Annotated in this window: 51 protein-coding genes and 3 tRNA genes; 29 read left to right on the plus strand and 25 right to left on the minus strand. The window is 69.2% G+C overall.

What is annotated here, in order from left to right:
- Positions 1-473 precede the first annotated feature (473 nt).
- The 7 genes from QDS12_RS06625 to orn form a co-directional block, all read right to left on the minus strand.
- On the minus strand, positions 474-854 hold the full coding sequence (locus QDS12_RS06625; RefSeq protein ID WP_279877905.1) for an NIPSNAP family protein: 381 nt from the start codon (positions 852-854) through the stop codon (positions 474-476).
- A 216-nt stretch (positions 855-1,070) separates the two neighbouring features.
- Positions 1,071-4,703 carry an ATP-binding protein gene (locus QDS12_RS06630; protein WP_279877906.1) on the minus strand — a complete coding sequence of 1,211 codons (3,633 nt, stop codon included), beginning with the start codon at positions 4,701-4,703 and terminating at the stop codon, positions 1,071-1,073.
- Positions 4,704-5,456: 753 nt separating this feature from the next.
- Positions 5,457-5,529: transfer RNA gene (locus QDS12_RS06635), tRNA-Lys, on the minus strand.
- 74 nt (positions 5,530-5,603) lie between these two features.
- On the minus strand, positions 5,604-7,172 hold the full coding sequence (locus tag QDS12_RS06640) for an NAD(P)/FAD-dependent oxidoreductase (protein WP_279877907.1): 1,569 nt from the start codon (positions 7,170-7,172) through the stop codon (positions 5,604-5,606).
- 22 nt (positions 7,173-7,194) lie between these two features.
- Positions 7,195-8,067, minus strand: a complete 873-nt coding sequence (locus QDS12_RS06645; RefSeq protein WP_279877908.1) for a bifunctional helix-turn-helix transcriptional regulator/GNAT family N-acetyltransferase — start codon at positions 8,065-8,067, stop codon at positions 7,195-7,197.
- An 86-nt stretch (positions 8,068-8,153) separates the two neighbouring features.
- Positions 8,154-8,229 (minus strand) — tRNA-His (locus QDS12_RS06650).
- A 38-nt stretch (positions 8,230-8,267) separates the two neighbouring features.
- Positions 8,268-8,924: an oligoribonuclease gene (orn, locus tag QDS12_RS06655; protein ID WP_279877909.1), complete on the minus strand. Its 657-nt coding sequence runs from the start codon at positions 8,922-8,924 to the stop codon at positions 8,268-8,270.
- Positions 8,925-8,995: 71 nt separating this feature from the next.
- Between orn and QDS12_RS06660 the strand changes: the two genes are divergently transcribed.
- Both QDS12_RS06660 and QDS12_RS06665 read left to right on the plus strand, forming a co-directional pair.
- Entirely contained in the window at positions 8,996-9,493 is a 498-nt protein-coding gene (locus QDS12_RS06660; RefSeq protein ID WP_279877910.1) for a DoxX family protein, read from the plus strand.
- Positions 9,493-10,224 carry a thioredoxin domain-containing protein gene (locus tag QDS12_RS06665; protein WP_279877911.1) on the plus strand — a complete coding sequence of 244 codons (732 nt, stop codon included), beginning with the start codon at positions 9,493-9,495 and terminating at the stop codon, positions 10,222-10,224. Before QDS12_RS06660 ends, QDS12_RS06665 begins: the two co-directional genes overlap by 1 nt.
- Positions 10,225-10,239: 15 nt before the next feature.
- On the opposite strand, the gene QDS12_RS06670 is transcribed toward QDS12_RS06665, so the two are convergent.
- Entirely contained in the window at positions 10,240-11,706 is a 1,467-nt protein-coding gene (locus tag QDS12_RS06670) for a DUF1906 domain-containing protein (protein ID WP_279877912.1), read from the minus strand.
- Between the two features lie 206 nt (positions 11,707-11,912).
- Here QDS12_RS06670 and QDS12_RS06675 point away from each other — a divergent pair, with 206 nt between their 5' ends.
- From QDS12_RS06675 to QDS12_RS06705, 7 genes are all read left to right on the plus strand, one after another.
- On the plus strand, positions 11,913-12,338 hold the full coding sequence (locus QDS12_RS06675; RefSeq protein ID WP_279877913.1) for a MarR family transcriptional regulator: 426 nt from the start codon (positions 11,913-11,915) through the stop codon (positions 12,336-12,338).
- Positions 12,335-14,026: an MFS transporter gene (locus QDS12_RS06680; RefSeq protein ID WP_279877914.1), complete on the plus strand. Its 1,692-nt coding sequence runs from the start codon at positions 12,335-12,337 to the stop codon at positions 14,024-14,026. Before QDS12_RS06675 ends, QDS12_RS06680 begins: the two co-directional genes overlap by 4 nt.
- Entirely contained in the window at positions 14,026-14,574 is a 549-nt protein-coding gene (locus tag QDS12_RS06685) for an isochorismatase family protein (RefSeq protein ID WP_279877915.1), read from the plus strand. Before QDS12_RS06680 ends, QDS12_RS06685 begins: the two co-directional genes overlap by 1 nt.
- Before the next feature lie 66 nt (positions 14,575-14,640).
- The gene (locus tag QDS12_RS06690; protein WP_279877916.1) at positions 14,641-15,570 is read left to right on the plus strand and encodes a ferric reductase-like transmembrane domain-containing protein; all 930 of its coding nucleotides are present in this window, start codon (positions 14,641-14,643) and stop codon (positions 15,568-15,570) included.
- Positions 15,560-16,048 (plus strand): hypothetical protein, encoded by a 489-nt coding sequence (locus QDS12_RS06695; RefSeq protein WP_279877917.1) that lies wholly within the window; start codon positions 15,560-15,562, stop codon positions 16,046-16,048. The genes QDS12_RS06690 and QDS12_RS06695 overlap by 11 nt, the downstream gene beginning before the upstream one ends.
- Before the next feature lie 7 nt (positions 16,049-16,055).
- The gene (locus QDS12_RS06700; RefSeq protein WP_279877918.1) at positions 16,056-16,589 is read left to right on the plus strand and encodes an FMN-binding protein; all 534 of its coding nucleotides are present in this window, start codon (positions 16,056-16,058) and stop codon (positions 16,587-16,589) included.
- A complete protein-coding gene (locus QDS12_RS06705) occupies positions 16,586-17,347 on the plus strand; it encodes an FAD:protein FMN transferase (RefSeq protein ID WP_279877919.1) in 762 nt (253 codons plus the stop codon). The genes QDS12_RS06700 and QDS12_RS06705 overlap by 4 nt, the downstream gene beginning before the upstream one ends.
- Here the strand turns inward: QDS12_RS06705 and QDS12_RS06710 are convergent.
- Both QDS12_RS06710 and QDS12_RS06715 read right to left on the minus strand, forming a co-directional pair.
- A complete protein-coding gene (locus QDS12_RS06710) occupies positions 17,344-17,925 on the minus strand; it encodes a helix-turn-helix domain containing protein (protein WP_279877920.1) in 582 nt (193 codons plus the stop codon). The genes QDS12_RS06705 and QDS12_RS06710 overlap by 4 nt on opposite strands.
- 80 nt (positions 17,926-18,005) lie before the next feature.
- Positions 18,006-18,078, minus strand: a tRNA-Arg gene (locus QDS12_RS06715).
- Positions 18,079-18,436: 358 nt separating this feature from the next.
- Here QDS12_RS06715 and QDS12_RS06720 point away from each other — a divergent pair.
- From QDS12_RS06720 to QDS12_RS06740, 5 genes are all read left to right on the plus strand, one after another.
- Entirely contained in the window at positions 18,437-18,826 is a 390-nt protein-coding gene (locus QDS12_RS06720) for a hypothetical protein (RefSeq protein WP_279877922.1), read from the plus strand.
- A 115-nt stretch (positions 18,827-18,941) separates the two neighbouring features.
- Complete coding sequence (locus QDS12_RS06725; protein WP_279877924.1) at positions 18,942-19,328, plus strand: hypothetical protein; 387 nt, start codon at positions 18,942-18,944, stop codon at positions 19,326-19,328.
- Between the two features lie 96 nt (positions 19,329-19,424).
- Positions 19,425-19,733: a hypothetical protein gene (locus tag QDS12_RS06730; protein ID WP_279877926.1), complete on the plus strand. Its 309-nt coding sequence runs from the start codon at positions 19,425-19,427 to the stop codon at positions 19,731-19,733.
- 810 nt (positions 19,734-20,543) lie between these two features.
- Positions 20,544-23,057, plus strand: a complete 2,514-nt coding sequence (locus QDS12_RS06735; RefSeq protein ID WP_279877928.1) for an AAA family ATPase — start codon at positions 20,544-20,546, stop codon at positions 23,055-23,057.
- A 98-nt stretch (positions 23,058-23,155) separates the two neighbouring features.
- Positions 23,156-25,897 (plus strand): AAA family ATPase, encoded by a 2,742-nt coding sequence (locus QDS12_RS06740; protein WP_279877929.1) that lies wholly within the window; start codon positions 23,156-23,158, stop codon positions 25,895-25,897.
- A 7-nt stretch (positions 25,898-25,904) separates the two neighbouring features.
- Here the strand turns inward: QDS12_RS06740 and QDS12_RS06745 are convergent, their stop codons facing one another.
- Positions 25,905-27,059 (minus strand): HoxN/HupN/NixA family nickel/cobalt transporter, encoded by a 1,155-nt coding sequence (locus QDS12_RS06745; RefSeq protein ID WP_279877931.1) that lies wholly within the window; start codon positions 27,057-27,059, stop codon positions 25,905-25,907.
- A gap of 231 nt (positions 27,060-27,290) precedes the next feature.
- Here QDS12_RS06745 and QDS12_RS06750 point away from each other — a divergent pair, with 231 nt between their 5' ends.
- The 3 genes from QDS12_RS06750 to QDS12_RS06760 are packed head-to-tail and all read left to right on the plus strand — an operon-like array spanning position 27,291 to position 30,017.
- On the plus strand, positions 27,291-28,325 hold the full coding sequence (locus tag QDS12_RS06750) for a DUF4331 family protein (protein ID WP_279877933.1): 1,035 nt from the start codon (positions 27,291-27,293) through the stop codon (positions 28,323-28,325).
- Between the two features lie 14 nt (positions 28,326-28,339).
- Entirely contained in the window at positions 28,340-28,753 is a 414-nt protein-coding gene (locus QDS12_RS06755; RefSeq protein ID WP_279877934.1) for a hypothetical protein, read from the plus strand.
- Positions 28,754-28,802: 49 nt separating this feature from the next.
- Positions 28,803-30,017: a cation:proton antiporter gene (locus QDS12_RS06760; protein ID WP_279877936.1), complete on the plus strand. Its 1,215-nt coding sequence runs from the start codon at positions 28,803-28,805 to the stop codon at positions 30,015-30,017.
- 291 nt (positions 30,018-30,308) lie between these two features.
- Here QDS12_RS06760 and QDS12_RS06765 read toward each other — a convergent pair whose 3' ends face one another.
- The 4 genes from QDS12_RS06765 to QDS12_RS06780 all read right to left on the minus strand — a co-directional run bounded on the left by QDS12_RS06765 (position 30,309) and on the right by QDS12_RS06780 (position 34,231).
- Entirely contained in the window at positions 30,309-30,596 is a 288-nt protein-coding gene (locus QDS12_RS06765; RefSeq protein WP_279877937.1) for a helix-turn-helix domain-containing protein, read from the minus strand.
- Positions 30,593-30,997 carry a VOC family protein gene (locus tag QDS12_RS06770; RefSeq protein ID WP_279877938.1) on the minus strand — a complete coding sequence of 135 codons (405 nt, stop codon included), beginning with the start codon at positions 30,995-30,997 and terminating at the stop codon, positions 30,593-30,595. The genes QDS12_RS06765 and QDS12_RS06770 overlap by 4 nt, the downstream gene beginning before the upstream one ends.
- A 182-nt stretch (positions 30,998-31,179) precedes the next feature.
- Positions 31,180-31,908 carry an alpha/beta hydrolase gene (locus tag QDS12_RS06775; RefSeq protein ID WP_279877940.1) on the minus strand — a complete coding sequence of 243 codons (729 nt, stop codon included), beginning with the start codon at positions 31,906-31,908 and terminating at the stop codon, positions 31,180-31,182.
- A gap of 322 nt (positions 31,909-32,230) precedes the next feature.
- A complete protein-coding gene (locus QDS12_RS06780; RefSeq protein WP_279877941.1) occupies positions 32,231-34,231 on the minus strand; it encodes an OmpA family protein in 2,001 nt (666 codons plus the stop codon).
- A gap of 671 nt (positions 34,232-34,902) precedes the next feature.
- Between QDS12_RS06780 and QDS12_RS06785 the strand changes: the two genes are divergently transcribed.
- Positions 34,903-35,682, plus strand: a complete 780-nt coding sequence (locus QDS12_RS06785; protein ID WP_279877944.1) for a class I SAM-dependent methyltransferase — start codon at positions 34,903-34,905, stop codon at positions 35,680-35,682.
- A gap of 399 nt (positions 35,683-36,081) precedes the next feature.
- Here the strand turns inward: QDS12_RS06785 and QDS12_RS06790 are convergent, their stop codons facing one another.
- The 3 genes from QDS12_RS06790 to QDS12_RS06800 all read right to left on the minus strand — a co-directional run bounded on the left by QDS12_RS06790 (position 36,082) and on the right by QDS12_RS06800 (position 39,875).
- Positions 36,082-36,651 (minus strand): VOC family protein, encoded by a 570-nt coding sequence (locus QDS12_RS06790; protein WP_279877945.1) that lies wholly within the window; start codon positions 36,649-36,651, stop codon positions 36,082-36,084.
- A gap of 385 nt (positions 36,652-37,036) precedes the next feature.
- Entirely contained in the window at positions 37,037-38,245 is a 1,209-nt protein-coding gene (locus QDS12_RS06795) for an FAD-dependent monooxygenase (protein WP_279877946.1), read from the minus strand.
- 1,315 nt (positions 38,246-39,560) lie between these two features.
- Positions 39,561-39,875, minus strand: a complete 315-nt coding sequence (locus QDS12_RS06800) for a hypothetical protein (RefSeq protein ID WP_279877948.1) — start codon at positions 39,873-39,875, stop codon at positions 39,561-39,563.
- Between the two features lie 270 nt (positions 39,876-40,145).
- Between QDS12_RS06800 and QDS12_RS06805 the strand changes: the two genes are divergently transcribed.
- Complete coding sequence (locus QDS12_RS06805) at positions 40,146-40,460, plus strand: response regulator transcription factor (protein WP_279877949.1); 315 nt, start codon at positions 40,146-40,148, stop codon at positions 40,458-40,460.
- A 320-nt stretch (positions 40,461-40,780) separates the two neighbouring features.
- Here QDS12_RS06805 and QDS12_RS06810 read toward each other — a convergent pair whose 3' ends face one another.
- Positions 40,781-42,580: an alkyl sulfatase dimerization domain-containing protein gene (locus QDS12_RS06810; protein ID WP_279877950.1), complete on the minus strand. Its 1,800-nt coding sequence runs from the start codon at positions 42,578-42,580 to the stop codon at positions 40,781-40,783.
- Between the two features lie 87 nt (positions 42,581-42,667).
- Here QDS12_RS06810 and QDS12_RS06815 point away from each other — a divergent pair, with 87 nt between their 5' ends.
- Together QDS12_RS06815 and QDS12_RS06820 are read left to right on the plus strand one after the other, a co-directional pair.
- Positions 42,668-42,856, plus strand: a complete 189-nt coding sequence (locus QDS12_RS06815) for a SulP family inorganic anion transporter (RefSeq protein WP_279877951.1) — start codon at positions 42,668-42,670, stop codon at positions 42,854-42,856.
- 391 nt (positions 42,857-43,247) lie between these two features.
- Positions 43,248-43,538 carry a hypothetical protein gene (locus QDS12_RS06820; protein WP_279877952.1) on the plus strand — a complete coding sequence of 97 codons (291 nt, stop codon included), beginning with the start codon at positions 43,248-43,250 and terminating at the stop codon, positions 43,536-43,538.
- Positions 43,539-43,705: 167 nt separating this feature from the next.
- Here the strand turns inward: QDS12_RS06820 and QDS12_RS06825 are convergent, their stop codons facing one another.
- The gene (locus QDS12_RS06825) at positions 43,706-43,942 is read right to left on the minus strand and encodes a DUF3099 domain-containing protein (RefSeq protein WP_279877953.1); all 237 of its coding nucleotides are present in this window, start codon (positions 43,940-43,942) and stop codon (positions 43,706-43,708) included.
- Positions 43,943-44,023: 81 nt separating this feature from the next.
- On the opposite strand from QDS12_RS06825, the gene QDS12_RS06830 reads away from it, so the two are divergent.
- On the plus strand, positions 44,024-44,524 hold the full coding sequence (locus QDS12_RS06830) for a hypothetical protein (protein WP_279877954.1): 501 nt from the start codon (positions 44,024-44,026) through the stop codon (positions 44,522-44,524).
- Between the two features lie 865 nt (positions 44,525-45,389).
- On the opposite strand, the gene QDS12_RS06835 is transcribed toward QDS12_RS06830, so the two are convergent.
- The gene (locus QDS12_RS06835; protein WP_279877955.1) at positions 45,390-46,016 is read right to left on the minus strand and encodes a hypothetical protein; all 627 of its coding nucleotides are present in this window, start codon (positions 46,014-46,016) and stop codon (positions 45,390-45,392) included.
- Positions 46,017-46,027: 11 nt separating this feature from the next.
- Positions 46,028-47,308: an MFS transporter gene (locus QDS12_RS06840; protein WP_279877956.1), complete on the minus strand. Its 1,281-nt coding sequence runs from the start codon at positions 47,306-47,308 to the stop codon at positions 46,028-46,030.
- Positions 47,309-47,391: 83 nt separating this feature from the next.
- Here QDS12_RS06840 and QDS12_RS06845 point away from each other — a divergent pair, with 83 nt between their 5' ends.
- On the plus strand, positions 47,392-48,297 hold the full coding sequence (locus QDS12_RS06845) for a LysR family transcriptional regulator (protein WP_279877957.1): 906 nt from the start codon (positions 47,392-47,394) through the stop codon (positions 48,295-48,297).
- 59 nt (positions 48,298-48,356) lie between these two features.
- Positions 48,357-48,863: a hypothetical protein gene (locus QDS12_RS06850; RefSeq protein WP_279877959.1), complete on the plus strand. Its 507-nt coding sequence runs from the start codon at positions 48,357-48,359 to the stop codon at positions 48,861-48,863.
- Here the strand turns inward: QDS12_RS06850 and QDS12_RS06855 are convergent.
- Complete coding sequence (locus tag QDS12_RS06855) at positions 48,854-49,681, minus strand: helix-turn-helix domain-containing protein (protein ID WP_279877961.1); 828 nt, start codon at positions 49,679-49,681, stop codon at positions 48,854-48,856. The genes QDS12_RS06850 and QDS12_RS06855 overlap by 10 nt on opposite strands.
- A 302-nt stretch (positions 49,682-49,983) precedes the next feature.
- On the opposite strand from QDS12_RS06855, the gene QDS12_RS06860 reads away from it, so the two are divergent.
- The 5 genes from QDS12_RS06860 to QDS12_RS06880 all read left to right on the plus strand — a co-directional run bounded on the left by QDS12_RS06860 (position 49,984) and on the right by QDS12_RS06880 (position 54,268).
- A complete protein-coding gene (locus tag QDS12_RS06860) occupies positions 49,984-51,087 on the plus strand; it encodes a Dyp-type peroxidase (RefSeq protein ID WP_279877962.1) in 1,104 nt (367 codons plus the stop codon).
- Positions 51,084-51,890 carry a family 1 encapsulin nanocompartment shell protein gene (locus tag QDS12_RS06865; protein WP_279877964.1) on the plus strand — a complete coding sequence of 269 codons (807 nt, stop codon included), beginning with the start codon at positions 51,084-51,086 and terminating at the stop codon, positions 51,888-51,890. Before QDS12_RS06860 ends, QDS12_RS06865 begins: the two co-directional genes overlap by 4 nt.
- Before the next feature lie 111 nt (positions 51,891-52,001).
- On the plus strand, positions 52,002-52,715 hold the full coding sequence (locus QDS12_RS06870) for an alpha/beta hydrolase (protein WP_279877966.1): 714 nt from the start codon (positions 52,002-52,004) through the stop codon (positions 52,713-52,715).
- A gap of 49 nt (positions 52,716-52,764) precedes the next feature.
- On the plus strand, positions 52,765-53,730 hold the full coding sequence (locus QDS12_RS06875) for an alpha/beta hydrolase (RefSeq protein ID WP_279877967.1): 966 nt from the start codon (positions 52,765-52,767) through the stop codon (positions 53,728-53,730).
- A 226-nt stretch (positions 53,731-53,956) separates the two neighbouring features.
- Positions 53,957-54,268, plus strand: coding sequence for a hypothetical protein (locus QDS12_RS06880; RefSeq protein ID WP_279877968.1), 312 nt, complete (start codon positions 53,957-53,959; stop codon positions 54,266-54,268).
- Between the two features lie 207 nt (positions 54,269-54,475).
- On the opposite strand, the gene QDS12_RS06885 is transcribed toward QDS12_RS06880, so the two are convergent.
- Both QDS12_RS06885 and QDS12_RS06890 read right to left on the minus strand, forming a co-directional pair.
- On the minus strand, positions 54,476-55,255 hold the full coding sequence (locus tag QDS12_RS06885; RefSeq protein WP_279877969.1) for a hypothetical protein: 780 nt from the start codon (positions 55,253-55,255) through the stop codon (positions 54,476-54,478).
- A 56-nt stretch (positions 55,256-55,311) separates the two neighbouring features.
- Positions 55,312-56,985 (minus strand): amidohydrolase family protein, encoded by a 1,674-nt coding sequence (locus QDS12_RS06890; RefSeq protein WP_279877970.1) that lies wholly within the window; start codon positions 56,983-56,985, stop codon positions 55,312-55,314.
- Positions 56,986-57,029: the final 44 nt, after the last annotated feature.

Raw genomic sequence — 57,029 nt, forward strand, 5'->3', positions numbered from 1 at the left:
ACCATGGCACTCGGCGCGCCTCGTCGCGAGTACTCCTTGGCTTCGAAGGTGTTGCACTGGCTGATGCCGTGGCGGGTTCCGGTCTTCGATGCGTTCGTGCGGGCAGAGGTGGGGTCCCGAGCTCGTGGGACGCTCCCGCGGCCTACCGAAGCGTTGTAGGTGCTCTATTCGCGACGGCGCGCGATCTCGCAGACGAGGCTTCGACTTGGGTCGGGCTTAGCGAGCCGCGCTCACTCCTGCATGCGCTGGACAAGTGGCTCTGGTGGTCGGGAGGCGGACGGGCAGGTACGGCGGTTGTCGTCCGCGATCCTCATCAGGTGCTCCGGCGCCTCGGGTTAGATGCGTGAGTCCGTCTGGGGGCGAGCAGCAATTGCACTCCTCCGTCATCGACTGGAATGAGTCCTTCGGCCCCAGGTGGAACAACCTCCGACTCGCGGCGGATAGACGCACCACCTCGAGCGTCGGACAAACGGCTATCGGAGTACTCGTGCGTGGTGAGGCGAGGGCGCGGCGTCGCCTACCGCAGATCGACGCGAGGGGCGAACATCCGAGGGCAGCAGCGGTCGCATGAAGGTTCGTTCGTACCGAACGACACACCTACTCTCATCTCGAATCCGGTCAGCCTCGATGAACTCAGGGTCGACTCCGAACAGCTTCCGGTAGTCCTCGTAGGCGGCGAGGCTGGGGAACGAGAACAGGGCGAGCGCCTTGTCACTCGCGCCTTCAGACGGCAAGAAGTAGCCATGGTGCTGCCCGCCGTGCCTATTCACGAGGTTCATCCAGGCAGAGGCGAATCGTTCGAAGGCGAGGACTTGATCTGGATCGATCGTGTAGTCGACGACGCACGTGATCACGCGATCACCGTAGACCCGATCGAGCACGGAAGCAGCCAGACCGGTCAACCACGAAAAGCGACAAGGGGCTTACTCCCCTCGTCGCGGCTTGCTGCAGCGCCGACACGCGGCGGATTGACGCATTCTCGAACAGACTCGATCGCGGCAGAGTTTGGTAGGTCGGACCGTTCTGATGGGGCCAGTGTGCGAGGGCGCGGCACCTGGTGGGCCGGTCGTCTAGTCCCAGGGGTTCCCGCGTAGTTCCTGCTCTCGCGCGTACTTGCATGCTGCAGCGAGCCGCACTGTGTAGATCTCGACGCCGGCTCTGCCGACCTGGGCTACCTCAGGCAGCTCGGACGCTGCGAGTTCGGTTGCCTGCTGGAGCCGGTGCTCTGCAGTCTCGACGCCGCCGTCTGACGGTGGGCCGGGGAGGGACTCGAGAATGAGCTCCGGATCGGCGTAAGGGCCGAACAAGCGCGCCATGTCTTCGGGCGACAGCTTTGCTGGCGCCCCGAACATCTGGTGTCCGAGCAGACCAGCGGGTTCGCCGACCTCGTTGGCAGCAATCCGGTCGCCGACCCATTCTGAGTCGCCGCCGGCGAGAGCCCAAAATACCTCTTGACGGCATGGGTGCTCGCGTACCCGGTCCCAGATTTGAGTCTTGTGTGTGTGGTCGAGGGTCGCGGCGGCAGGTGCCCATTCGTCGAAGTCGTTGTGCGGATAGCCCTCCTTGCGGATGTGTCGGAGGAACAGTGTTTCGAAGTCCGCGGGCGATGTGCGCGCCAGAACGACCAGGCCTCGCTCAAGGGCGTGGTCGTCCAGGGGGCTGGGGATGTCCAGTTCGAGCATCGTCGTTGTCCAGTCCGGGATCGCCTCGAGTTGGGCGGTGACCCGTTCGATATCGGACCGATCAGTTCGAGACGCGTACTCGTACCAGTGGGCCCATGAGGTCATCGCTAGGGCGGCTACCTGCCGGTCCGCGTGCTGGTTGAGCACACGGAGTGCCGCAGGGCTGGCAAACAGGAACGAGTCGTGCATCCGGTGCCTGAAGTCGTCCACTGTCACCGAGGTCATCATCTGTTCAAGGTTGCGGCCCGTTCCGTACTCGATGCTCGTGCGAAGAGCGGCGAACCGTCCGTCGGCCGTGGCGAGCAACCGTTCGACAAGGGTCTCGGGGATGGCGTCGGCGGAGACCAGGGCACGGACGACCGGACGGGCGTGACCTTCCAACCCGTGGTCTATCGCTGCCTCCAGCCAGGGCACGAGATCGACCGCGTCTGTTTTGCGTGCGATGACTTCGAAGGCGGTGCTGACTTTGTCGAGCTTCTTCGCCAGAACCAGGTCCGACCGGAGGTCTTCGAGGCGCTCGCAGAGGACTACGGGAGCTTGGGTGAGATAAGGCGTGACCGCTGACTCGATGCGTGCACGTTCGGCAGACACCTTCGCCTCGTAGCGAGCCAGGTACTTGCTGCCCTGGTCGTCATCATCGTCCGGGTCCTCGGCTGGTTCGTAGGCGTCGGGGTCGTGTCCGGCTAATGCTGCGAACAGGTTGTCCTGCTCGTCCCATTTCAGCCCGAGTGGGGCGGCGACTTCATTCAGTCGCTGGCGCATTCCAGGTGTCAGAGTCGTGGCGGCAAGGAGGTGCGCGAATCTGCCGGCGACGACTCGGGCGGCTGCCCGATGCTCGGAGGTGACGACAAGGCCTCCGTGTCGGGCGAAACCGCGGGCCAAGTGCACCCAACTCTCAAGCGTTTTCAGCAGTTTGATGAAGGCGTCTGGAGTGACGGCGGCGACCTCGCGCTCCAGTCGGTCCAGGACCGGGCTTGCCACCTTTTCGAGGGAGTCTGCGGGCAGCAGGTACGACCGGAGATTGAAGCTGCGTGGCTGGTCCGGCGCGGTGTAGTTCGCTTCCCAGACGGGCATGAGCACACCAGTCGCGAGCTCGAAGAACGCTCGCATCGCGTTCTCCGACACCGAAGGGAGCTGTCCGACGGCTTCGGAGAGCATTACCAACTCCGAGACCCTCACCGGCTCGCCCAAGTCAACCTGACGGACGTTCTCCAGGAAGCTGTTGAGGAAGGTGTCGATGGTCACACGGGCATCCAGCAGCGTGACCGCACCACGCTGAACAAACGAGAGTGCCTCCAGATAGCCAATACGTCGTGGAGAGCGAGCAGCAATTTCGGCTAACAGCTCGCCCCTGACGTTTGCGGTCGGGTTGTCGTAGTAGAGGTAGGTGTCCGGCTCGTTCAGTGCTGTTCGTGCACCAAGTGCGGTCCCCAACGCTTCGGTCACCAGGTTCATCACGAACCGCGCCTCAGCAGCGCCGAGAAGCGCGAAGTGACTCAGGAGGCTGTCCTCGGCCCTGCCCCATGAGGTGCCGACTGTCTCGACAATCTGCGCTGTCGACGGCCGAATCGGGTGGGACGCGCCAACAAGCTCGGCAATGACGCTGTTGAGAAGGATGGCCAGCGCGCGGTCGGGGAACGCCGCTTGTAGCTGACCAGGTGTCAAAGGTGCCGGTGCACCGGAGAAGAACGCATCCGCGCACACACTCGCGGCTAGCAGGTCCGGCTGCACCGAGTACAGGACGGCTGTCCGCTCGCCACGGACCATCTCCGGCTCAGCATCGAGGAGACCGGACTGGGCAATCTTGCGGACTGTTGAGTGGATGTCCAACACCGTCGCCCCGAGCAAGTCCGCCAATGTCTTCAGCTCGATGTCCCGGAGACCACCAATGAGCGCGATCATCGCCAGGACTTCATACGGATGTTCAGAAATCCGCGCGTTGCGCAGGTACCGATCCACCTCAGCGCGGACAGTGTCGCCACGCATCACCTTGTTCCACCACTCGACGTCCTTCAACAACGAACCTAACCGAACCGCCCACGCCGGCCGGCCACGAGCCTGGTCAAGAATTCTATGCAGCACCGCATCACTCGTGATGCCCTGGCCGCGCAGAATCTGACCCAACTCAGAGTTCGTCATTCGGCCAACCTCGACCGCATCCGCACTTTCGAACCGATCGCAAACGGCCTTGGCCTCGTGCGGCCAACACACGGCAATCGCACGGAACCGCAACCCGTGCGCACTCCGAATCGTCTGAAGGTCAGTGAGCGCCCCAAGGCGACCACCGGCGTCGTCGATCACCACGACCGCCGGATCAACCTCAAGAAGATCGTCAGCCAGACGTGACAAGTCGCTCGCCCTGACCACAAACACTGCACCGTCGACCTGAGCAACCAGATGCGTCTTCCCGACACCCGGAGCGCCCGAGACAACCAGGTCCCCAGATGCGGTCCGCATTGCCTCGAGTTCCTCTTCTCGGCCAACGGTCGAATCGATGTCGACACTCAGCGCCTCAAGTGGCGGCCGCGATAGCGAGAACGGGCCTCCCTCAAGCTGGAGGAGTTGCAACCGCCAGTCCGCGTTCCGCCGCAACGAGTCCGCATACCAAGCACGTGGGTAGATCTGAACGACCGAGAAGCCCTCTGCCTCGGCCGCCTCGGTGACCTTCCGCCGCTTCGATGCGTTCAACACCGCAAGATTCGCCAAGATGAGCCGGCGCAGCGACACATCCTTCTTCACCATCTGGCGGCAGCCGCCGCGAAGGTTCTCAAGCACCCCGTCCAGCTCACGCGCTGACGTCACCAAGACGCCGATGGTGCCGCCGGGGTCATCAATTTCTGCATCGCGACCGTCATCGCTCCCACCAGTGATCGGCACGAGCGAGGGGTAGATGTCTGAAAGCATCGAAACGGAGGCACGCTCGAACAACTGCCGGTCCAGGGTGACGTCGGGGTTTGCGAGCTTCGCATCAATCCGGTCGAGCAGGTTCAAGGTCTTGGCTGCCTTTGTGTTGTCCGTCAAGGCTGAAACATAGTGGGCGGGGCCGACACAAAGTTCAGCCGTCATGTCTGAATCTCTTGGTCAGACGTGTTGCGTCCCTGGCATGTGGCCATTCCCTTCGGCACCAGTATCAGGCCACGGGCACGTCGGGCTACCGGACTATCCGGGGCAAGGGTGTCCGCGTCAATCTGGGCGGAGAGACGCGGATCCGCGCGCGCGATTGAGCGCGGCGCCGTACGGCACCAACATGGCCCCCATGACCTCTCTCGGGCGGGCGGGAGACGGGCCACCAGGCGCTTGCCGGCGATAGAGTCCTGAGATCGTTCTCCACGCGATGCCGTATGTGCGGCGTCTCGCGGAGCTCTGACGGTGGGTCTTGGCGATAACCCACAGCTTGAAATCTCGTCCGCCGTCCTGGCGGCGGTGGTCTGCTCGATCAGCTCGGCTGAATCAAGCGGGTCGGCCACTGCGGGCATGGGGGAGACGCACAACTGCGGAGACTTCGGAGTCGATGTAGACGCGCCCAGCCGGAGCCTTCCGCGGCCGGCAGCACAGCGACCACCTTCAGGGCCGGAGCGCTCCTGGGGATCAGCTTGGCCACGCCCGTCCGGCGATGACCCAGGACGTGGACCTCGGAGGCCGGTGGACAGTCAGGCCGCCGCGCGCTCGAGGGCGCGTTGAGAGACGGGCCTCGAAGATGAGAGAGGGTGGGTCGCATCCGTCGGAAGCAAGAAGGCCGCTGACCTGGTCTTCCAGGTCAACGGCCTTGTCTTGTACGCCATCAGGGACTCGAACCCCGAACCCGCTGATTAAGAGTCAGCTGCTCTGCCAATTGAGCTAATGGCGCATGCTTTCGGGTCTCCCCTGCAGCGACGAGAACATTACCCCTTGGCCTCGTGCGCCCCAAATCGGCGACGCGGGTCAGCGCAGCTCCAGGATCGCCTGCGCCGCGTTGTGTCCGCCGAGGCCCGAGACGGCGCCTCCGCGGCGGGCGCCCGAGCCGCACAGGAGCACCGCGGCGCGGTCGGTCTGGACGCCCCAGCGGGCGGCGGGGGAGGACAGGTCGGCACGGTTCGGTGCCCATGGCCAGTCGAGGTCGCCGTGGAAGATGTGCCCGCCCGGCATGGCGAGGTCGGCCTCGATGTCCTGCGGGATCTTGGCCTCGATGCAGGGGTTCCCAGACCCGTCGCGGGCGACCACCGTGTCGATCGGGTCGAGGAGGTGCTCGTCCAGCGAGGCGATCGCCCGGCGCACCGCCTCCTCCTTCGTCGACGGCTCGGTGAAGAGGGTGGCCGGGGTGTGCAGCCCGAAGTAGGTGAGCGTGTGCGTCCCCTCCGGCACGTCGCCGAGGATCGAGGGATCCGTGAGGGTGTGGCAGTAGACCTCGCCCGGCAGCTGTGAGGGCAGCGAGCCGCCGGCCGCCTCGGCGTACGACGCCTCGAGCCGGCTGTAGTCCTCGCCGAGGTGCAGCGTGCCCGCGAAGGCGACCGCCGGGTCGGCGCCCGACTTGAGCCGGGGGAGGCGGTCGAGCAGGAGGTTCACCTTCAGCTGCGACCCGACCGGCTTGGTGGTCGCGTCGTCCTCGTCGCCGAGCAGGATCCGCAGGACCCAGGGGGCGACGTTGGCGAGCACCCAGCGCGCGCCGACGGTCTGCGTGGCGAAGCCGTCGTGGAAGTCGACCTCGGCGCCGTCCCCGTCGGTGCGGATGGTGCTGACGCCCGCACCGGTGACCAGCTCGGCGCCGGCGTCCTCGGCTGCCCGGGCGAGCGCGTCGGTCACGGCGCCCATGCCGCCGACCGGCACCCGCCACTCGCCGGTGCCGTTGCCGATGAGGTGGTAGAGGAAGCACCTGTTCTGGATCAGCGTGGGGTCGTGGAGCGACGCGAACGTGCCGATCAGGGCGTCGGTGGCGACGACGCCGCGCACGGTGTCGTCCGAGAAGCGCGCCTCGATCGCCCGCCCGATCGGCTCCTCGACGAGGTCGCGCCAGGTGTCCGGCGACACCCGCTCGCGGATGGCGCGGTCGGTCGGCAGGGGAGCGGTGAGGGTCGGCGCGACCACCTCGGCGAACGCGCCGACCTCGGCGTAGAACGCCTGCCAGGCGGCGTACTCCGCGTCCGAGCCCGTGAGATCCCGGAAGCTGGCGGCGGTCGCCGGTCCTTCGGGCCGCTCGACGAGCAGGCCGCCGGCGACACCGTCGCGCAGGACCGGCGTGTACGACGCCGTCGACCGCGACGCCAGCCGCAGGTCGAGTCCCAGGTCGGTGACGACGGTGTCCGGGAGCAGTGAGACGAGGTAGGAGTAGCGCGAGAGCCGGGTCGGTCGCCCGGGGAACGCCTGCGTCGACACGGCCGCGCCGCCGACGTGGTCGAGCCGCTCGAGCACCGCCACCGACAGGCCCGCGCGGGCGAGGTAGGCGGCCGCGGTCAGCCCGTTGTGGCCGCCGCCCACCACCACGACGTCGTACTGGCTCCGGCTGGTCGCACCCATGCCCTAGGACCCTAGCGGTCGCTCAGAGCTGCTTCTGGAAGAAGTGCGTGGCGTAGGGGTTGTCGTTGTAGCGGTCGACGCGGTCGTAGCCGGCGCGGTCGTACATCGCGATCGCGTCGAGGAGCGTCTCGTTGGTGTCGAGTCGCACGGTCGTGTGCCCGAGCCCCCGGGCGAGCGATTCGAGGTGGCGCAGCAGCCGGGAGCCGAGGCCCGCGCCGCGCCAGCCGCCGTCGACCCACATCCGCTTGATCTCCGCGGCGTGGCCGTAGTCCCGCACCCCGCCTCCGGCGACCGGCCGGCCGTCGCTCACCGCGACCACGAAGGCCCCGACCGGCGCACGTAGGGAGGCGTCGTCATCGTCGGTGTGCGGGTCGGGGACGAAGCCGTGCGGGAAGCGCTCGTCGAGCTCGGCGTAGTAGCGGTCCATCGCCTCGCGGGCGTACGCCGACGTGGGATCGACCGTCTCCAGGGAGACCGTCGCCGCGCGGACCAGGAGGTCGGCGACGCCGAGTGCCTCGGTGAGGCGGACGCGCTGACGCGCGGTGAGCGGCTCCAGCAGCCGGAGCGCGCGCTGCTCCGAGAGGCGCTCGAGCTCCTCCCAGGTCTTCGCGCCCGCGCTGGTGAGCCGCACCAGGCGCCGGCGCCGGTCGGCGGGATCGGGGGACACCTCGACGAGGCCGTCGGCCTCCAGGGCCCGGAGCAACCGGCTGAGGTAGCCGGAGTCGAGGCCGAGCCGCTCCCGCAGCTCTTGCGTCGTGGCCGGGGAGGCGCCGATCTCGAAGAGCAGCCGGTTCTCGCCGAGCGGGCGGCCGGTGCCCAGGAAGGAGTCCTCGAGAGCGCCGATGCGCTGGGTGTAGCTGCGGTTGAAGCGGCGCAGCACCGCCGTGTCCGACATATCTCTGACTGTAGTCAGACATCTGGCCGCGCAGAAGAGGTAAATGCGAACCGGGACGCCATCGATCCGATGGCGTCCCGGTCCCGTGGGGCGAGCGACGGGACTTGAACCCGCGGCCACCTGGACCACAACCAGGTGCTCTACCAGCTGAGCTACGCCCGCCATGACCCGTCGAACGGGCCGCACAGAAGTGTAGGGGATCAGTCGGTCATCGTGGAATCGGGGCTCGGCGGGGCATCGGCCAGCCCCGTCAGGGCGCCGGCGTGGCGCGCCGCGATGCCGCGGGCGGTCTCGCTGTCGGGACCGGGCGCCGCCACGAAGACCGCGTCGCGGTAGTAGCGCAGCTCCTCGATCGACTCCTGGATGTCGGCGAGAGCGCGGTGGTTGCCGCGCTTGGCCGGCGCCTGGAAGTAGGCCCGCGGGTACCACCGGCGGGAGAGCTCCTTGATCGAGGAGACGTCGACGATCCGGTAGTGCAGGAACGACTCCAGGTCGCGCATGTCGCGGGCGAGGAACGCCCGGTCGGTTCCGACGGTGTTGCCCGCGAGCGGCGGCCGGCTGTCGGCCGGGCAGTGGGTGCGCACGTAGTCGAGGACCAGCTGCTCCGCCTCCGCGAGGGTCACCCCGCTCTCGAGCTCCTCGAGCAGGCCGGACTTGGTGTGCATCGTCCGGACGAAGTCGTCCATCTGCTCGAGCGCCTCGGCCGGAGGCTTGATGATCACGTCGACGCCGTCGCCGAGCACGTTGAGCTCGAAGTCGGTCACGAGCGCGGCCACCTCGACCAAGGCGTCGGCCTCGAGGGAGAGCCCGGTCATCTCGCAGTCGATCCAGACGAGGCGGTCGTTCGCAGCGGTCACCCGACGAACCTTACGCGGCGGCGCCCGGCCCTTCTCAGTCGATGCTCAGAACGGCGGCCTACCGTAAGACCGTGCCCCGGTCCCTCCTGCCTGCACTGGCCGTCCTCGCACGGCTGGTGACCGGTGGCGTCTGGATCTGGGCGGGTGCCGCCAAGCTCACCGACCCGTACGGCGCCGTGCTCGCCGTGCGGGCCTACCAGCTGCTCCCCGCCGGGCTCGCGACCACGGTCGGCCACCTGCTGCCGACCCTCGAGATCGTCGTCGGCGCGGCCCTCGTGCTCGGGCTGCTGACCCGCGGCGCGGCCGTCGTCTCCGGCCTGCTCTTCGTGGCGTTCATCATCGGCATCTCCTCCGCCTGGGCGCGGGGGCTGCAGATCGACTGCGGCTGCTTCGGTGGCGGCGGGTTCGATCCCCACGCCGCCTCGAAGTACCCCTGGGAGATCGCCCGCGACACCGCCCTCCTGCTGGCGTCGGTCTTCCTGGTGTTCGTGCGCGACACCGGGCCCGGCCTCGACCGGCTGCTGTTCCGACGTACCCCTGCCCCCACCGTGAACGAGGAACTGACCTGATGTCGAAGAAGTCAGCCGCCGAGGCCCGCTCCGAGCGTGCTGCCGCCGCGCTCGCCGAGCAGCGCCGCAAGGAGCGTCGTCGCACGTTCCTCAGCATCGCCGGCGTGGTCGTCGCGATGGCGCTGATCATCGGCGGCGGGTTCTGGATCGCCAACCGCAACAGCGGCGGCCCGAGCGCCTCCGCCGGTGACGCCGGCGCCGGCAAGGGGACGTCCGTGACGGTCGGCCCCGCCAACGCGGCGCACTCGGTGGTCATCTGGGAGGACTTCCTCTGCCCCTACTGCGGTGAGCTCGAGAAGAAGACCCACGAGGAGCTGTCCACCCTGGCCGGACAGGGCAAGGTCCAGGTGACCTACCGGCCCTTCAACCTGTTGCAGACCGACTACTCCCAGCAGTCGCTGGAGGTCTTCGCCGCCACCCAGCGCAGCGCCGGCGACGACGTCGCCAAGAAGCTGCACGACCTGCTCTACGCCAACCAGCCCAGCGAGTCCGGCCCGTTCCCGAGCCAGGACGACATCGTGGCGCTCGCGGTGCAGGCCGGGGCCGACAAGACGAAGGTCCAGCAGTCGCTGGACAACGGCGACGCGAAGAAGTGGGCCGACGAGTCCACGCAGGCCGCCAACGACGCCAACGTCCAGAGCACGCCCACCGTCCTGCTCGACGGCAAGGAGCTCAGCGGCCGCACCGTCGACGACCTGGCGGCCAAGCTGCTGCAGGCGATCGGCGCGTAGGACGGCCGCGCCGGGCTACTGGGTGACGGCGTAGCCGTCCACGACCACCTTGCCCCGCTGGGCGGTGCGGAACGCGATGCGCCCGGACCGGCTGGCGGGGAGGGTGACCCACCTGACGCCGTTGCCGTGCACCTGACCCACGACGCGGCCGCCGATGAGGACGTCGAGGGTGCCGCGCCCGTGGAGGATGACGCCGACGTAGCGTCCGGAGACCCGCTGGCCGCGCAGCGTCACGCCCTTGCGGACGGCCTTGGTGCCGGTGCCGAGATAGCTGCTGTGCACCCGCGTCCAGCCGCGGCCGGCGCGCAGCGTCCGGTCGTCCTTGAAGCGGGTGGTGCAGCGCGGCGCCGACCAGGCGGACGTGTTGCCGACCCGGTCGGTGGCGCGGGCCTGCACGCACCAGCGCTCGCCCGGCGCGAGGCTGAACACCCGGGTGGTCGTCCTGGTGCGGCGCAAGGCATTCCCCGACTTCCAGTGGCCGCCGTTGTGCCGGATCCGCACGCGGTACGTCGAGACGCCCGACGCGTCGGCCGAGCGCCAGCCGATCCGCACCTTGGCGTGCTTCGTGGCGCGTGGCGGGGCCTTCGCCACCAGCCGCGGGGCGGTGCGGTCCCACACCGAGTCCTGGACGGCGTCCTCGTCGATGGTGAGCGCCTGGCCGCCGTACGAACGGGTGACGTTGGGGTTGTACTGGCTGACCCGACGACCCGCCCACGCGTCGGCCGGCATCACGCTGGCGTCGAAGCTCGTGTTGGCCTGGCCGTTGTAGTTGGCGACCCAGATGACGTCGGGCCTCGGCGACGACGCGCTCACGGGTGCCGCGACGACGTCCTTGATTGTCGACCCCTTCGACCCGTAGACGGCTGACCGCAGGCCGAGCTGGTGCAGGCGTGCGGTCCAGCCGGCGACGTAGGACTGCACGGCCTTGGTGCAGTTCGGGTTGCTGGCGTAGGCCTCGATGTCGGCCACGACCGGCGACGTCGCCGGGATCCGGAGCGCGCGGACGTTGGCCGCGGCGTCGGACGCGGCGTCGACTCCCTGGGCGCGGGCCGTGGTCGCGTTGGCGCTCATCCGCTTGCTGAAGTCGCTGCACGGAGCCTGCAGACCGACCTGGATCGGCATGAGGTTCCAGCCACCGGCGAGGACCTGGTCGACCCAGCTCGCGGTCAGGTTCTTGCGCGACGCGCTCGACCGGCACGCCCACATGTCGAAGTCGCTACGAGCCGGGATGTAGGCCGCGATGGCCTTGTAGGGCGAGTACCGCTGCCATGCGGCGATGGCCTGAGCCGACGGGGTGTTGCAGGTGTCCAGCATCAGGTGGTGCCCCGGCGCCGGGGTCGCCACCCGCTGCGTCACCGGCGGCGGCAGGTCCGGCGGCCCGGCCACGGCGAGCGGCGCCGCCTGCGAGGGGCCGGCGGCGAGCAGCGTGACCGCCATCGCGGTGGCGACGGTGGCTCCGGCAAGCGATCCGAGACGAGACACCCCGGCACTCTACGTCGCGCTCCGACGGGTGTCCGGCGGACGGCGTCAGGTGTCGGCCACGTCGGCCCGTTCGACGTACCCGCTGTGCCGGTGCAGCCAGCGGACGGACCACCGCCGCCACCAGCCACGGTCCCTGGTCGTGCCGCCGGTCCCGGACGGCCGACCCCGATATGTTCAGGGAAACTGATCAGTTAGGCTGACGAACTGTGAGCGACCTCGAGACGTTGGCCGGCGAGCTGGCCATGGCGGTGAGCCTGCTTCGTCGCCGGCTCCAGCAGCACCCGCTTCCCGGGGTTCCCTCGATCCCGGAGGTGTCCGCCCTGGTGCGGCTCCTGCGCGGTGGCCCGGCCACCAACAGCGAGCTGGCCCGGGCCGAGCAGATCAGTCCTCAGTCGATGAACGCCACGCTGGCCTCGCTCGAGGCGAAGGGCCTCATCGAGCGCTCGGCCGACGCCGCCGACCGCCGGCGGGTCGTGCTCTCGTTGACGCAGGAGGGCAGGGACGCGGTGGGGCACAAGCGCGCTGTCCGGGCCCGACAGATCGCCGACGCCCTGGCCCGTCTCGACGCCGACGATGTCGCCGCGCTGCGAGCGGCCGCGCCCGTGATCGACAAGCTGGCGCGCGAGCTGTGAGCACGGCGGTCGACGCCCCCTCGGACACCTACCGCTGGGTGGCGCTCGCCAACACGACCGCGGCCGTCTTCATGTCGGCGCTCGACGGTTCGATCGTCCTGATCGCGCTGCCTGCCATCTTCGGCGGCATCCACCTCGACCCGCTCGACCCGCGCAACATCGGCTACCTGCTCTGGATGATAATGGGCTACCGCCTGGTCCAAGCGGTGCTCGTCGTCTCCGTCGGCCGCCTCGGCGACCTCGTCGGCCGGGTCAAGATCTACAACGCCGGCTTCGCCGTGTTCACGTTCGCATCGGTGCTGCTGTCCTTCGACCCGTTCGACGGCGGCTCGGCTGCCTGGTGGCTGATCGCCTGGCGGATCGTCCAGGCCCTCGGCGGCTCGATGCTCACCGCCAACTCTGCCGCGATCCTCACCGACGCGTTCCCGCCCGACCGGCGTGGCTTCGCGCTCGGCGTCAACCAGGTGGCGGCCCTGGCCGGCCAGTTCATCGGGCTCACCCTCGGCGGCCTGCTCGCCGTCTGGGACTGGCGGGCCGTGTTCTGGGTCAACGTCCCCGTCGGCATCTACGGTACCCTCTGGGCCTACCTCAAGCTCCGCGAGACGGCCGTCCGGCCGGCGTACCGGCCCCGGATGGACTGGTGGGGCAACATCACCTTCGCGGTCGGGCTCTCCCTGGTGCTGATCGGCGTGACCGAGGCCCTCCACCCGTACGGCGACCACTCGATGGGCTGGACGAACCCGGTGGTCCTCGCCGAGCTGGGCGCGGGGCTCGCGCTGCTGGTGGCGTTCGTGCTCATCGAGCTGCGCGTGGCGCAGCCGATGTTCGAGCTGGCGCTCTTCAGGATCCGGGCGTTCACCGCCGGCAACCTCGCGGCGCTCGCGGCCTCGGTCGCGCGCGGTGGGCTGCAGTTCATCCTCATCATCTGGCTGCAGGGCATCTGGCTGCCGCTGCACGGCTACGACTACGACCAGACGCCGCTGTGGGCAGGCATCTTCCTGCTGCCGCTGTCGGTCGGCTTCCTGGTGGCCGGTCCGATCTCGGGCGCCCTGTCGGACCGGTTCGGCTCCCGGGGGATCGCCACGAGCGGCATGCTGCTCTTCTCCGCGACGTTCGTGGGGCTGCTGCTGCTCCCGATCGACTTCCCTTACTGGATCTTCGCCCTCCTGATCCTCCTCAACGGCGTCGCCAACGGCATGTTCGCCTCGCCGAACTCCTCCTCGATCATGGGCAGCGTCCCCGCGCAGCACCGCGGCGTCGCCTCCGGCATGCGATCGACGTTCCAGAACTCCGGCACGGCGCTCTCGATCGGGGTCTTCTTCTCCCTGATGATCGCCGGACTCGCCGCCGACCTCCCGCGCTCGCTCGCGTCCGGGCTCACCGCGCACGGCGTGCCGAGCGACGTCGCCGGCCAGGTGGGCTCGCTGCCGCCGGTCTCGTCGCTGTTCGCGACGATGCTCGGCTACAACCCGATCCAGCACGTCCTCGAGCCGACCGGTGTGCTCGACACCCTCTCGCCGGGTGACCGGGCGACCCTCACAGGGCACACGCTCTTCCCGCACCTCGTCGCGGGTCCGTTCCACGACGGTCTCGTCGTCGTCTTCTCCGTCGGCGCCGTCCTCGGCGTCCTCTCCGCCCTGGCCTCGTTCTCACGAGGCCAGCACACCGCCTCTGGAAGGAACTCCTGATGCCGCTCACCACCGTCGACCCCCAGCCCGCCCTCGTCGTCATCGACGTGCAGTCCGGAATCGTCGGGATGGCGACGCAGCCCCACGCCGCGGCGGACGTCGTCGCGCGGTCCGCGTCCCTCGCCGAGGCGTTCCGTGCCCAGGGCCACCCCGTCGTGCTGGTCAGAGTCATCGGCACCCCGGCGGGGCGCACCGACGCCAACCCGGACGGCGGCGGGCGCACGATCCCTGCGGAGGGGGCCGTCCTCGTCCCCGAGCTGGGCGAGGGCATCGTCGTCACGAAGCGGACACGAGGCGCGTTCACCGGCACCGACCTGCACGACCGGCTGCAGGAGACCGGCGTGACGCAGGTCTTCCTCACCGGCATCGCGACCGCCGCAGGCGTCGAGGAGACCGGCCGCGAGGCCTTCGCACACGGCTACCACGTGGTCGTCGTCGAGGACGCCTGCGCGGACCGGACCGCCGAGCGGCACGCCTACGCCGTCGACCACGTGCTCCCGACGCTCGCGCAGGTCACGACGACCGCCGAGGTGCTCGCCGCGCTCTGACCGGCTCACAGGTCAGGCACAGCGAACCGGACCCGTTCTCTCAAGCGGCGGACGCATGGTTCTCGTATGACGACGACCGCGCCCGCCGCTGGCCTCGCCCGTCCCGGAGACCTTCGGTCCCGCGTCGACGCGGTCGTCCGAGCGGGCAGCGGCGCGATCCTCTGGCTCGCCCTGCTGCTGGTGACCTACTGGTGGGTGGCCGACGGAGGCATCCAGGACCTCGGCGCCTGGGCCGACGGGCTGACCTCCGTCGGCCGCATCTCCGGGCTCTGGTCGGCGGTGCTCCTCCTCGCGCAGGTGATCCTGATGGCACGGGTCCCGCTGCTCGAGCAGGCCTTCGGCCAGGACCGCCTGGCGCGGATCCACCGGATCGTCGGCTTCAGCTCGTTCGACCTGATGCTGGTCCACGTCGTCCTCATCACGTGGGGGTACGCCGCCGGGAGGCTCGGCTCGGTGCCCGGCACGTTCTGGAACCTGACCGTCGACTACCCCGGGATGCTGCTCGCCGTCGCGGGCACGGCCTGCCTGGTGATGGTGGTCGTCACCAGCGTCAAGGCGGCCCGGCGTCGGCTGCGCTACGAGTCGTGGCACCTGATGCACCTCTACGCCTACCTCGGCGTCGGACTCGCCCTGCCGCACCAGCTCTGGACCGGTGCACAGTTCCTGACCCGGCCGGCGGCCACGTTCTTCTGGTGGACGGCCTGGGCGGTCGCCGCCGGCTCGGTCCTGGTGTGGCGCATCGGGCTGCCCGTCGTACGCAACCTCCGGCACGGGCTGCGGGTCGTCGCCGTGGTGCCGGAGGCGCCGGGCGTGCTGAGCGTGTGGGTGACCGGCCGGCGGCTCGAGCTGCTCCGTGCGGAGGCCGGCCAGTTCTTCACCTGGCGGTTCCTGGGAAGGCGCGGCTGGACCCGGGCCAACCCCTACTCGCAACCCCTACTCGCTGTCGGCGGCGCCCGACGGCCGGCACCTGCGGATCACCGTCGAGGTGGTCGGTGACGGCAGCGCCGCGCTCGCCGCGCTGCGGCCCGGCACCCGCGTGCTCGTCGAGGGGCCCTACGGCCGGATGTCGGCGCGGGCCCGCTCGCACCGCAAGGTCGCCCTGGTCGGGGCCGGGGTCGGCATCGTGCCGCTGCGGGCGCTCGCCGAAGGCCTGTCCTACGCGTCCGGCGACGCTGTACTGCTGCACCGCTACCGTGACGACCCCCTGTTCCGCACCGAGCTCGAGACGCTCGCCCACGCGCGCGGGCTCCGGATCGTCGCGCTCCCGGGGTCGCGCCGCGCACCGTCCTCCTGGCTCCCCGTCGGCGGCGCGCCCGTCGACGACGCGCGCACCCTGCTCGGTCTCGTGCCCGACCTGGCCGACCGCGACGTCTTCGTCTGCGGGCCACCCGGGTGGACCGACTCCTTCACGCGCGCCGCCCGCGACGCCGGCCTTCCCGCTGACCAGCTCCACGTCGAGACCTTCGGATGGTGATCCCACGATGAACCGCCTCACCCGCAATCTGACCTGGCTCCTCTCGACGCTGACCGTCGTGGTGCTGCTCTTCGGCTACAAGACGTCCACCGGTGGCAGCATCACCTCCCAGCCCGCGGCCCTCTCCTCGCCGAGCACCTCGCCGATCAGCGGGACCTCCGGCGACACCTCCAGCGGCTCGTCGAGCGGCTCGTCGAGCGGCTCCGCCGACAGCTCGTCCGCGGAGCCCTCGACCGGTTCGTCGGGCGGCTCCTCCAGCAGTGCCTCGAAGACCGTCACCGGCGACGTCGCACAGACCCGGTGGGGACCGGTCCAGGTCGCGGTGTCGGTGGCGGGCGGCAAGGTGACCGACGTGCAGGTTGTCGAGTACCCGACCGAGAACCCCCGCGACCAGGAGATCAACAGCTACGCGCTGCCGATCCTCATCCAGGAGACGGTCTCCGCGCAGAGCGCCGACATCGACATGGTCAGCGGCGCGACGGTCACCAGCGAGGGCTACGTCCAGTCCCTCCAGAGCGCCCTCGACCAGGCCGGCGTATGAACACCGCCACCGCCGGCCGGGTCGTGCGCCGCGTCGCCCACGTGATGGGCATGCCGGTGAGCCTTGCGCTGCGTGGACGGCATGCCGGTGACCTCGAGTCCGAGTCGGCGTGGGCCGAGGCGATGGCCACGCTGCGCGATGTCGACCGGGTCTTCAGCACCTACCGTGCCGACTCGTTCGTGTCCCGTCTCGATCGAGGGCTGCTCGACGTCGTCGACTGCCCGCTCGAGGTCGCCGAGGTGCTGGCGCTGGGGGAGCGGGCACGCCTGGAGACCGGCGGCGCCTTCGACGTACGTCGCTCCGGCCGGCTCGACCCCAGCGGCGTCGTGAAGGGCTGGGCGGTGGAGCGTGCCGCCCGTCCGCTGCGGCACCTCGCCGACACCGACTTCTGTCTGTCGGCGGGCGGCGACCTGGTCTGCCACGTGGCCGACCGGACGCGAGCGCCGTGGCGGATCGGCATCGAGGACCCGCACGACCCGACGCGGGTGGTGGCCGTGGTGCCCATGCGCGACGGGGCGGTGGCGACGTCGGGCCTGGCGCACCGCGGTGGCCACGTCGTCGATGCCCGGACCGGCGAGGTGCCGCGCGCGTTGGCGTCCGTGACCGTCGTCGCGGCCGACCTCGTGACGGCCGACATCGACGCGACGGGTGCGTTCGCGCTCGGGGCCGACGGACCCGCGTGGCTCGCACGGCGGCCAGGTCGGACGGGCCTCGTGGTCCACGCTGACGGCAGGCGCCAGCCGATCGGGCGTGGCTAGAGCCAGCTGACCGCTTCGAGGGAACGTCGTACGGCCTCGGCCGGGGTGGGGTCCGACGTCGCCGTCGCCCAGTGCAGGTAGCCGGTGAACGCGGCGGCCGTGATGGCGGCGGCCTGGACCTGGGCGGTCAGGTCCTCGACACCGCGGTTGCGGAGGTAGGCGGCGCAGAGCTGGATCTGCTCGTCGAGGCGCCCGAACCCCAGCGCGACGAGCTCGGGGTGCGCCGCGAGGATCTGCAGCCGGGTCCGGGTCAGCTCGACGACCGGCGTACGCTCGGCGGTCACGGTGACTGCCTCGACCACGGCCGTCGCCGGCGGATGGTCACCGTGCTCGAGCAGTGCCACCGACAGCACCTCGAGGCTCTCCTGGAAGCCGTCCCAGACGAGGTCCGACTTGGTCGGGAAGTAGCGGAACAGGCTCCGGCGACTGATGCCCGCGGCGGTCGCGATCTCCGCCGCGCTCACCTCGTCATAGCCTCGCTCGGCGAAGAGCTCGACGGCTGTCCGCGACAGGCGGGAGGGGTCGATCTCGACGGGGCGCCCCCGCGTGCGCTGGCCCGGGGTTCCGGTGGGAGCCATGAGGCCATTATCGGGACAGCGCCCGGGTCGTAGCGCCGAATCGAGGGGACGATTTTCGCTGTTTCGTCAGCACAGCTGAGCGCCCCCGGCAGGACTCGAACCTGCAACCCACGGATTAGAAGGCCGTTGCGCTATCCATTGCGCCACGGGGGCGGGGGGTCGTGGGTACAGTCGTGACTAACCTCGTGACTACCTCGGTGTAGTTCTCGGCGCTCCCTCGATCCCACGCCAGTATGCCGCAGCGATGGCGCGTCGCCGGGGTGTGGGCGCAGTCAGATGGCTCGATCCGGCCCCGGCTCTCGCGCATCCGCGACAGGCGAGCGCGCGGCGGTGGGCCGCGGAGTAGCGTCGCTTCGTGACCACGCTGGGACCGACGCCGGGTGGCGGGGATGCGAAGCGGCCCTTCCGTCACCTTGCCGCGGTCCCAGGCAAGGCGGCTCCCGTGCGAGGTCGGGTCGACGGTCGGCGCGCGGTGCACGAGTTGGCGAGCTCGCTGTGCGCCAGGGTGACGGTGAGCGGTGCCCCTGTCCCGGGCGCGAACCCTGGCGATGTCGCACTCCGGCTGCATGACCTGCTGCCGTTCCTCGACGATGCCAGCTTCGACCGGTTCATGGCCAAGCTGCAGCGGGACGCCCGATTCGTGACGATGGCTGAGCTGGCCGCAGCAGAGAACACGGTCGAGTACGCCGACGCGGCCTGGGCGGCGGGGCTCGATGCGTCTGACTTCCCGAACGAGCGGTACGAGCTCGGCGGGGACGTCGTCGACTACGAGGCGTTCCGTTCGGCGGTCATCGAGCACTGGGACCTGGACCTACGGGCAGACGTGGACCGGATGCTGGAGGAGAACTCGTCTCTTGACCCGCTGGTGCCGAGGCGCAGCACCCAGTCCCACACCGGCTAGGTCCCTGTGCTCCCCGGACCGCACCCGAGGCCGGCGGGTCAGTGCCGACCGCCCAGGTGCGACCGGCCAATGGACTCAACGCGGCAGATGAGTGCGTTTCCGGGATGCTGTGCTCGTGGACGACGTTCGTGACGAGACCGGTCGGCGTTGGATCGAGCCGGACGACCTGCTGAGACTGGTACGGCGCGACGTGAGCGTCAGCGGCAACGAGCCTCCCGAGGACGTGCTCTCGCGAGAGCCGCACTGTCTCGTGCCAGTATCCGTTGCGACTGTGCCAGCCCTGGACGTGCACGCCTACCGGGTCAGACTCGAGCGATGGGAACGCGGGGAAGGACCTCGCCTGACGGGCATGCGGGAGTTCGTAAGGGTGCTCGAGACCTACCCTGCCCCCGCACGAGCCGTGGGGGTCACCGGAACGACGACGACCTACACCTTTCTGCTGGACGCATCCATGTCCCGCGTTCTGGCCTGTGTGGCCATCGACGCTCCTCCAACCGTCTGAAAAGACAAGGCGCTCACTGGTGCACATGGACGCACGGGTCGCGGCAGATCCGGCCGACTTTCCTCGCCAGTCGCAGGGCAGTGGTTCAATCCGGCCGTGTCGTTGAAGCATCTGCCCGCATTCGTACCTTTGGCCGTGACTGCCGTCTTCGGGCTCTCGGCATGCTCCAGCGACACGGGTACACCAGACTCCGCGAAGGACGTTGCGAAACGGGCCGGATGCTCCGACATCCATGCCGCCGAGGTTCCGGCCGCCTGGGCGACGTACGACGAGGCTGTCACCTGCGTACTCGATGGTGCTCAGGTCAAGGTGTACTGGTCGACCAACGATCAGGCCCAGGAGTGCCTAGATGGCGGAGACGCCAAGTGCGCCGAAGCGCTGCGCGCGTTCCGCCCTACGTCCTGACCGCTGAAGTCGGTTCCCAGACCGAGCGCCCTGACACGGGCATGAACGGTCGCCGTCGCGGCATGAGCGGACGCGCGGGTCGCGGCAGATCCGCGTTCAGCCTCGATGCCTTGCGTTACCGCTTGCCGCCAGCGAAGTAGGACCAGCCGACGTCGTAGTGAGCGTACGCAACGAGACCCCAGTCAGCTGGGACGCGCTCGGTGAGGAAGGCAGCTGCTTCGTCTTGAGTGGCGAAGACCCCGAGGACAGCCTCTGGCGCATCAGAGTCCTCATCGAAGACGATCCAGACGCCACCTTGGTGCCGTCTGCGCTTCTTCAACCACACGCCTCGATCCTTCCGCGCCGACCTCGGACGGGGTGTGCGGTGACACGCGGGCGGAACGCTCGACTTTCGGCAGATCCGCTCGGGTCGCGGCAGATCCGTGCGCGCGGAGGCGCAACACTACGCGGCAGATCCGGTCGAGCCATGACAGGGGCATTCGCTGTCAGGGCGGACAGATGTTTCGTACGGCTCCCTCAGGGAACCGCGCCACCGTCATGACGACGCGCTCGAGGTTGGACGGCGTCCGGCCAGTCACGTCGAACTGGTCTTGAGGTCGGTACAGACGCGTCCATGAGACACTGAAGATGCAGTAGCACACATCCTTGAGGCCGGACCGACGCCGCCTTAAATCCGCTGGCCGTCGCCACCACACGCTGGGTGTCGTTCTCGGGGCATGTCGGCACGCGAGGCCCTCAGCGGGCGGGCAGGGTCCAAATAGAGTCGGCTGACTGATGCGTCAACCGAGGGCGGCTCTCTACGGTGCCGACATGGGCGAACTGGCAGACGAGACGCTGATCGGTCGCCACTCTGAGCTAGCCGCAGTCCGTGCCGCCCTGCGCGCCGGCCCAGAAGGCGGGGCAACACTGGCGCTGGTCGGCGAACCAGGCATCGGCAAGACAGCCATCTTGCACGAGGCCGGAGTCGAGGCGCGGCGGCTTGGGCATCAGGTTCTGGCGGTCTCGGGCGTGGAGGCCGAGGCCCACTACCCGTTCGCCGCGTTGCTGCAGTTGCTCGAGCCGGTCCTGGCCAGCCACACCGGTGCCGATTCGTGTCACGGGGCTGCGCTGCCGGTGGCCCTGGGGTTCAGCGACGGTCCGGTTCCCGACCTGTTTCTGGTCGCCAGCGAGTTGCTCGACTGGCTGCGCAAGCTCGCTCTGACAAAGCCGCTGACCGTCCTGATCGACGACGCGCAGTGGCTGGACCCGCCCACGCATGACTGCCTGGCCTACGTCGCACGTCACGCCGGCGACATACCCGCCTGCATCTTGGTGACCGTCCGGACCAGCGAAGGTGAGACCCTGCCGCCGTTCCTGACCTCGGTTCCGAGCCACCTGCGACTCACCGGACTGGATGATGCGATGGCGGCGGCCCTTCTCGCCCGCTCTGCCCCGGGGCTCGCTGGGGTCGACCGTCAACAGATCCAGCGCGCTGCGCAAGGGAATCCCTTGGCCTTGATGGAGCTCCCCGCCGCCTGGCAGTCGGGAGAACGCACCTCCGGCACCGTGAACCTCTCGCGTCGGCTCGAAAGGGACTTCGGCGGCCGCGCTGCCGGGCTGCCTTCGCGCACGGTCGACCTGCTGCTTGTGATGGCGATCGACGACCGGCCGGTGACCGACGAAGTGCTGCACGCAGCCGCCCTGTTGTGCGGTGAACCGGTCAGCACCGCTGATCTCGAGCCGGCGTACGATGCAGGACTTCTCAAGCGGGGGGCGAGTGTGACCTTCCGCCACCCCCTGGTCCGTTCCGGCATCCTCCACCGGGAGCGCGTGGCCCGGCAGCAGGCGGCGCACGCTGCTCTTGCGGAGGTCGTCTCCGACGACCGCTACCGCCGGGCGTGGCACCGTGCCCAGTCGATTCTGGGGCCTGACGACGAGGTCGCCGATGAGCTGGAGAGGACCGTGGCCGAGTCGGTCCGGCGTGGCGCAGTGACCACCGCAATCGCGAGCCTGGAACGGGCGGCTGAGCTGACCAGCGCCTCAACATGCAGAGGAAGGCGCCTGCTCGTCGCGGCCGAGCACGCCTTCGGGCTCGGCCGGACAGATCTCGTCGACCGCCTCGTCCGGAAGGCGGCGGCCACCGACCTCGACGAGCTCGACTGGGCCCGGATGCAGTGGCTGCGGGAGATCTTCAACGACGGTGTCCCCGGGGACTCCGTCCGTGTTCTCGAACTCTGCGACATGGCGGTGCGTTCGGCCCGCAGCGACGATCAAGACCTCGCACTGAACCTGTTGATGGGAGCAGCGTTGCGTTGCTGGTGGGCGGACACCGGGCCGGCGGCGCGGGCGCATGTGGTTGAAGTCGTGGACACGTTGCAGGCCGACGGTGACGCGCGGGCGGTCGCCTGCCTGGCGGTCGCCGAACCGGTGCTCCGTGCCGCCGAAGTGACGCACGCCCTGTGCCGCATGCCGGCCGATGAAGTGGAAGACGTCGACGCGCTTCGACTGCTCGGCATGGCGGCCCACGCCATCGGGGACTCGACGCGTGCGGACGACTACCTCACGGCGGCGGAGGTCGTCCTACGTCGGCAGAAGCGACTCGGACTTCTGGTGCACGCCTTGAGCATGCAGGTGATCGTCTGCCTCGAGCTGGGCGACTGGGATCGCGCCGCGCACCACAGCGCGGAGGTCGTCCGCCTGGCCGAGGAGACCGGCCAGCCGATCTGGTCGACTGGCAGCCTCGTGTGCGAGGCCCAGGCACAGGCGCTGCGAGGCAATGCGAGCCGAGCGTTGGAGTTGGTCGCCGAGGTGGAGCTGCGGGCGAACCGGGACCGGCTCAACGACCTGCTCTCCTGCGCCCAGCTCGCGCGCGGCATCGCTGAGCTCGACCGCGGCGATGCGCCGGCGGCTGTCAGAAGCCTCTTGCGCCTGTTCGATCCAGCCGATCCCACCTACCACGAGCGAGAGTGCTTCGGTGGCCTGTCCTTCCTCGCAGACGCAGCCGTCCTCGCCGGCCGAGTCGCGGATGCTCGAGGCGTCATGGAACGCCTCGAGCAGGTGGCGGTGATCACGCCCTCTCCGATCCTCCACGTGCACCTGGCCTATGCCCGAGCGGTTCTCGCAGCCGATGAGGAGGCCGAAGCCTTCTACGCCGAAGCGTTGAGTGACGATCTTCGTCGGTGGCCGTGGGCGCAAGCCCGACTCGAGCTCGCCTACGGGCTCTGGTTGTCACGCATGGGACGGACCGATCCGGCGACGAGGCTGCTGAGGTCAGCGCGAGACTCGCTGGAGGACATCGGCGCAGCACACTGGGTCGAAGTCGCTGCCGGGGCCCTGAGCGGTTAGCCCTCCACATGGGAGTGTGGGCGCGACACGGTCCAGGCGGGACGAACCACGGTCCTCGTATCAGCGGTGGTTCTGGGAGGAGGGAAGGGAGGGAGCAGATGGTCGGGCTCGTCGGCCGCGACGCCGAGGTCGCGGACCTCACCGCGCTCGTCGATGATCTGCACGACCAGGGCGGTGCCCGCGGAGACGCCCGGCTGGTGCTGGGCCAAGCCGGCATCGGCAAGTCGAGCGTGCTGCAAGCGGCCGCCTCCTACGGCCGCGACCGCGGATTGATGGTGCTGGCCGTTGCCGGCATCGAATCCGAAGCCGCCATGCCTTACGCCGGTCTCCAGCAACTCCTCTCGCCCCTTCTCGAGCACGCCGAGAGCCTCCCGACTGGCCAACGCCGTGCGCTCCTCACGGCGTTCGAGCTCGAGGAAGGCCCCGCCCCGCAGCCCTTCCTGGTCTCGCTCGCCAGTCTCGGACTTCTCACCGAGGCAGCAGCCGAGCGGCCGGTGCTGATCATCGTCGACGACGCACATTGGCTCGATCAGCCTAGCCACGACGCCCTCGCGTTCATCGCGCGCCGACTCGAACGAGAGCCCATCCTGCTCCTGGCAGCCATCCGGTCCGGCCACGACGGACCGCTGCTCGCCTCCGGCACGCCGACCGTGGAGCTCCTCGGGCTGGCCGACGACGACGCGCGCACGATGCTCGAACAGCACGCCGCCGACCTCGACGGTGCGGACCGAACTCGAATCCTTGCCGAAGCCTGCGGGAACCCGCTGGCACTGGTGGAGTTGCCGATCGCGTGGCGTGCCCACGGGGGAAGCGACACCGCCGTCCCGCTCACCGCACGACTGGAGCGCGCTTTCGCTGCCCGGCTGACCGACCTTCCCCCGCAGACCCGAGCGGCAGCGCTGGTGGCTGCGGTCAACGACGAAGGTGATCTGGCAGAGATCATCGCCGCTGCTGAAGTCCTCATCGGACATCCGGTGGGCGTCGATGCGCTGGAGGCAGCAGCAGCAGCCGGACTGTTGAGCTACGACCACACGCGTGTTCGCTTCCGTCACCCGCTGGTCCGGTCCGGAGTGCTCGCAGCCGAACCCATGTCACGGCGACACGAGGCCCACGCCGCCACGGCAGCCGCTCTCATCGACCAGCCTTACCGTCAGACATGGCACCGGGCCCAAGCCATCGTCGGCATCGACGATGACGTCGCCGACGCGCTCGAGGGCAACCACGTCATCGCCCTGCGGCGGGGGTCGGTCACCTCAGCGATCTGGGCCCTCGAGCGCGCCGCCCAGCTGACCTCGGGCTCCGCTCTCCGCGGCCGCCGGCTCCTCATGGCCGCCGAGCACGCCTTCGGACTCGGCCGGGCCGACCTCGTCGACCGGCTCGTCACCGCCGCAGAACGCGAGGAGCTGACCGCCCTGGACATCGACCGACTGGAGTGGCTGCGGGAGATCTTCAACGACGGGGTGCCGGGTGATGCCCACCGAGTCCGCGAGCTCAGCGACATCGCCTGGCGCACGGTCCAGGCCGGTGACCTCGACCTGGCCCTCAACCTCTTGCTCGGGGCCGCGCTGCGCTGTTGGTGGGCCGACGCCGGCAGCGCGGCCCGCGCGAGCGTGGCAACCACCGCCGAACGCATCGCCGGAACGCAATCCGCCGACTTCGAGCTCGACCCGCGCTACCTGGCCGCCATCGCGGTCGCCGAACCCGTCGCCTGTGCACCGCGGGTATGCCAGCTCCTGAACCGCGTCGTCCTCGAGACCGTCACCGACCCCGACGCCCTGCGCCTGTACGCCATGGCCGCGCACGCGGTCGGGCAAGCTGTGCACGCCGTCGACTTCGGCGGTCGCGCCGAAGCCAAGCTGCGTGAGCAAGGACGACTCGGGCTGCTCTCGCACGTGTTGACGATGCAGATCCTCGACCGCCTCGAGCTCGGTGACTGGGAGAAGGCCACCGCCTGCGTCGAAGAGGGCAAGCAGGTTGCAGCCGACAGCGGCCAGCCCATCTGGAACACCGGCACTCTCGCGCTCAGCGCCATCCTGGCTGCCGCTAAGGGGCAGAACGACGAAGCTCTCGAGCTTGCCGCCCGGGCCGAGCAGCTGGCCAACGGCCGACGGCTCAACGACCTCCTCGCGTGTGTGCAGCTCGCTCGCGGCTACGCCATGGTCGCCACCGGCCGCTACGCCGAGGGCTTCACCGAACTGAGGCGGGTCTTCGACTCCACCCACACCAGCTTCCACCTCACCGAGCGATACCACGGGATCGCCCAGCTGGCCGAAGCTGCCGCCCACACCGGACAGCAGCAAGAGGCCACCCAGATCCTGGACGCACTCGAGCGCGAGACGACCGGCAACCCCGCCAGCGTGTTGCGCGTCCAACTGGCCTATGCGCGCGCGGTGCTTGCCGAAGATGCCCAGTCGGAGGCAGCGTTCAGCGAGGCGCTGAGCCAGGATCTGGTGCGCTGGCCATGGCCGAAGGCCAGGCTCGAGCTCGCCTACGGGTCGTGGCTCCGTCGTCAACGGCGGGTCATGGAGTCCCGCCAGCACCTGCGCTCAGCCGAGACGACGTTCCGGCTCATCGGTGCGCAGACGTGGGCCGAGCAGGCAGCCATCGAGCTGCGTGCGGCCGGAGACCGCAGCTCTGCGAGCGGCCCGACGGCACGAGAGCTCCTGTCGGCCCAAGAGCTGCAGATCGCCCGCCTGGCTGCGGAGGGTCTGTCCAACCGGGAGATCGGCGAGCGCCTGTTCCTGTCGCCTCGGACGGTCGGCTCGCACCTGTACCGGATCTTCCCCAAGCTCGGCATCGCGTCCCGGTCTCAGCTCTCGGTGCGCCTGGATCTGGCTTGAGGATGTTTTAAGCGGCCTCATCCAGGGCGCTCACGGTCTCGGTTGCCGCCGGCAGCCCCTCCAGCTTGGCCCACCGCCACACGAGCACGGCCGCGACCCAGGCGAGGAGGAACAGCCCGACGATCCCGTAGCCGGCGTAGTCCAGAGGGATGGCGGCGATCGCCGCGAGCGGTCCCGATGTGGCGCCGGCGGCGTTAGCCAGCACGCCGACTAGCTCGATGCAGCCGACGCCGAGGGCGACGGCGACCGACAGCGAGGTGACGGTCAGGTTGTAGTACACCTTCCGCATCGGCCTGGCGTACGCCCACCCGTAGGCCACGTTCATGAAGACGCCGTCGACGGTGTCCATCAGGCACATGGCTGCCGCGAACAGCACCGGAAGCACCAGGATGGCGTACACCGGCAGGTCCAGCGTTGCCGCTCCGCCAGCGAGGACGAGCAGGCCGATCTCGGTGGCGGTGTCGATTCCGAGCCCGAACAGGACGCCGATCGGGTAGATGTGCCAGGGCTTGCGCACGGAGCGGATTATGCCGCCGAGCAGGCGGTTCATGAATCCGCGCCGTTGGAGATGATGCTCGAGTGTTGCTTCATCGAAGTGGCCGGTGCGTGTGGCGCGGAAGACCCGCACCACTCCGACCAGCGCGAACAGGTTCAACACTCCGAGGAAGAGCAGAAACGCCCCGGACACCGAGGCACCGAGCGCGCCAGTGACCTGGTGGAGGCGGGACCCGTCGGCTTCGAGCTGGCCGGCCACGGCGTGAACCCCGGCGGAGAGCAGGAGCGCCAGCGCGAACACGACCGTGGAATGGCCGAGCGAGAACCAGAAGCCCACCGATAGCGGACGTGGCGCCGATCGCCGCCCGGGTGAGGCGTCGGCCCGCTCAGTCATCAGCTTGCGGATGGTGTTGTCGACCGCCGCGATGTGGTCGGCGTCGAAGGCATGGCGGAGGCCGAAGGTGTAGGCCAGGAGGCCGACGCCAACGGAGAAGACGGGGTGACCGCCTCCCAGAGGCAGGTGCTGTGGCGTCACCAGCCCGAGCAGCACACCGAAGCCGAGCAGATGTAGCAACACAATGACGACGACCATGCCGAGAAGGGACCGACGCTCTGCGGGTGCGGTGAGCCAGCGGCCCGTGGCGGGGCGCGTCTGGAGAACGGTCATGGCTGACTCCTCGGGTGTGAGAGCGGTGCGGTCCGCCCGAACGTAGGTGCCCTGCGGACGGGCGTTCTTCCGCCGGTGCATCAGTCGTGCGACTGCGGGCGAACGCGGCCGTTGCGACGGTCGATTACTCAGTCGCCTGACGGATCCGTGCCCGTCCCGCCGGCTCCTAGCGTCTTGGCGAAAGTCGAACGGGCCGATGTCGGGCCCGCCATCTGAACCTGGAGGTTCACCATGTCCCACCACCTCGACTCGCCCGCCTCGCGGCGCGACTCCCGCCTGAACGTGACCGACCTCTACGTCTTCGACGGCGACAGCGGCACGGTCTTCGCGATGGTCACCAACACCTCCCTCGCCGGTGACGCCCGCACCCCCGGGTTCCATCCCGAGGGCCGCTACGAGTTCCGCATCCACCCGGCCCTGGTGCCGGTAGAGCAGGTCGTCTACCGGTTCTGCTTCGGCGCTCCCGACCCGGCCGGCACCCAGCGCTACACCGTCCACCGGATCGTCGGCGAGGACGCGGCCAACGACAGCGCGACCGGCCAGCAGGTCGCCGAGGGCACCACCGGCACTCCGACCGAGGCACCCGGCCTGCGGGCCTGGGCAGGCGAGTCCGCCGACCCGTTCTACCTCGACCTGGGCCACCTCGGGCACCTACTCGACGGCCTCCAGAACCACCACGAGATCGACCTCGGCGACTGGACACCGGGACAGGCGAAGAGCACGTTCACCGGCTCACGGGTCAACACCATCGTGCTCGAGGTCCCCACCTCTGACGAGGTCCTGACCGACGGACGTCACGTCGGCGTGTGGGCGGCCACCAAGCTCGCCACCGACGCCGGCGGCTGGCACCAGACCAACCGCACCGCCATCCCGATGATGTGGCCCATCTTCCACGCCCTCGGCGGCGACGACGGCAGCCCCGAGTACCTGCGCGACACCGTCGGGCAGCCAGCCGACGACCGCGACACCATCGGCCCGCGCATCGCCGAGATCGTCGCGGCTGCCGCGGCACCCAGCGGTGTGGCCGACCCCGAGGTCTACGGGCGCAAGGTCGCCGAACAGCTCACCCCCGACCTGCTGCCCTACCGGATCGGCTCGCCGGCCGGATTCACCTTCGCCGAGTTCAACGGCCGCGCCCTTTCTGACAACGCCCCTGAGGTGATGTACGGGCTCGTCACCAACTCCGCGCGCGAGACCGGCCTCAAGGCCGTCGACGCCGCCGAGACCCGCCAGGACAAGTTCCCCTACATCGTCCCCTCCGCCTGAAAGGACATGCTCCCATGGACGACTTCGGCTCCACCAACAACAGCCCCGTCAACGAAGTTCCCGAGCAGCTCCACACGCTGTTCAACGACCACACCGGCGTACGCGTGCAGGTCCTGCCCTGCCAGCTGCCCGGTCTGAAGTCCATGGCCGTGCACTTCTCCGCCGGCACCCGCACCGTTCCGCACGTCCACCACGGCGGCCAGCACCTCGTCTACGTCGACGGCATCGGCGTCGTCGGTGACGAGAACGGCGTCCACGTCGTCCGCGCCGGCGACGTGATCAGCAGCCCGCCGGGTGGCTGGCACTGGCACGGAGCCGTTCCCGGCGCACCCGCGGTCCACGTCACCTTCGAGAAGCCCGGGGACTTCGACCGCGACGTCGAGCGACGCGACTGGGACGACACCTACCCCTCCGACCTCGGCGCCTGAGCAGCATCACCGCGACCAGGGCCGCCGACACCGACGAAAGCAGGACACCATGTTGACCTCGGCGGCCCTGGCCTCGGCCATCGCCCTCCTCTCCCCACTCCTCATCCGCGCCTGCCGGCTCCCGTTCCCCGACGTCGTCGTCCTCATCGTTCTCGGCATCGTCGTCGGACCTCAGGTCCTCGGCTGGGCCACCCTCGACGGGCCACTCAAGGTGCTCTCCCTGGTCGGCCTGTCGTTCCTCCTCTTCCTCGCCGGCCTCGAGGTCGAGCCGCGCCGCATCGCCGGCCCGGGCCTCCCACTGGCCGTCATCGCGTTCGGATGCTCCTTCGGGCTCGCGCTCCTCACCGGCGAGGTCCTCCAGATCTTTGGAGTGGTGAAGTCACCGCTGCTCATCGGCGTGATCCTGTCCGCCACCGCGCTCGGCATCGTGCTCCCGGTCCTCCAGGACTCAGGGCAGCTGGACCGGCCCCTGGGCGGCATCGTCGTCACCGCCGCCTCCATCGCCGAGGTCGTCCCCATCCTGCTGCTCTCGGTTCTTTTCTCCGAAGAAGGGGTGGACCTCGGATCCCAGCTCACACTCCTGGGTGCATTCCTCGCCCTCATCGTCGCCGCCGCGTTGACGGTCTTCGGCCTGGAGAAGTGGTCCTGGATCAACCGGACCCTGCTGGCGCTGCAGGACACCACCGCCCAGATCCGCATCCGAGCCGCCGTCGCTCTCTTGATGGGGTTCGCGGCGCTCGCCGCGAGCTTCGGCCTAGAAGCCATCCTCGGCTCCTTCCTCGCCGGCGCAGCGGTCTCCCTCCTCGACCCACACCCCGAGCGCACGCACTCGCAGTTCCACTCCAAGCTGCAGGCGGTCGGGTTCGGGGCGCTCATCCCGTACTTCTTCGTCGCTACGGGAATCACGCTCAACGTCCGGTCGCTGGTGAACGACCCGGCGACCCTCGCGCGGGTCCCGCTGTTTCTGGCCGCCGTCGTCGTCGTCCGCGTGTTCCCCGCGGTGTTCTACCGCCGGCTGCTGGGCAGTTGGCCGACTACTCTCGCTGCGGGCCTCTACCAAGGCACGACGCTGAGCATCCCCATCATCGGCGGCACCATCGGCGTCAGCCTTGGTGTCATCCGTCCATCCAACTTCGTCGCCCTCGTCGCATCCGGCCTCATCGCCGTCATCGTCTTCCCTTCCCTCGCAGCCCGGCTCGGCTCGCGACGCGCCGCCACGCACGTCACTTCTGGAGGAACACCCGGGAAGGTCGCCGTCCGATGAGCCATGCACTGATCCCGAGCAAGCCGACCCCGAAGCCAGTCGAGACCCGCCCCGCGATCCTTCCCGGAACACGCGTGCCCGGCCGGCGACGGCACCAGACACATCACCCGGTAGAGCGAAGGCTGCCACTGGGTGGGCACTAGGCCAGTCGCCGCGCCAGCATGGTCCGACCGGATTTCGGCAGATCCGTTCACTTCACGAGTCCGGATCAGCGGCGGAATGAGGCGTGGTTCGGAGACGTGATCGCGGCGACTCGAAGGCGGGGGACGGGAGTTGCGCGCGGATCGTCTGTCACTTGGGCGAGTTCTCTTCGCCCCAGCGTCCGAGCGCGAGAATCGCCCCGCGCAAGGCGAGGCCGCGATCCGTCAGCGCGTAGGCCCGGGTGTTGTGGCGCAGGGGTAAGCGAGACAGAACGCCCGCCGCTTCAAGTTCGCGCAGCCGCGTCGCGAGAATGTTCGTCGGCACTCCAAGGTCGCGCTGCAGATCGCCGTATCGCTGCGGGCCGTCGAGCAGCCGTTCCACGATGAGCAGGGACCACCGTGCTCCGACGATGTTCAACGCCGCAGCGAGGTCGCTCACGCGGTCGGTGCGGCATCCGGCTTCAGCCAGAAGGGCGAGTAGTGATAGCCGTCGGGGTCATCGAACTGGCGCTGATACATGAAGGGGTAATCGTCGGTGTCACCGATCCGCCCGCCAGCGGCACCGGCGCGCTCGACGAGCTCGTCGACCGCCTCACGGCTGCCGAGGTCGAATGAGACCGTGACCTTCGAGGGGGTGTGGGACTCGCCGATCAGCTCCTCGACGCCGCCGACGCTCGCGTACATCTCGCGGCTGCCGAGCATGACGTACTGCTCAGGCGCGATCGCGAAGCACGACACGTTGTGGTCGGACATCTCAGCGTTCAGGGTCCAGCCGAGGGCGGTGTAGAACGCGGTCGCGCGCTCGACGCTCTCGACCGGGCAGGTGATGAAGAGGCTCATGCGAAGCGACACTTGCAAAATACAAGTGCGTCGTCAAGACCAGGCCCGCCTTTCACTGACCCGCGATCCATGTGGGTTGCGCGCGGCGTGCCTGAACAGCAGCAGGGCGCCGTGGGGCTTCACAGGCAGCCAGTTGCTCATGGATCGCGGCAGATCGGGTCCTCTGGATCGGGGGATCATCCTCAGCCTGCGTCGGCTGCTGCCAGGCGGCGAATCAAGAAGGTCGTCCAGTGATCGACAGCCTCGTCGGGCGTCACGCCGTGTTCGCCCGGATACGCCACTAGGTGTTTCGCTGTGGAGCCGAGGATGTCGAAGATCTCGAGCTGGCCAGCCAGGGGAAACAGCTCGTCATGCCACTGGACGTGCCACAACGTCGACGCACTCACTCGCGCCGCGTCGCGGCGCAGCTGAGCCGCGTCGTGAAGCCCTGGGTGGAGCGCATCGCTCTGTTCGAGGCCGAACTTGCCGAACACGGCGCACGTGAGTCGCTCGCCCAGTTCCGCAGCAAGTGGAAGGCCGAACCGGGTCCCCATCGACAGTCCGAGATAGCCCAACCTGCCGTCGGTTCCACGCACCTCCGAAGCGGCGTCGATCGCCGCGATCCAGTCGGCGACCATGTCCCGCCCGACCGACGTGAAGCCACGAGTGACCAGGTCAGTCTGGTACGCGCCGGGCGTCGTCGACGGATGTGCCCGCTCGCCATGAGCCGGGCCGTCGATCGCGATCACATCAAGTCCCGCGGCCACCAGCCGGTTGGCGATCGACGTCTGGCGCGGAGCGGTCTTGTGACCACTTCCGCCGTGTCCGAGAAGTACCAATGGCGCAGCACCTCCCGGTGCCCTCCACAACACGGCTGGAACGACCCTGTCGCCGACTGCGACAACGAGCCTGCTCGGGTCGACGGGATCCACGAGCCGTGACTCTAACCGTGCGCAGAGCCGATGGAGCGCGCTGCGCGCTGGCTGTCTACGCAGAGACCGGCCGCTGCCGCAACGTCTGGACCAGGAAGTCCGCTGACATCGACAGATCAGTGAGCCGACGTCGTCGCGGCACATCCGGTCGGCCAGATCCGGTGGGCCGGATCCGACGGTCGTCGAGATTAGGTAGTGCCACCCTCTTCGAGAAAAGCCCCGATGGCGTCATCAACCAGCGGCTGCGCGTGGCCGTCATTGTCGTGGCGGGCCTGCGAGGTGGCGGACAGACCGACCCTGCCGCCTCACGCGGCAACTGGAGCTACTTCAGCCAGTAGATGTCCGCGCGCCGGTTCTGGATGTCGTCACCCTTGACCGGGTTACGCGCACCCACCGGGACGACCGCCACCTTCGCCTTCACATGCAGGTGGCGTAGGTACTTCGCGACCGCGGCCGCGCGACGCTTCGACAGCGCACGGTTCGCCGCAGTGTCTCCGGCGCCGTGTGCCTGCGTGTTCCCGTAGATCACCACGAACTCAGCAGCCCTCAGGCGGGGCGCCAGCTTCCGGAGCTGGTCCTTGGCACCGGCGGTCAACGCCGCGGACTTGTACGCGAACGTGACTGCCGCAGCACGCCTCAGCTGCGACCTGCCACCTGCCCCGGCGACAGGAGCAACCTTCACTCTGCTGGCCCGCACGTGCCGACCTCCCTCGCTGGGGGAGGTGACGGCGATCCGGCAGGTGCCGGCCCCGAACACGACGACCTCCCCACCTTCGACCGGGACGCACACCCGCCGCGGACTAGCGGTGACTTGCAACCGGTCCTCGCCCTTACCGAGAACGGTGAGGGCCTGCGGAGCATTCACGGCCGCGGGAACCTTCGGTGCTGCCCATACCGGGAACGAGGCCGTGACACCGACCGCAGCCAGGTAGTCACCAGACGCAGCCACGGACCCGTCCAGCACGCACGTCCCCGCAGCCCGCAGTTGTACCCGGCCGCCGCTCCACACGCACACGCCCGGGGTCTTCGAGACGACGTTCACCGGCGCCCCGCTCGAGGAGGTGAACGAGGCCGTGACCGTGCGAGACGACAGCGCCACGCCGGCCGGGACGCCATGGACGCTGATCTGCTGGCCGACAGACTCGACGGTGAAGCTCCGCGTGACCGGGGCGGCTGCCGGGTAGCTGGTCACGTGCAGTCCCGTGCCGGCCATCCCGCCGGCCTGCGACGTCGTGATCGTGCACGTACCGGGAGCATGCAGCTGCACCAGACCCGCAGGCGACACCGTGCAGACAGGCTCCGTCCGCGAGGCATACAAGACCGGCAGGCCCGAGGTCGCCGAAGCGCCCAGCTGAACGGTCCGAGCTGCGACACTCGTGGCATCCGGCGCAGGGAAGTCGATCACGTTCGTTCCGGCCCGCGGCGCGATCGTGAAGGAGACGTCTACGGGGTCCGCAGGCGCGTACTCGGTGTCGCCGACGATGCCGCCCGACCCGACGGCCCGGATCGTGCAGGTGCCGGCCGTGACCGCGTTGATCACTCCGGCGGCGACCCCGCACACCTCCGGTGTAACGCTGCTAAGCGCGAAGGTCAGGCCGGCGTCCGTCCTCACGACCGGACGTGGCATCACGAGGTCGTCCAAGTTCGCATCCGCCAGCGCAGCGAACGTCAGGCTCTGCTTCGCCTGCTTCCTCGCGTTGATGTGATGGGTGCTCGCGACGGTGGCAGGCTCGAAGGTGGCGTCGCCCTGTTGCGTGACGCTGACCTTGCAGTCGCCCTCCGCAAGCCCGGTGACCCTGAACCCTCCCGCGGAGGAAACGCTGCACACCTCGGGAGTCTCAGACGTGACGGTGACCGGAAGACCAGAGGACGCGGCAGCGCTCATGTCATAGACGCCGCCGACGTACCACGGGGTGCCGGCCCACCCGATGCTGATCACCTGGACCTGCTTCTGGACCGAGTAGACCGCATGGCACGCGTACGGCGTCTCAGACGTGATCGAGCTTCCCGCGCCCTGGGGGACAACCGCGGGGTCATACCAGCGGAACTCGATCGAGTTCGTTCCCCCATTCGAAGCCAGCGTCTGCTGGTTCAGAATGACGCTCGCGCCGTTGATCCAGATCGGCTGATCACCCGCACCGGCCGGACTTCTTTTGACCCCGTCGACGAACTCGATGATCCAGCCCGCCGTGGACAGCTGGAAGTCCCAACGATCTTGCGTTGGGTCGTTGGTGACGGTGCAACCCGCAGAGTCCGCCGAAGCCGGCGAAGCCGTCGTCACCACCGCGACACCAGTCATGGCAAAAGCAGCCACGACCACCACGACAACCGAACCGAACCACGCACGAGGACGCGCAAGCAGGGCAGCGGCACGAATGCGGCGCCAACGAGGCGCGGAGGGATTCGACACGAACCGTAACGCTCCCAGACCGCCACGCAACCGGGCCATAGCCCGTACGGGCGGCGGTCCTACTCGGGGAGCCCGCCGCCCCGGCAGACACCGAGGCACCCGCCGTCGTGCGGTAGCGACCCAACCCGGCCATGTCCGACCGTCACCATCGAGACAGCAGCCCACCAATGAAGGGAGCCCGCATGTATGTCGACCTCGAGACAGGCACCATCCTCAACGGCCCGATCGCCGTCCTCTCCGACGGCGTCCGCCAACGGCGTAACGCCACTGGAGTTCATCGTTTCGGTGGACGGTTCCGGACGTTGCCGCTGTCCGAAGCGACTCGAGCCACGGAGCAACAGGCAGCTGCCGTGGAGCCCGGACGCTCGCTCCCTCGACCATGAACGTCGTCACCGCCCACACCTGGACTCGCCCAGCACGCTAAGGATCTCGTCTCCGGGGCGTTCCCCCAGGCCATGTCTAATCGTCCGGTCATCGACAGATCCGGCAACTGCGATTAGGTATCAGAGGACGCCGTCGTCCCGGCATGAACCAACGTCATCGCTGCACGGCTGAGTAAGTATCGGTCGCGGTAGGTTGACGGCGTGGACCAGGGCGACCGACTCCGACACGCCTCCTCGTTCGGCATCGCCGCAGTCGCTTACGGGGAGCATCGACCTGACTATTCACGGACCGCGGTCGCCTGGGCCTTGGAGTCAGCGCCCGGCCCACGGGTCCTCGATCTCGGCGCCGGGACCGGAAAGCTCACCGCCACCCTGGTCGCGATGGGCGCCGACACGACCGCGGTCGAGCCGGATCCGGCGATGCTGACGGAGCTGCGCCGGGCCCTTCCCGACGTTCGTTCGCGGCTGGGGAGCGCCGAGGCCATCCCGCTGCCGGACGCGTCTGTCGACGCTGTGTTGGCTGGCAACGCCATGCATTGGTTCGACATGGACGTCGCGGGACCCGAGATCGCGAGGGTCCTGGTGCCCGGCGGCATCCTGTGCGGTCTGTGGAATGTCATGGACGAACAGGTCGATTGGGTCGCCGGTCTGGCGCAAGTCAGTGGCAGCGAGGCCATCGGCCCGCGTGATACCCCGGCCGGCTGGCGGGTCGAGACGGCCGCCGCGCACCTTCCCAGGACCGCCGCGGCCGCGCGGTTCGGGTCGCCCGAGCAGATGGAGTTTCCGCACGGGCAACGTCGCACAGCCGACTCCCTCGTTGCAACGCTTGCCACCAGAGCGGCGATGCTGGTGATGCCGGACCAGGAACGCATGGCCAGGCTCAGCCAGATTCGCGCCTTCCTCTCGAGCAGGCCGGAGACGGCCCAGGGCGACTTCACCCTCCCGATGCTGACCTGCGTGCTGCGTGTCCGGCGCCTGTGAGCCGTACGCCAGACGAACTCTGTGACAGCGGCCGGACACAAGGCTCTTGGCTCGGAGTGAACCGCAACGCGGCAGATCCGGACGTTAGACGGCGCCGACTATCAGAGCGTCGCGGCGGTAGGTCACCGGGAGGTAGCACTGCTCGCCACCCATGCGGAATCCGAAGCCCGCAATGACGCCGAGAGTCGAGGCGTCCGTGCTTGGCGTTCGTAGGATGCCGACCACGCCGAATGCGGCTAGCCAGACTCAGGAACAGCCACCGGCCGAACTCCGACCGCAGGATCTTCGCCGGCCGGATCTTCGCATGGCCTAGTTCGCGTCGCGCGGATTCCACGCGGTCCCGTCATCGGCAGATCGGCGCAACAGCATCATGGCCGCATCTGCGCCGCCGGGGAAGAGTCAGCCCTTCCGTGCGGGCAGAACGCAGAACTCGTTGCCGGACGGGTCGGCGAAATGGCGCCAGGGCAGGTCTCCCCAGTCGAAGTGGAGCTCGCGCCCACCCCGGTCCGCGATCCAGGCTGCGACCGCGTCGGCGTCGTCGCCGACCTCCAGCCGCAGGTCGAGGTGGGTCCGGTTCTTGGCCTCAGGCTTTGGCTTCTTCTCCGGCACCAGCGCCAACACTGGCCCGCGGCCGGAGGGGTGCTGGAGCCCGGGCACGTCGCTGGACGCGGCCGGCTCCCAGCCGGTCAGCCGCTGCCAGAAGGCCAAGTCACGGGTCGGGTCGGCAGACTCGAGCCGCAGCGCCGTGAGCTCCCCGCCCCTGACGTCGAGCTGGAGTCGTGGTCGCTCGGCCGGCTCGTCGGGGACCCGCTGGAAGCACAGGTCGAGCTCAGGACCGCCGGCCACCGAGAGGCGCGTCTCGAACCCAGCCTCCTCGTCGGTCAGCGTCTCGGTGCCGAGATCGGCCTCCCAAGTCCGACCGGTGGTCTGCGGATCGGTGGCGTCGAAGACGACGTTCTCGAGGTACACGGCCGCAGCCTAGGACACCGCTGAAGCCGCGCCACCAGGCTTCACCGCTCGCCGCGCGACATCGATGCGGCAGGCGATCAGTGTGCTCGACATCCGTGTGCACGTCGAGGCCGACGGGCACGGGCACCACTCACTGGACTGCGGGAGACGGTCCGCTGGACACACGACCCTGCCGCGTCCGCTGGTGCTGCTCGGCGACCTGAACCTGTGCGGGCGCCGACCTACCCGGCCGCCCGACCGCGCCTCCAGTTCGACCACGTCCTGCTCGACGCGGGTGCCCGGACCCTCCGGGTCGTCGACTCTATGAGCGAGCGCCTCGCGGGCGGGGACCACCGAGCCGTGCGCGTCGAGTTGACGCTCGACTGAGTACAGCTGGCAGCACACCTCAGCTCGTCGGTGTGGGCCGGCGGAGGCCGCGCAGCCCACGCACCGCCCGGCGGCCGGCGCGGTTCAGCGCTGGCGCGCGACGAGCCAGCCCCTCCAGCTGGAGGTAGGCGCCCGGCGGGATGTGCTGCAACAGGGTGGACCGGCGGGCCGACATCAGTCTGGCGAACTGCACGGCGTCCCGGTCGATGTAGCGCGGGACGTTCTCGAACCACGCCGCGCTGTTGCGCGCCTCCTGCTGCGCGGCCGCCAGCTCCGCAGCCCGGCGCTCGCGGTAGGCGGCCAGCGCGGCCGGCAGGTCGACGTGCTCCCGGAGGGCGTCGGCCAGGCCCATCGCGTCCTCCAGCGCGAGCCGGGTGCCGGCGCCGACGCTGAAGTGGGTGGTGTGGGCGGCGTCGCCCATGAGCGCGACGATCCCGGCGTTCCAGTTGCGGTTGGTGACCAGCCGGAACTCCAACCACGGTGCGGCCTCGCCGGCGCCGCTCGGCGGGCGCAAGGAGTGCCCGTCGAGTTGCGCGGCGAACAGCTCCTCGAGGCGGCGCATGGTCGCGTCGGTGTCCAGCTGGTCCAGGCGTAGCCCGCGCCAGGTCTCCGGTGCCATCTCGACGATGAAGGTGCTCGAGGCGGCGTCGTAGCCGTAGCAGTGGGACCACACCCACCCGGCCGGGGTGCCCACGAACGGGAAGGTGAAGGAGTCGAACACCCGGCTGGTCCCGAGCCAGATGTACTTGTTGCGCCGCCACGTGACTTCGGTGCCGAAGACGTCTTGAGCGCGCTTGCGCAGGCAACTGCCGACGCCGTCACCGGCCACCACGAGGTCGACGTCGCCGAGCTCCGCCGGATCCTGCACCGGAGACTCGTAGTGCAGATGCACGCCGGCGTCCCGCGCGCGGTCGGCGAGGATCCGCAGCAATGTGTGCCGGCAGATGCTGAAGCCGTGACACGGGATCCGGACCGGCGCCCGCCCCTGGACGTCGACGACGTGGTCCCTCCAGTGGAATGCGTGCTTTCGGACCACCGTGGCGGTGACCGGGTCATGCTCGTCGAGCTCGTGCAGTAGGTCGTCCCAGAAGACCACGCCCCAGCCGTAGGTCACGCCCTCCGGCAGACGCTCATGCACGGTGACCTCGTGGCCCTGGCGCCGAGCCAGGATGCCGAAGGAGAGACCGGCCGGCCCGCCGCCGACGCACGCGATCCGCATTCTGCTCATCTTCACCCATCGGTCTTTGCACTGCACCCCTCTCGCTTCCGAGCGCGCGGGTCATTTCCCCGTCGGGGTCCGCCCTTCAGCCGGAGATCCGCGGGCTGGTCACCGCCCTGCCTGCTTCATGCTCGGCCCGGACCGCGCGCGACCGAGTCGGACGTGACGGGCGCCGCGACTTGAGCGGTGGCCCTACCTGGGCGGTGGGCCTGGCCTGACGCCCGGACGTACGCCACCGGAATCGGCGTTGCTGCATCCGAAGGCGACCTCCCTCCTTTGCTTCGTCCGGCCCACGCGCGGTGGGTGTGTCGAGAGGGGTAACGATGTCCGCGTGAAGACGCGTGTACCCCCGTTGGTCCACGAAACACCTCGACATCGACCATCTAGGGGATATGAAGACGGCGGGACAGCCGAGAAGTTGCTTCCCTCTTTCCAAACCCCACCTACGTCGCCGAGGCCAGCGTGGTCCTTCTCTCGATCTCGGGATCGAGGCCCACACGACCCCGAAACCGGATACCTCTTCGGCGCCTCCCTCGGTCCGGTAGGACCGGCGTCCGGCGAGACTTGGTCCAGGCGTTCGGCGGGATCCCCCCACGCGGCTGCCCACCTGGTTGTTGGTGTGGTTCTGCCTCGGTTCGTGTGCCGCCGGTCGCCGTGGCGAGTTATGGCTCCAGAGGGGACTGCCCTCCTCGTAATAGCAGTACGCGCCGCGCGATCACTGATGGTGCGGGCGAGGCGGGCGGGGCGGGCGAGCCCAGCTCATGTACCTCCACACACTGTCTGCCACAGCCACAGATGGACTCTAGGAGTGGTACGAGTCAGGTACTCCGTACGAGTCGAGGAACGCGACCGCTACACCGCTCGGCGCAAGCGGGAACGGTTCGACCGAGATCTCCTCGTGGAGTACCTCGGATGTCTCGGCATTCAGCGCGCGACGGCGCCGCTTACGCGCGGCGATCCTGCTTGAGAGCCCAGGTGTGTTCAACCGCCGGACGATGACGATCGAGGAAGCGCAAGCCGACTTCCAGTGACCGGACTTCGGCCGGTGTAGGTGAGTCGGCGCGATGGCGAGCGCCGACCCCGGACCACGTCTTGTCGAGGCGCGTCGGCGTCACCAGGAGAGCGTGGTAAGCCTCTGCGGTCGGAGTGGCGTTTACCCTGTAAGGCTGGTGTTACCAGTCGAGATCAACCCGTCGCGCGGTCGCGACCCGCACGGAACTCGGCAGATCCGCTCGTGTTACGGCAGATCCGGTCGACAAGGACAGCCACCGCTGGGAGTCAGAGGCATCGGCACGTCGGTCAAGCCCTCCCCGCCATGGTGTCGTTACTGCTGTGGTCCAGTGCCGTCTGGGGCCGCCGCTCCGCTGGTGTCTAGATTCGCGCTGGGTTCGACGGCGATTGGGTCGAGAAGCCGGAGGAACCGGCAGGAATAGAGCAGCGCGACGATTCCGCAGGCCGAGCCGATGATCTTCAGCCCGGAGATGAGCGTGAGGTCTGCGTCGTTGTACGCGTCGTCAGTGCGAGCGACCGCCACGATGAAGAAGAACGCCGCGAGGACGGCCCAGAGGATGACGTTGAAGGCCGCCGTCCCCCTTGCGAGGCTCCGTGGCGTTGGTTCGCGTCGTTCCTTCGGGTCCATCCGGCTCTCCGATCAGTTCCGCCATGTGTCGGTCTGAGAATCCTCGGTTGGAGGGTGGGTTGCCAAGCGATCAGTGCGCGGGCCCGCGGGCCGGCGTCCTCGCGGCAGATGAGGTCGTCCTGCTGCGGTATCAATCGAGCCAGTCCACGTCGCCGTCGCGTCCGGTCCCGCACGCGAAGCACGACCGAGGCCAACCCGGTTCCGACGGTGGCCGGAGGCACAAAGCCCGTGGCGGCAAAGTCCTGGTCGGGAGGCGTTGGGGGCGGCCCGGTGTCGCGTCCGCCTTGCACGCGGGTCAGCCACACCACGTACCCATGGAAGGGCAACGGTCCGTCTACTTGCACGGGGGCGACGTGGCCTACCCGGTCAGGTGCTCGTGCTGCCCCCGCGTGCCTCCTCAGCCCACGGGAGGCCGAGGTACTGCGCCTCGTCGCCCAAGGTCGCTCCAACTCCGAGATCGCAGACGAGCTGGTCATCTCGGTCGAGACCGTCAAGACCCACGTCGGGACCGTGCTGGCCAAGCTCGAGGCCCGCGACCGCACGAACGCCGCGGTCCTCGCATGGCGCAGCGGCTTCGTCCCGTGAACCTGCCAACCACGGGTGGAGAGACGGAGGCATCAACGAGTCGTTGCCGACCGAGCATCGGCAGATCCGCTCGGGTCGCCGCAGATCCGCGCTGCGCCGGCGACCGGCTGCGAGGCGTCCAGGTCTCGCTCCGAAGTCACCCCAGCGAGCGCGACGACGATGCCGGCCGGTCAGCCGATCATGAACCCCGCCGCCGCGGTGCGTGCTGCGGGCGCGAGCAGCATCAGGACGGTCGCGATAATGGGAGTCGGGCTGATTTCAGTGCGGCGGCTCAGCCCGGCGACCGCGAGGGGCAAGCATCCCCGATGATCTCCGAGGTCTCACGGCGTCACGATCGCGAACCCGCGGTCGGGCTGGTCGACGTAGGACAGGATCGTCGTCAACGCCGACGCGTCGCCCTCGACCGCGACACCGTCGAGTCCCTCGTCTCCGAGCAGGACGAGCAGCTGGGGTCTGGTGAGGGTGAGGGTGACGTCGGCCGGCTCCTCGCGCTGGGTCGGGAAGTGGACGAGGACGCCGTTCGACAGCTCCATCCGGTAGGTCTCGCCGCTGTCGGTGAAGTGCCAGCGGACGGAGGCGCTCGTGCGCCAGGCTCGGGTTGCGTCGATGCGGATCGCGATGCTGTCGAAGAGCTGGGTGATCGTGAGCGCGGACGCCATCCCCGACGCGTCGGTCATCAGCGGGATCGGCCCCTCCCGGAGCTCCTTGGCGCCGGTGAGGAAGTTGTTGCGCCACGTGCCGCACTCGGAGCCGTACCCGAGCCGTGTGAAGACGTCCGCCTGCAGCTCCAGCGCGTCCTGGTGATGTGGGTCGACGAAGAGGGCGTGGTTCGCGAGCTCGGCGGCGAACCGCAGGTCGCCGGAGTCGGCGTAGCCGCGCGCCTTCTCGACCGTCGCGTCGACGTCGCCGATGACGTCGACGTAGCGCGCGGCCAGCGCCTCGGGCGGGTGCTGCCACAGATGGGCCGGGTTGCCGTCGTACCAGCCGAGGTAGCGCTGGTAGATCGCCTTCACGTTGTGGCTGAGTGAGCCGTAGTAGCCGCGGCCGTGCCACGCGGCGTCCAGGGCCGGCGGAAGCTCGAGCGTCTCGGCGATCTCGGCGCCGACGAGACCCTGGTTGAGCAGGCGGAGGGTCTGGTCGTGCAGGTAGGCGTAGAGGTCGCGCTGCTCAGTGAGGAACCGGACGATGGCGTCCTTGCCCCAGGTGGGCCAGTGGTGGGAGGCGAACGCGACGTCGGTGTCGTCGCTGAAGAGCTCGATGGCCTCGGCGATGTAGCGGGACCACCCGCGGGCGTCGCGCACCTCGGCGCCGCGCAGGGTCAGGATGTTGTGCAGCGTGTGGCAGGCGTTCTCGGCCAGGCACAGCGCCCGCCGGTCCGGGAAGTGGAAGTTCATCTCGGCCGGCGCCTCGGTCCCGGGCGTCAGCTGGAACCTGATCCGAACGCCGTCGAGGACCTCCTCCTGACCCGTGTGGGTGATGTCTAGCGTGGGCGCCAACAGGCCGGTCGTCCCGGTCGAGCTGCCCGATCCCAAGCCGACCCCGAGGGTGCCCGTCGCGCTGACGGGGAGGCCCATGCCGGTGTGGTAGATCCCGCGTCGGAGCATCGCGGTGCCGGCGTAGACGTTCTCCGACACGGCGTGGTCGAGGAACCCGGCCGGTGCCAGGATCGGCACGTCCGTCTCGGCGTCGAGCACGCCGAGGACGCCGCCGAAGTGGTCGATGTGCGAGTGGGTGTAGATCACCGCGCGTACGGCGCGCTCGCCGCGGTGCTGGCGGTAGAGAGCGAGCCCGGCGGAGGCCACCTCGGCCGAGATCGCCGGGTCGATGATGATCACGCCGGTCTCGCCCTCGACGACCGTCATGTTCGAGAGTTCGATGCCGCGCAGCTGGTAGATGCCGTCGGTCACCTCGAACAGGCCTTGGATGGCGGTCAGCTGGCTCTGCCGCCACAGGCTGGGCTCCACCGTGTCCGGACACTCGCCGTCGGTCACCTTGGCGTAGACGTCGGCGTCGTAGACGACCCGTCCGTCGCCGTTCGCGATCTGCCCGGGCTCCAGGCGGGCGACGAGCCCCCGGGTGGCGTTGTCGAAGTCGGTCCGGTCGGCGAAGTCGAGAGGCATTCCTCGACGCTAAGCAGCCAGGCGGAAGGGTCTCCCCACCCGAACTGGGTGACCTGCGCAGACCCACGCCGTGGGGAAGGTGGACGGGTGCGCCGTCCGAAGCTGGGTCTGGGTCGTCCGACCCCGAAGGACGCCGTCGCGGGGTTCGTGACCGGCCTGTTCAGCATCCCCGAGGGCATGGCGTACGCGAGCATCGGCGGGTTCAACCCGGTCCTCCGCCTCTACTCCGGGATGGTGCCGACCGCGCTCGGCTCGCAGTTCCGCGCACCGTGCTGATGACGACGAGCACCCTCGCTGCGCCAATCGGGTCTCGGCAGATCGGGGTACGCCTCGCGGCAGATGCGTAGAAGGGTGCGGCCATCTTGTGATCGCCGAACGCGAGGACCTCAGGGCGAAGCGGTCGGCGACAGGTATCGAGCAACCCAGTCGGATGGGTCCTCCAGTGGCGAGGTGTCGCCCTCGACCAAGACGTACTCCGACGAGAAGCCTCCGGGCAGGTCGGACTCAGGCGTGTCCGGTACTACCAAGCAGTCAGTGAATGACCCGTTCTCCGCCTGGGGTCCGGGCGACCGGCAGTGACGCAGCGGACCGTCGTAGTCGAATACCTCGGTCACTCCAGCTGAATGACCTGCTGCCCTTTCTCGACGATGCCAGCTTCGACCGGTTCATGGCGAAGCTGCAGCGGGACGCCCGATTCGTGACGATGGCTGAGCTGGCCGCAGCAGAGAACACGGTCGTGTACGCCGACGCGGCCTGGGCGGCGGGGCTCGATGCCTCTGACTTCCCGAACGAGCGGTACGAGCTCGGCGGGGACGTCGTCGACTACGAGGCGTTCCGTTCGGCGGTCATCGAGCACTGGGACCTGGACCTACGGGCGGACGTGGACCGGATGCTGGAGGAGAACTCGTCCCTCGACCCGCTGGCGCCGAGGCGCAGCGCCCAGTCCCGCACCGGTTAGGTCCTGTGCTGCTGGGACCGCGCCGGAGGCCGGCGGGTCAGTGCCGACCACCCAGGTGCGACCGGCCAATGGACTCAACGCGGCAGAGCCGGTCGTGTAGAACTCGGCCACGCCGTAGCGTCGAGGGAAGGCGCAGCATTCCGCGGCCGGGTCGTTGCGAACGTCCGTCAGCGGTCCTCGCCCCAGTTGGCGATCAATGCCGCCACCGGCGGGAGGACCGCGGCGACAACCGACATCACCACGGCTGCTGTCGTCGACCACAGCCGGACGACGTTCCACGCCAGCACGATCAGGGTCAGACAGGTCCCCATCAGCGCGAAGTACCACCGTCGCCTCCGGCGAAGGCGCGCGCTCTGCCCCTCCGGGACGTCACTGATGGTGACGCCCCCGCGGTGTCGTCTCATCGTGACCACCATGGCACGCAGGGCGCCGCGAGGAGCTGCGAGGTCGAGTCGGTGGGGCAGGCCGGTGGGACGATGACGCGTATGGCGCTGCTCGACGACAAGGTCCCTCCCGATGAGGCCATCGATCTCTGGCGCGAGGGGCTGACGATGGCGTTGTACGTCGCGGTCTGTCTGCTGGCCGCGGTGCTGGCGGTGCCCCACGGCACTGCGCACGCTCACGCGATCGGCATCGTCTGGGGCATCTCTCTCGGCCTGGTGCTCGCGCACCTCTTCGCATTCCGCGTCTCGTCACGTCTCGTGGCGAGCGGACGAGTTCGGGCCGAGGACCTGCGTTCGGCCTCGGCGCAGCTGGCTGGCGCGGCCGCCGTGGCGTGCGTCGCGACGATACCCGTCATCTTGGCGCCTGAGTCCCGCGAGGTCGCCTGGGTCGAGGCGACGATGGCGGTCGTCATCGCCGGCGCCGGATATGCGGTCGCGCGCGCCGGTAGAGCAGGGCGGGTGCGCTCCATGGTCTACGGCTTGATCGTGGTGGCGCTCGCCGGGGCGATCGCCCTTGCCAAGAACCACCTCGCTGGACACTGAGCAGGTCGAGCCCTGACAGGCCCGTACGCCGCTGCGGTGCCCCGACCACACCCCATAGCGGCAGATCCGGTACGCGACGACGTCGCCGGGCGACAGCGAGTACCTCTGGCTGAAGGTCGCACGCGTGGCGGCGGCTGGTGCTTCAATGCTGAAGTGACGACGCGCCTGCTCCCGGCCAACTTTGAGCGCTGGTCTGGCCTTCGCCACCGCGCAGTGGCGGGTGCGGGTGGGTGGGCTCGACGTCCGGTGCTGGCATCGGTGCTGGGTCTTGCGGTCCTTCTCGTCGGGATACCTCTGTTGGCGGCGTCGGTCCTAGGCCGCCTCGCGGGTTCCGACAGTGTGCGCCCCGGGCAGGCTCAGGCCGAGTGTGCTGAGCGGGTGGGGCAGTCCTGGGGCGGTCTGGAGCCGAAGTTGACGGATGTCCACGTCACGGCCCCAGACCATCAGCCGGTGTGGGTCGTCCAAGGCAGGCTGACCGACGGCGACATCACGGGGCCTTACTCCTGCACAATCAGGTGGGACACCAGCGGCGACGCCGTGCACATCGATGCGATCACGCTGCCCAACAGGGACTGAGACGGCATCTCTGGGCCGCCGCTACGTAACGCCACGCGCCACTCGTCAGCGTCCAGGCAAGTCCGAGGACCAGGACAGAGAAGTCCTTCTTCTCGTACGACGCCACACGCTCATCGGCAGATCGGCGCCCTCGTCGCGGCAGATCCGCGCGCTCCCGTAGGCCCGCGTGTCCGGGAGCGGAGAGCCGTTCTCGAAGCTACTCAGTTCCGCGAACAGTGCAGCGAGAGCCAGGCGAGTCCCGGCGCTGATCCCGATCACGCGGCACACGACCCGACGAACGCCCCGCGCGTCACGACGTGTGCGACCCAGGCCAAACCGTCCAGGTGACGTCCGTCGGCCCAGGGGCGGCGCTCAGCAACGCTCGCTCCGTAGGCGTCGCCCTCGCGAGGAGGCCCGTCCCCCGGCGCACCCACTTCTCACCCGCGGCATCCTCAAAGACCAGTGCGACCTCGATGCTCGCCTCGGATGTGGGCGGCTTGGCGGGGTTCCACGCACACTCGCTTCGGCCGGGTGCGAGCAGTCCCATCGAGACGTTCGTCAGCGTGATGCGCTCGCGGTGATCCGCGCGCGAGGTCCACTCCACGGTGGCAGCCCACCGGAACACTGGAATGTCGGTGAGGTTGCTGAACACGAGCTTCCACCCGTCGTCATAACCCGCGGAGTGAAGGACGGGCGCGAACTCAGCCCACGCGTACACGCGATGGAGCGCCTGGTGGCGGGCGTCCGTGCGGGCGTGCGCGGAGAACCAGAGCGCCACGATCACCGCCGCCGTCGTCGCGAGGCCCGATACCCAGTGCGCCAGCTCGATGGACGACACCACCTCACGGTATCCGTCCCCCGACCCTTCAAGGGCTCGGATGTCCGGCTCCAGTTCGCGAACGAGGACAAGCTGGCAAGTGGCCAGTCCGTCCGGCAAGCCGTTGAGAGTCAGCGGCTCATCAGCCCCGTCACACGGTCGCGACGCCGGGGGCGGCTCGTCCTGACCAGCACTGCGGCGAGCGTGAGGAGCACCAGCATCAGGGCACCGAAGGCGACGATGGAGGGGTCGATGGCGGCCCACTGCAGGAGCAGGCCGAGAAGGACGACGGGCAGCGACATCCCGACATAGCTGACCAGGAACAGTCCGGCGAGTGTTTCGCCACGAGCGGCCGGCGGTGCGAGCTCGATCACCGAGGTCACGGCGGCCTTGAAGGCCGTTCCGGCGCCGACGCCGACGACGACGCCCGCGATGGCGATCATGGCGAGCGAGGCCGCGAGGATCGCCGCGACGACGAGGACGAGGCCGACGGGGAGGACGACCAGCCCGACGGCGTACAGGCGCGAGGGCGCCCAACGTGCGGTCAGTACCTGTGTCGCGGCCGCCGAGCCGAAGACCGAGAAGGTGATCGCACCAGCCAGGGCGTGCGAGGTGTGGTGCAGCGTGCCGGACAGGAACGACGGCGCCAGCGAGGTGAAGAAGCCGAACATCGCGAAGCTCACGAAGGCGAGCATCGCGGCAGCGACGAACCCGGCCCGGGCCTGCGGCGGTACGGCGACGCGCTGCGGGCGGTAGCGCCACTCGGCGATCGCCGGCTCGACCGTCTCGGGGACGAGCACGAGCGCCAACAGGCCGGCGAGCATCAGGAACGCGAACACCGCGTACGGCGTGTAGAGCGGCCGGCCGGCGTACTCGGCCAGGAAGCCGGCAACGAGGGGGCCGAGGCCGATGCCGCCGATGTTCGCCGCGGTGCCGACAACGGCGGCCCGGTGCGGTGAGGCGTCGGGGCGGGCGGTGCGGTGCAGCTCGGTCAGATGCGCCGTGGCGGTGGCGGTCAGGATGCCGATGCCCAGTCCGCTGGTGAAGCGCGCCGCGAGGAGCCAGCCGAGCTGGTGCCAGGTCAAGAACAGCAGAGCGGCGAGAAGGTTGAGCAGCACCGCCGGGGCCAGGACCTGCCGGCGCCCGAAGCGGTCTGAGAGATGCCCGGCGAGGTACAGGCTGACGGCGACCCCGACGGCGTACGCGGCGAAGATGACGGTGACGGCGAGCGAGCCGAAGCCGTCCTCCTTCGCGTAGAGCACATACAGGGGTGCGGGGGCGCCGGCGAACGCCATGGTGGCGGCGAAGAGGAAGGCGACGAGCCAGAACCCACGGGAATGGTGACGGCTTCCGATGGGCGCGGTGACGGCTGTGGGTGTCACCGCGGTGAGAGGTGTGATCGTGGTGCTCATGTCTGGATAGTGGCGCGGCGCCATCATCATCTCCAACGAATGTGTGTGCTGGTTACCATCGCCCCTGGCGATAGGGTGCCGGCGTGCAGCCCCATCAGCTCGAGTACTTCCTGGCGGTCGCGGAGACCGGGAGCTTCACCCGCGGCGCCGAACGTGTGGGGGTGGTGCAGTCCGCCGTCTCGGCGGCGATCGCCCAGCTCGAGCGGCAGCTCCGCACCCCGCTCCTGGAGCGCGCCTACCACCGCGTGACGCTCACCGCGGCAGGTGAGGCGCTCCTGCCGCACGCCCGCAACGTCCTCGCCGACATCGAGGCCGGGCGTGACGCCGTCGCGTCCGCCCGCGGCGAGGTCTCCGGCACCGTCCTCCTCGGCACGCTGGCCTTCACCGGACCCTGGGACGTCGCCGACCTCTTGCGCGACTTCCAGGGCAGGTATCCGCTGGTCGCGGTCCACCTGCGGCAGACGATCGCTGGCTCGGCGACCTCGCTCGCAGAGGTGCGCTCCGGGGCGCTCGACCTGGCACTCGTCTCCACACAGGCCGAGTCGCTGCCCGGTCTTCGCCTCGACGAGATCCACCGCGAGCCGATGGTCTTCGCCTGCGCCAGGGAGCACCCGCTCGCACGACGGTCAGCGGTGTCGATTCTCGACCTCGTCGATCTGCCCTTCATCGACTACCCGACCGGCTGGGGCAACCGCACCGTCGTCGATCTCGCTTTCGCCGCAGCAGGCGCGGCCCGTGCGATCCGGACAGAAGTCACCGACTTCCGCCTGGCCCGCGCGTTGGTCGGCCGCGACCTCGGCGTGACGATCGTCCCGGTCTCCGCAGTGGACGAGTCGATCGCGCACATCCCGCTCCGCGAGCCGCTCGAGTGGTCGGTCAAGCTCGCCCGCCCTGCGGGGCGGCGGCCGTCGCAGGCGACCGCTCGCCTCGCCGACGCGATCCTCGACCCCTACTCGGCGCTGCGGCCTACCTCGCGTGGCCTCGAGTGACCTCAGGTGACACAGGCGATGACCCGTCCCTGCTTGACCCGCGCACTAGCATCTGCCCGATGGAAGACGGGTCGGGAACTTCGCCTGCTGCGACGTCCGTGGCGCAGATCCGCGTCGTCCTCGATCACCATCTCGACGTGGTCGAGGCATCTGTCCTGGCCAGCGCGCTGTCGGCGGCGTTCCGGGTGGGCAACAACCTGGCACGGTCGATCTTCCTGAACCCGGAGTCCCAGCAGTCGTTCGAGGACTGGGCGGCCGCAGCAGCGCTGGCGACCACGATGCTTCGCCGCAGTCTCGGCAGACACGGACGAGACCCCCGGTACGACAGCCTGGTCGGCGAGCTCGCGGCGCACAGCACCTCGTTCGGGAAGTACTGGGCGCGGCCCGAGGTCGACGGCTGGGAGCGCGGGGTGCTCCGGTACTTCAACCCCATCACCGGCGTACAGGCGTACGAGTACACGCTCGAGCACCAGCCCGACGGTCGCGTGAACATGCTCTGGTCCCCGGCCGACGACGCGTCCCGATCCGCGAGCCACGACCTGTGGGAACGCAGCGGTCACCGCTGAGAGCGCAACGTCTCCGCCAGGTAACGAAGCGCGGCCGCTGCCTCCGACCCCGGTGGGTTGGCGCCGATCACGAGCACGAGGTCGGTCTCCGGGATCCGCAGGTGCTGCCAGTGGATCGGGACCCGTCCGAACGGGTCGATCCAATGCGGGGTCATGTCGTAGCTGACGTCCTTGACATCATGGTTCGCCCAGATCTCGGGGAAGTCCGGATCGTTGATGAGCACCTCGGCCAAGACCTCGCGGTACCGCGTGTCGTCGGGATTGCCGCGCAATCGGAACGATGCCGCGATGCGTTCCGCGACGGCGCGCCACAGCTCTCCCATGCGCTCACGGCATTCCGGCGTGAAGGCGACCAGCACCAGGTTCGCTCCGGTGTGGAGGGTGGTGGACTGCAGAGCGACCGCCAGTGCGTTGCCGGCGAGGACATCATGATTACCGTCCATCACGAAGGCAGGAGTCTCGGTGAGGTTGGCCAGGAGCGCATGGATCGGCTCCGGAACCTGCGAGTCGGGGCGGTGGGAGGGCGAGGTCGGGAGTGTCCCGGCGTTGTTGAGCCTCAGCAGGTAGGCCGTCGCGGACTCATCGAGTAGCAGGGCTTGCGCGAGGGCACGCAGAACCTGGTCGGATGGCTGGTGATCGTATCCGCGCTCGAGCCGGACGTAGTACTCAGGACTGATCCTCGCCAACGCGGCGACTTCTTCTCTGCGCAGACCGGCCACACGACGTCCCGGCGCGCGCGGGAGCCCGACATCCTCCGGCTGGAGGCGAGCACGCCGCGCACGCAGATACTCAGCGACCGCGTTGCGCTGCACCAACATGCTCTCCCAGCTAGTTCCGGGACCACGTTCGTCCTGTTGCCGATCAGGCCGCGGGATCCTAGCGGGACGAGGCCGGGCTGAATCGAGGAGACCACATGCCGGGCTGACCCCCGGGGATTGCGTCACACCAGCCGGCGCGCGTCCGTCCTTGCCGGTCGCGGTGCCAGGCCAGGGGGTCCCTGGCAGGGCCACGACGGCGGTGGCTTCGAGGTCCTAGCGTCGTCCGGCACGAGGCCGTGACGGACGGCCGCCCCGCAGTCACCCCCAGAGACCGCGGCTCTCGCGATGCACGAGGAGACTTCATGGCCAGCGGCCGTCGTACTGAGCCGCGCGCTCCCATCTCAGTTCAGAGTGCCGACGCACCGCTGACCGCCACGGCGATCTTCCTTGTGCTCAGCGTCAGCGACGCCGCGGGTGCACTCGATCAGGTGCGCTCGACACTGGCCGACATCACCGGGCTGGCCAAGACGGTGGCGTTCCGCGGCGCGGACGCAGCCTTCTCGTGCACCGTCGGGATCGGGGCGACCATCTGGGCTCCACTCATGCGCCGGCCGTTGCCGGCCGAGCTGCGACCCTTCCCCGGGTTTCACGGCGCCGCGCACGTCGCCCCATCCACACCGGGGGATCTCCTCTTCCACGTCCGCGCCGATCGGCGTGACCTCTGCTTCGAGTTCGAGCGGCTCCTGCTCTCGCAGTTGCGGGACTCGGTCCACGTGGAAGACGAGACCGTGGGCTTCCGGTACTTCGACGTTCGCGACCTCCTCGGATTCGTCGACGGCACCGCCAACCCGATCGGCGACGACCTGCACGAGGCGACCGTCGTCGGCGACGAGGACCCGATGGCCGCGGGCGGAAGCTACGTCGTAGTCCAGAAGTACACGCACCAGCTCGACGCGTGGAATGCCCTGAGCGCCGAAGACCAAGAAGCCATCATGGGCCGCAGCAAGGCCGACAACGTCGAGCTGGACGACGCACCCACCGGTCAGAAGGCGCACAAGACGCTCGCAACCGTCATCGACGAGAACGGCGAGGAACACGACATTCTCCGGGACAACATGCCCTTCGGCAGCCCGGCATCCGGCGAAGTCGGCACGTACTTCATCGCGTATGCCCGAAACCTGTGGGTCGTGGAGCAGATGCTCACCCGCATGTTCGTCGGTGACCCGCCCGGAATGCACGACAGGCTCTTGGACTTCTCGACCGCCGTTACGGGCTCCACGTTCTTCGTCCCGCCGGTCGACGTGCTCAGCGACCTCGAACACGCCCCTGACGACCCTCCCGAATCTGACGACCCTGGCACCGCGCCAGTCGCTCAGCCAGCCGCGAGACCTCGACCCTCGACCAGCGACGGTTCGCTCGGAATCGCGGCCGGGCGTCTCACCCTCCTGGAAGGACTCGACAGATGAACCACCTCCTGCGCGATCTCGCGCCGATCACGCCGACGGCGTGGTCGATGCTCGACGACGAGGCGCGGACACGCCTGGAGCCGGCCCTCACCGCGCGCGAACTGGTCGACTTCACCGGGCCGCTCGGCTGGGAGCACTCCGCGACCCCTACCGGCCGGGTCAGCACTGTGATTCCGGGCCCGACCGTCCGTGCCACAGGACGCTCTCGCGTGGTGGTTCCGCTCGCGGAGCTCCGCGTGGAGTTCACAGTGACACGAGCCGAGCTCGAGGCGGCAGACCGCGGCGCGATCGACGTCGACCTGTCCGCGCTGGATGATGCTGCCGCCGCGTTCGCGGAAGCCGAGAACTCCGCCGTCCTCCACGGCTGGAGCGAAGCCGGGTTCAGCGGCATCGCCCCCGCGACCGCCCGGACACCGCGGGTCGGTGCGACGCCCGGCCGTTTCGCCCGGGCAACCGCAGCAGCGGTCGCGCGGATCAAGCGCGCCGGCGTCGACGGCCCGTACGCTCTCGCGCTGGACACAGAGTCATGGGTCGACGTCGAAGCGGGTGACGAGGGAGGAGACACCCTGCTCCGGCATCTTGAGCAGATCCTCGGCGGTCCGGCGGCGTGGGTCCCGGGTATCGCCGGCCCGGTGGTCCTCTCACAAAGAGGCGGGGACTTCGCCCTCGAGTGCGGTCAAGACGTCTCCATCGGCTACTCCTCGCACACCGCCGACTCGGTGACCTTCTTCTTGGAGGAGTCCTTCAGCTTCCGCGTCGCCACGCCCGAGGCAGCCACGCCCCTCGACAGCCGGGACGAGTAGCGCCTCCGCAATCCGGTTCCGGGCCGCCGAAGGGGTCCCTCGCAGGGACATCACAGCGCCCACCGTGATCCCTAGCGTTGACGCCGCTGGCAACCAGGAAGGAACCCACACATGCCCACCCCCACGATCGTCCTCGTCCACGGCGCCTTCGCCGATGCGGCGAGCTTCGAGCCCGTCACCCGAGGGCTGCTCGACCTCGGCCACAAGGTCATCGTCCCCGCGGTGCCCAACCGCAGCCTGGTCGGCGACTCCGCCTACATCCGCTCGATCGTCGAGAAGATCGACGGCCCCGTCCTGCTCGTCGGTCACTCCTACGGCGGCGCCGTCATCACCGTCGCCGGCGCGGCGGACAACGTCGTCGGTCTGGTCTACCTCTCCGGCTACGCGCTGGAGGAGGGGGAGAGCCTGGGCCAGCTCCAGGGCGGCTTCCCCGACTCCGAGCTCGCAGCCAACCTGGTCTACACGCCATTCCCCGTCCCCGGCGGCGAGGACGGCACCGACGTCTCCGTGAACGTCGAGGCCTTCCCCCAGATCTTCGCGGCCGGTATCGACCCGGCCGTGGCACAGGTCCTCGCGGTGTCGCAGCGGCCCCTCGCCGCGCTCGCCTTCGGCGAAGCAGCACCGGTCGCAGCCTGGAAGACCAAGCCGTCCTTCGGCATCGTCTCCGCAGACGACCACACCATCAACCCCGACATGGAGCGCTTCGGCTACCGGCGTGCCAACTTCCGCCGCGTCATCGAGCTCGACGCCCCCCACCTCGTGATGCGGGCGCTTCCGAACGACGTCATCCAGTTCATCGTCGACGCCGCCGCAGACGTCGCCTGACTCCCATCCACCAGCCGAACCCCCACTCCAAGAGAGAAGGACGACAGACATGGCAGCCGCCAACCCGAAGAACTACACCCTCGAGCCGGAGGCGCTCGCGTTCTCCGAGGCAACGCTGAACCCGCCGTTCCTCTACCAGCTCGACCCCGCTGAGGGCCGCAAGGTCGTCGACGGGGTGCAGGACTCCGAGATCTTCAAGCCGGAGGTCGACGAGAAGTGGATCAAGGTGCCGGGCGGACCGACCGGGCCGGTTCCGACCCGCATCGTCAAGCCCAAGGGCGCGACCGGCACGCTCCCGGTGGTCATCTACACCCACGGCGCCGGCTGGGTGTTCGGCGACGCTCACACCCATGACCGTCTGGTGCGCGACCTGGCCATCGGGACGGGCGCCGCGGTCGTCTTCCCGGAGTACGACCGTTCGCCCGACGTGAAGTACCCCGTCGCCAACGAGCAGTCGTACGCCGTCGCGAAGTGGGTCGCCCAGAACGGGGCGGAGGAAGGGCTGGACGGAACCAACGTCGCCATCGCAGGCGATTCGGTCGGCGGCAACATGGCCATCGCGCTCACGCTGCTGGCGAAGGAGCGCGGCGACGTGACCTTCAAGGCGCAGGTTCTGTTCTACCCCGTGACCGACGCCAGCTTCGACAACGGCTCCTACACCGAGTTCGCTGAAGGCTACTGGCTCACCCGCACCGCCATGCAGTGGTTCTGGGACCAGTACACCTCGACCCCGCAGGAGCGCGAGGAGATCACGGTCTCCCCGCTTCGCGCCACCGCCGAGGACGTGAAGGGCCTGCCCCAGGCGCTGGTCATCAACGCGGAGTGCGACGTCCTCCGCGACGAAGGCGAGGCCTACGCCTCCAAGCTCCGCGCGGCCGGCGTCGAGGTCACCGGTGTCCGCTACGAGGGCATCATCCATGACTTCGTCATGCTCAACGCTCTGCACGACACTCCGCAGTCCAAGGCCGCCATTGCGCAGGCCGCCGCCTTCCTCAAGGACGCGCTCTCCGCCTGAGCCGTCGGGCGGGCGGGGGATGCAACGCCCTCGCCCGCCCAGCACCCGCACGGGGCGGACGGTGATGGACGCCGTCGAGAGACCCGCCCACACCAGGTAGGAATCAGTGACGGGGAAGGGTGCCCGGCCCCGACCGTGCTCCGGGGGTGCGCTGAGGACCTTCGCCATCCCTACGGCCGTGGGGTCGCCGGGACAGGGGTGACAGCACCGAGTCGAGGACGACCGGATGAACGATGTGCAGCGGCGTGCCCGCACCAGCGAGCCGATTGATCGGCTCAGGAAGGCGACGCCGGACGAACGTGACGAGCTCGTCGAGGCGTTCGCCGTGACGAGCATGCCTGTCGCCCGTGCGATCGCGCACCGCGCCGCACCTGCAGGCGCTGCCTCCGCAGATGCGCTGGATGCTGCATCGACGCTTCGTGGAGGACCACACCCAGCAGGAGATCGCCGACGAGCTCGCATGTCGCAGTACCACGTCTCTCGGCTGCTCAGCCGTTGCCTGGAGCAGTTGAGAGAGCTGATGATCGAGCCTGCCTGAGGCGGCGGGCCGCTGCCCGCGACGGCAGCGGCCGCACGCCACCGGCACCACCAGCGCCTCCCCGGAGCCCGCGTCCAGCACCGCGCCCTGAGAGGCGGGAGTCGCCAGCACTGCGCCAGCTGCCGGTCCGTCAGCGGCCGGGCGTGTCCGGCGCGGTCCGGTTGCGGGCTCCGACGGTGTCGATTCCCGCCCGCGTGCTCGCGGTGTTCAGTCTGGTCGCTGGGGCGCGTGCCAGACCAGCGTGTGGTCGGGGTCGGAGGTGGGGCGTTCGACCGAGTCGTTGTGGCGGGGGTGCGCCTGGCGCCCCCAGCGGTCGTCGCCGAACCAGTCGGGCAGGCCGAACGGCAGGTCCGAGGCCGGAATGGGGGCGTAGTCGGCTTCGGTGAAGCGGGTCCCATAGTTCGAGCTGGTGCTGTCGCGCTGGGCGTCGGGTGTGACGAGGTCACGCAGCTTGGCGATAGCGGCTCGCCAGCCGTCGAGGAGCGCGCGTGTGTCGCGGCTGGAGGGATGCGGGACCGCGAAGGTCACGACGCTGGGGGCGTTGTCCCACTGGCGCAGCGCTTCTCGGGCGTTGGCACCGAAGGCGACGACGGCTTGGAGGTCCGGGCCGGTGACCAGGTCGAAGAGGTGGTTGTTCCAGGCGCTGTACGGCTCCTGGGCCAGAAGCGGTAGTGCGTCGGGCCCCCGGCTGGGGTGCAGGGCGTAGGGGAAAGCGTTGACCAGCACGTAACTGTGGTCCAGGCCGAGCTTGCTGAGGAAGCCTTGGACGCGTTGGCCGGCGTCGCCGACCAGGGTGCGGCAGGCGATGCGTTCGGTGGGTCCCGGGTCGGAGGCGATTCCCAAGACGCGGGCCGAGCCGTCCAGTCGACCGCGGTAGAAGACCGGTCCCCAGTCGTACCAGAACAGGTCGCCCGCCTGTGCGAAGGACGGTAGGGCCGCGAAGTGGGCTGCCAAGGCCGGCGGTGGGCCCGGATCGTAGGCCCTCATGCGTTGCTCCTGTCTGACTCTCGGCCATCCCATCGCCTCCCGTTGGTGCCGGACACCTAGCGCTGCTCGGACAGCTGCTGCAGTTGCGTCCGGATGTCTTCGGGCAGGTTGATGGCCGTGCCGAGGGCCTCGTAGTAGCCCGGGTTGTCGACTGCGGCCAGCGGGTCGAGCGGTAGCGCCGGGAGCGGTAGCGAAGCAGCGGCAGCCGAGAGCTCGGTGTCGCGGTTGCCGGGCAGGTTGGGGCCGGTGAGCCGGCCGTGTAGGGGGAGGTGGGGGCGCGGCGTCATGTGGTTGTCGATCACGTCGGCCACGGCCAGCAAGGTCTCCTCGGTCTCCTGGGCGCGATCTCCCCTGGTGGGGACGGGGCGACGTGAAAGGGCTGGTGCGGCCAGGGGCGCGGCCGGCAGCTCAGCCAAGGCGGCGGCGAGCCGGCCTTCCGCTTCGGCGACACTGAGAGCGTCGACCTGGGCGTCGGCGGTGGCCTGTGCCAGGTTGAGGACTCGGGTGCGGCCGCCGACGCGGATCCGCTCGACGATCGCCCCAGGGTCGACCACCTGGTGGTGCATCAGTCCCGGGGTGCCGACGCGGGCGACGCCGTTGATCATCACCAGGTGCACGTCGGCCTCCGTCGCTGTGATGAGCTGTCGGTAGGGATCGCCGGTGCGTCCGGTGAGGACGATCAGGTCGGCGCGCTTGCCCGGCTCGAGGCTGCCGAGGTGGGTGCTCCACCCCAGCAGCTGGGCGGGATTGGTGGTGGCCATCCGCACCAGGTCGACGTCGCTGAGGAGGATTCCGGCGGTGTCGGCGTAGATCCGGGCCACCTTCAGCTCGCCGAGCAGGTTCTTGCTGCCGGAGGGGGACCAGTCCGACCCCAACGCCACCGCCACACCCGCCCGTCGGGCGGCCGCGATGTCCGCGGTCTTGCCGTAGAGAAGCAGGTTGGACAACGGCGACCAGACCATGGACCCGCCGTGGGCGGCGTAGGTCTGGAAGTCCTCGGCCGTCAGCGCGGCGCAGTGGATGCCGATCAGGTTCTCGGTGATCGCCCACCGGCCGTCGGTCAGGTGCAGCGCCTCGAAGTGGTCATGGGCAGGGCGGTCGACGCCCTCGCTCAGATGCAGCAGGAGCTTCTGGGTCCCGGAGATCCGCGCCAGGAAGTGTTCGGCGTCGGTGGACTCGATGTCGGCGATGTGGGTGGCGGCCGGCGGGAGGTCACGATCGCCGGTCGACTCCACGTTCCGCACCAGCCCGCGGAAGTGGCTGACGATGCCCGCGTTCGAGGCCAGTGCGATGCCCTGGCTGGTCGTCGTGCCGCCCAGCAGGGCTCGCACCTCGACGTACCGCACGATCGCCGGCACTACCTCGGCCTGCCGGCCCAGCGACCCCATCGGCCCGGAGATGAGTTGGTGATACTGCGGTGTCGCCCGCCCGCTCCACTGGTCCCGGTTCGTGTATCGCCGGGGAACCGCCCACAACGACAGCACGTCATAGGGCAGGTGGTTGTGCAGTTCGATCAGCCCCGGAAACAGCGTGCCTCGGGTGGGCGCCACCGCGACAGTCTCGAACCCGACCGGTGGCGCCGCGGCTGCTGGCCGTACGTCGACGAGCGAGCCATCCCGTGCGTAGACGACCCCGTCGTCCACGACAGTGCCGGCCGCATCCAAGGTGACCACCCGACCGCGCAACGCCACCGGCGACGACGACGCTGGATCGATGGCACCAGCCCTCATCGAAGATCCCCCGCCCCGAACGTGCCCATACACGGGTCTAAGCC

This window comes from Nocardioides sp. CER19 (assembly GCF_029846275.1).
Taxonomy (GTDB): domain Bacteria; phylum Actinomycetota; class Actinomycetes; order Propionibacteriales; family Nocardioidaceae; genus Nocardioides.

Bases quoted from the DNA above. Each gene is read 5' to 3' on its own strand.
- QDS12_RS06640 (WP_279877907.1), bottom strand. From the start codon at position 7,172: ATGGGTGCGACCAGCCGGAGCCAGTACGACGTCGTGGTGGTGGGCGGC.
- QDS12_RS06645 (WP_279877908.1), bottom strand. From the start codon at position 8,067: ATGTCGGACACGGCGGTGCTGCGCCGCTTCAACCGCAGCTACACCCAG.
- QDS12_RS06665 (WP_279877911.1), top strand. From the start codon at position 9,493: ATGTCGAAGAAGTCAGCCGCCGAGGCCCGCTCCGAGCGTGCTGCCGCC.
- QDS12_RS06685 (WP_279877915.1), top strand. From the start codon at position 14,026: ATGCCGCTCACCACCGTCGACCCCCAGCCCGCCCTCGTCGTCATCGAC.
- QDS12_RS06690 (WP_279877916.1), top strand. From the start codon at position 14,641: ATGACGACGACCGCGCCCGCCGCTGGCCTCGCCCGTCCCGGAGACCTT.
- QDS12_RS06700 (WP_279877918.1), top strand. From the start codon at position 16,056: ATGAACCGCCTCACCCGCAATCTGACCTGGCTCCTCTCGACGCTGACC.
- QDS12_RS06705 (WP_279877919.1), top strand. From the start codon at position 16,586: ATGAACACCGCCACCGCCGGCCGGGTCGTGCGCCGCGTCGCCCACGTG.
- QDS12_RS06710 (WP_279877920.1), bottom strand. From the start codon at position 17,925: ATGGCTCCCACCGGAACCCCGGGCCAGCGCACGCGGGGGCGCCCCGTC.
- QDS12_RS06735 (WP_279877928.1), top strand. From the start codon at position 20,544: ATGGGCGAACTGGCAGACGAGACGCTGATCGGTCGCCACTCTGAGCTA.
- QDS12_RS06740 (WP_279877929.1), top strand. From the start codon at position 23,156: ATGGTCGGGCTCGTCGGCCGCGACGCCGAGGTCGCGGACCTCACCGCG.
- QDS12_RS06745 (WP_279877931.1), bottom strand. From the start codon at position 27,059: ATGACCGTTCTCCAGACGCGCCCCGCCACGGGCCGCTGGCTCACCGCA.
- QDS12_RS06750 (WP_279877933.1), top strand. From the start codon at position 27,291: ATGTCCCACCACCTCGACTCGCCCGCCTCGCGGCGCGACTCCCGCCTG.
- QDS12_RS06755 (WP_279877934.1), top strand. From the start codon at position 28,340: ATGGACGACTTCGGCTCCACCAACAACAGCCCCGTCAACGAAGTTCCC.
- QDS12_RS06760 (WP_279877936.1), top strand. From the start codon at position 28,803: ATGTTGACCTCGGCGGCCCTGGCCTCGGCCATCGCCCTCCTCTCCCCA.
- QDS12_RS06770 (WP_279877938.1), bottom strand. From the start codon at position 30,997: ATGAGCCTCTTCATCACCTGCCCGGTCGAGAGCGTCGAGCGCGCGACC.
- QDS12_RS06795 (WP_279877946.1), bottom strand. From the start codon at position 38,245: ATGAGCAGAATGCGGATCGCGTGCGTCGGCGGCGGGCCGGCCGGTCTC.
- QDS12_RS06800 (WP_279877948.1), bottom strand. From the start codon at position 39,875: ATGGACCCGAAGGAACGACGCGAACCAACGCCACGGAGCCTCGCAAGG.
- QDS12_RS06810 (WP_279877950.1), bottom strand. From the start codon at position 42,580: ATGCCTCTCGACTTCGCCGACCGGACCGACTTCGACAACGCCACCCGG.
- QDS12_RS06820 (WP_279877952.1), top strand. From the start codon at position 43,248: ATGGCGAAGCTGCAGCGGGACGCCCGATTCGTGACGATGGCTGAGCTG.
- QDS12_RS06825 (WP_279877953.1), bottom strand. From the start codon at position 43,942: ATGAGACGACACCGCGGGGGCGTCACCATCAGTGACGTCCCGGAGGGG.
- QDS12_RS06830 (WP_279877954.1), top strand. From the start codon at position 44,024: ATGGCGCTGCTCGACGACAAGGTCCCTCCCGATGAGGCCATCGATCTC.
- QDS12_RS06840 (WP_279877956.1), bottom strand. From the start codon at position 47,308: ATGAGCACCACGATCACACCTCTCACCGCGGTGACACCCACAGCCGTC.
- QDS12_RS06850 (WP_279877959.1), top strand. From the start codon at position 48,357: ATGGAAGACGGGTCGGGAACTTCGCCTGCTGCGACGTCCGTGGCGCAG.
- QDS12_RS06855 (WP_279877961.1), bottom strand. From the start codon at position 49,681: ATGTTGGTGCAGCGCAACGCGGTCGCTGAGTATCTGCGTGCGCGGCGT.
- QDS12_RS06860 (WP_279877962.1), top strand. From the start codon at position 49,984: ATGGCCAGCGGCCGTCGTACTGAGCCGCGCGCTCCCATCTCAGTTCAG.
- QDS12_RS06865 (WP_279877964.1), top strand. From the start codon at position 51,084: ATGAACCACCTCCTGCGCGATCTCGCGCCGATCACGCCGACGGCGTGG.
- QDS12_RS06870 (WP_279877966.1), top strand. From the start codon at position 52,002: ATGCCCACCCCCACGATCGTCCTCGTCCACGGCGCCTTCGCCGATGCG.
- QDS12_RS06875 (WP_279877967.1), top strand. From the start codon at position 52,765: ATGGCAGCCGCCAACCCGAAGAACTACACCCTCGAGCCGGAGGCGCTC.
- QDS12_RS06880 (WP_279877968.1), top strand. From the start codon at position 53,957: ATGAACGATGTGCAGCGGCGTGCCCGCACCAGCGAGCCGATTGATCGG.
- QDS12_RS06885 (WP_279877969.1), bottom strand. From the start codon at position 55,255: ATGAGGGCCTACGATCCGGGCCCACCGCCGGCCTTGGCAGCCCACTTC.
- QDS12_RS06890 (WP_279877970.1), bottom strand. From the start codon at position 56,985: ATGAGGGCTGGTGCCATCGATCCAGCGTCGTCGTCGCCGGTGGCGTTG.